Origin of the sequence: Streptomyces sp. PKU-EA00015, from assembly GCF_013387495.1 — a bacterium.
Classification (GTDB): Bacteria; Actinomycetota; Actinomycetes; order Streptomycetales; family Streptomycetaceae; genus Streptomyces.
In genome coordinates this window covers 1-56,191 of sequence record NZ_JABZEE010000023.1, presented here as the reverse complement: position 1 = coordinate 56,191, position 56,191 = coordinate 1, and the positions used below count along the sequence as shown (strand labels likewise).

At 72.7% G+C, this 56,191-nt stretch carries 50 protein-coding genes and 1 pseudogene; 37 read left to right on the top strand and 14 right to left on the bottom strand.

Features of this window, described 5'->3' with window-relative positions; genetic code table 11:
* Positions 1-437 precede the first annotated feature (437 nt).
* From aceE to HW130_RS15605, 3 genes are all read left to right on the top strand, one after another.
* Positions 438-3,104 carry a pyruvate dehydrogenase (acetyl-transferring), homodimeric type gene (gene aceE / locus HW130_RS15615; protein ID WP_177150176.1) on the top strand — a complete coding sequence of 889 codons (2,667 nt, stop codon included), beginning with the start codon at positions 438-440 and terminating at the stop codon, positions 3,102-3,104.
* Between the two features lie 138 nt (positions 3,105-3,242).
* A complete protein-coding gene (locus HW130_RS15610) occupies positions 3,243-3,392 on the top strand; it encodes a hypothetical protein (protein WP_177150175.1) in 150 nt (49 codons plus the stop codon).
* Positions 3,393-3,411: 19 nt separating this feature from the next.
* Entirely contained in the window at positions 3,412-4,377 is a 966-nt protein-coding gene (locus HW130_RS15605; RefSeq protein ID WP_177150174.1) for a YafY family protein, read from the top strand.
* A gap of 205 nt (positions 4,378-4,582) precedes the next feature.
* On the opposite strand, the gene HW130_RS15600 is transcribed toward HW130_RS15605, so the two are convergent.
* Positions 4,583-5,569 carry an SDR family oxidoreductase gene (locus HW130_RS15600; protein WP_177150173.1) on the bottom strand — a complete coding sequence of 329 codons (987 nt, stop codon included), beginning with the start codon at positions 5,567-5,569 and terminating at the stop codon, positions 4,583-4,585.
* 140 nt (positions 5,570-5,709) lie between these two features.
* Here HW130_RS15600 and HW130_RS15595 point away from each other — a divergent pair, with 140 nt between their 5' ends.
* Positions 5,710-6,228 carry a DUF4240 domain-containing protein gene (locus tag HW130_RS15595; protein ID WP_177150182.1) on the top strand — a complete coding sequence of 173 codons (519 nt, stop codon included), beginning with the start codon at positions 5,710-5,712 and terminating at the stop codon, positions 6,226-6,228.
* 25 nt (positions 6,229-6,253) lie between these two features.
* Here HW130_RS15595 and HW130_RS15590 read toward each other — a convergent pair whose 3' ends face one another.
* Positions 6,254-6,775 (bottom strand): GNAT family N-acetyltransferase, encoded by a 522-nt coding sequence (locus HW130_RS15590; protein WP_177150172.1) that lies wholly within the window; start codon positions 6,773-6,775, stop codon positions 6,254-6,256.
* Between the two features lie 44 nt (positions 6,776-6,819).
* Between HW130_RS15590 and HW130_RS15585 the strand changes: the two genes are divergently transcribed.
* Entirely contained in the window at positions 6,820-7,719 is a 900-nt protein-coding gene (locus HW130_RS15585; RefSeq protein WP_177150171.1) for a TIGR01777 family oxidoreductase, read from the top strand.
* 530 nt (positions 7,720-8,249) lie between these two features.
* A complete protein-coding gene (locus HW130_RS15580; RefSeq protein ID WP_177150170.1) occupies positions 8,250-9,572 on the top strand; it encodes an NAD(P)/FAD-dependent oxidoreductase in 1,323 nt (440 codons plus the stop codon).
* Between the two features lie 746 nt (positions 9,573-10,318).
* On the opposite strand, the gene HW130_RS15575 is transcribed toward HW130_RS15580, so the two are convergent.
* A complete protein-coding gene (locus tag HW130_RS15575; protein ID WP_177150169.1) occupies positions 10,319-11,767 on the bottom strand; it encodes a regulator in 1,449 nt (482 codons plus the stop codon).
* A 306-nt stretch (positions 11,768-12,073) separates the two neighbouring features.
* On the opposite strand from HW130_RS15575, the gene lipB reads away from it, so the two are divergent.
* From lipB to HW130_RS15555, 4 genes are all read left to right on the top strand, one after another.
* Positions 12,074-12,871 (top strand): lipoyl(octanoyl) transferase LipB, encoded by a 798-nt coding sequence (lipB, locus tag HW130_RS15570; protein WP_177150168.1) that lies wholly within the window; start codon positions 12,074-12,076, stop codon positions 12,869-12,871.
* Between the two features lie 121 nt (positions 12,872-12,992).
* Complete coding sequence (gene lipA, locus HW130_RS15565; protein WP_177150167.1) at positions 12,993-13,976, top strand: lipoyl synthase; 984 nt, start codon at positions 12,993-12,995, stop codon at positions 13,974-13,976.
* 251 nt (positions 13,977-14,227) lie between these two features.
* A complete protein-coding gene (locus tag HW130_RS15560) occupies positions 14,228-14,437 on the top strand; it encodes a hypothetical protein (protein ID WP_177150181.1) in 210 nt (69 codons plus the stop codon).
* An 18-nt stretch (positions 14,438-14,455) separates the two neighbouring features.
* Positions 14,456-15,163 carry a DUF4191 domain-containing protein gene (locus HW130_RS15555; protein WP_177150166.1) on the top strand — a complete coding sequence of 236 codons (708 nt, stop codon included), beginning with the start codon at positions 14,456-14,458 and terminating at the stop codon, positions 15,161-15,163.
* A 103-nt stretch (positions 15,164-15,266) separates the two neighbouring features.
* Here HW130_RS15555 and HW130_RS15550 read toward each other — a convergent pair whose 3' ends face one another.
* Positions 15,267-15,734 carry an RDD family protein gene (locus tag HW130_RS15550; RefSeq protein WP_177150165.1) on the bottom strand — a complete coding sequence of 156 codons (468 nt, stop codon included), beginning with the start codon at positions 15,732-15,734 and terminating at the stop codon, positions 15,267-15,269.
* A 218-nt stretch (positions 15,735-15,952) separates the two neighbouring features.
* Here HW130_RS15550 and glnA point away from each other — a divergent pair, with 218 nt between their 5' ends.
* The 3 genes from glnA (at position 15,953) to HW130_RS15535 (ending at position 18,905) form a co-directional block, all read left to right on the top strand.
* Positions 15,953-17,362: a type I glutamate--ammonia ligase gene (glnA, locus tag HW130_RS15545; RefSeq protein WP_177150164.1), complete on the top strand. Its 1,410-nt coding sequence runs from the start codon at positions 15,953-15,955 to the stop codon at positions 17,360-17,362.
* 171 nt (positions 17,363-17,533) lie between these two features.
* Complete coding sequence (locus tag HW130_RS15540; protein WP_177150163.1) at positions 17,534-18,001, top strand: hypothetical protein; 468 nt, start codon at positions 17,534-17,536, stop codon at positions 17,999-18,001.
* A gap of 40 nt (positions 18,002-18,041) precedes the next feature.
* Positions 18,042-18,905 (top strand): MOSC domain-containing protein, encoded by an 864-nt coding sequence (locus HW130_RS15535; RefSeq protein ID WP_177150162.1) that lies wholly within the window; start codon positions 18,042-18,044, stop codon positions 18,903-18,905.
* 10 nt (positions 18,906-18,915) lie between these two features.
* On the opposite strand, the gene HW130_RS15530 is transcribed toward HW130_RS15535, so the two are convergent.
* Positions 18,916-19,182 carry a hypothetical protein gene (locus tag HW130_RS15530; RefSeq protein ID WP_177150161.1) on the bottom strand — a complete coding sequence of 89 codons (267 nt, stop codon included), beginning with the start codon at positions 19,180-19,182 and terminating at the stop codon, positions 18,916-18,918.
* Positions 19,183-19,303: 121 nt separating this feature from the next.
* On the opposite strand from HW130_RS15530, the gene HW130_RS15525 reads away from it, so the two are divergent.
* The 3 genes and pseudogenes from HW130_RS15525 (at position 19,304) to HW130_RS15515 (ending at position 21,039) form a co-directional block, all read left to right on the top strand.
* Positions 19,304-19,666, top strand: a complete 363-nt coding sequence (locus tag HW130_RS15525) for an arsenate reductase family protein (protein WP_177150160.1) — start codon at positions 19,304-19,306, stop codon at positions 19,664-19,666.
* Between the two features lie 79 nt (positions 19,667-19,745).
* Positions 19,746-20,219, top strand: a pseudogene (locus tag HW130_RS15520) (aminotransferase class I/II-fold pyridoxal phosphate-dependent enzyme); the annotation flags it as partial.
* 148 nt (positions 20,220-20,367) lie between these two features.
* The gene (locus tag HW130_RS15515) at positions 20,368-21,039 is read left to right on the top strand and encodes a hypothetical protein (RefSeq protein WP_177150158.1); all 672 of its coding nucleotides are present in this window, start codon (positions 20,368-20,370) and stop codon (positions 21,037-21,039) included.
* A gap of 234 nt (positions 21,040-21,273) precedes the next feature.
* On the opposite strand, the gene HW130_RS15510 is transcribed toward HW130_RS15515, so the two are convergent.
* Positions 21,274-22,200, bottom strand: coding sequence for a Gfo/Idh/MocA family protein (locus tag HW130_RS15510; RefSeq protein WP_177150157.1), 927 nt, complete (start codon positions 22,198-22,200; stop codon positions 21,274-21,276).
* On the opposite strand from HW130_RS15510, the gene HW130_RS15505 reads away from it, so the two are divergent.
* The 3 genes from HW130_RS15505 to HW130_RS15495 all read left to right on the top strand — a co-directional run bounded on the left by HW130_RS15505 (position 22,199) and on the right by HW130_RS15495 (position 25,065).
* Entirely contained in the window at positions 22,199-22,837 is a 639-nt protein-coding gene (locus HW130_RS15505) for a hypothetical protein (protein ID WP_177150156.1), read from the top strand. The two genes, HW130_RS15510 and HW130_RS15505, sit on opposite strands and share 2 nt — an antisense overlap.
* A 154-nt stretch (positions 22,838-22,991) precedes the next feature.
* On the top strand, positions 22,992-24,026 hold the full coding sequence (gene glnII, locus HW130_RS15500; protein ID WP_177150155.1) for a glutamine synthetase: 1,035 nt from the start codon (positions 22,992-22,994) through the stop codon (positions 24,024-24,026).
* A gap of 454 nt (positions 24,027-24,480) precedes the next feature.
* Entirely contained in the window at positions 24,481-25,065 is a 585-nt protein-coding gene (locus HW130_RS15495; RefSeq protein WP_177150154.1) for a winged helix-turn-helix domain-containing protein, read from the top strand.
* Between the two features lie 19 nt (positions 25,066-25,084).
* Here the strand turns inward: HW130_RS15495 and HW130_RS15490 are convergent, their stop codons facing one another.
* Both HW130_RS15490 and HW130_RS15485 read right to left on the bottom strand, forming a co-directional pair.
* Positions 25,085-26,503 carry a PepSY domain-containing protein gene (locus tag HW130_RS15490; protein WP_177150153.1) on the bottom strand — a complete coding sequence of 473 codons (1,419 nt, stop codon included), beginning with the start codon at positions 26,501-26,503 and terminating at the stop codon, positions 25,085-25,087.
* A 44-nt stretch (positions 26,504-26,547) separates the two neighbouring features.
* A complete protein-coding gene (locus HW130_RS15485; protein WP_256356111.1) occupies positions 26,548-27,162 on the bottom strand; it encodes a hypothetical protein in 615 nt (204 codons plus the stop codon).
* A 128-nt stretch (positions 27,163-27,290) separates the two neighbouring features.
* Between HW130_RS15485 and HW130_RS15480 the strand changes: the two genes are divergently transcribed.
* Entirely contained in the window at positions 27,291-28,298 is a 1,008-nt protein-coding gene (locus HW130_RS15480; RefSeq protein ID WP_177150152.1) for an NAD-dependent epimerase/dehydratase family protein, read from the top strand.
* An 18-nt stretch (positions 28,299-28,316) separates the two neighbouring features.
* Here HW130_RS15480 and HW130_RS15475 read toward each other — a convergent pair whose 3' ends face one another.
* The gene (locus HW130_RS15475) at positions 28,317-28,850 is read right to left on the bottom strand and encodes a GNAT family N-acetyltransferase (RefSeq protein WP_177150151.1); all 534 of its coding nucleotides are present in this window, start codon (positions 28,848-28,850) and stop codon (positions 28,317-28,319) included.
* 156 nt (positions 28,851-29,006) lie between these two features.
* Between HW130_RS15475 and HW130_RS15470 the strand changes: the two genes are divergently transcribed.
* Positions 29,007-30,569, top strand: a complete 1,563-nt coding sequence (locus HW130_RS15470; protein ID WP_177150150.1) for a DUF1996 domain-containing protein — start codon at positions 29,007-29,009, stop codon at positions 30,567-30,569.
* A gap of 147 nt (positions 30,570-30,716) precedes the next feature.
* Here the strand turns inward: HW130_RS15470 and HW130_RS15465 are convergent, their stop codons facing one another.
* Complete coding sequence (locus HW130_RS15465; protein WP_177150149.1) at positions 30,717-31,241, bottom strand: hypothetical protein; 525 nt, start codon at positions 31,239-31,241, stop codon at positions 30,717-30,719.
* A gap of 102 nt (positions 31,242-31,343) precedes the next feature.
* On the opposite strand from HW130_RS15465, the gene HW130_RS15460 reads away from it, so the two are divergent.
* The 6 genes from HW130_RS15460 to HW130_RS15435 all read left to right on the top strand — a co-directional run bounded on the left by HW130_RS15460 (position 31,344) and on the right by HW130_RS15435 (position 39,825).
* Positions 31,344-34,466, top strand: coding sequence for an alpha-N-acetylglucosaminidase (locus tag HW130_RS15460; RefSeq protein WP_177150148.1), 3,123 nt, complete (start codon positions 31,344-31,346; stop codon positions 34,464-34,466).
* Between the two features lie 27 nt (positions 34,467-34,493).
* Positions 34,494-35,291, top strand: coding sequence for a tyrosine-protein phosphatase (locus HW130_RS15455; RefSeq protein ID WP_177150147.1), 798 nt, complete (start codon positions 34,494-34,496; stop codon positions 35,289-35,291).
* 181 nt (positions 35,292-35,472) lie between these two features.
* Positions 35,473-37,455: a hypothetical protein gene (locus HW130_RS15450; RefSeq protein WP_218183565.1), complete on the top strand. Its 1,983-nt coding sequence runs from the start codon at positions 35,473-35,475 to the stop codon at positions 37,453-37,455.
* A gap of 62 nt (positions 37,456-37,517) precedes the next feature.
* Positions 37,518-38,252, top strand: coding sequence for a TetR/AcrR family transcriptional regulator (locus tag HW130_RS15445; RefSeq protein ID WP_177150146.1), 735 nt, complete (start codon positions 37,518-37,520; stop codon positions 38,250-38,252).
* A 26-nt stretch (positions 38,253-38,278) separates the two neighbouring features.
* Positions 38,279-38,842, top strand: a complete 564-nt coding sequence (locus tag HW130_RS15440) for an N-acetyltransferase (protein ID WP_177150145.1) — start codon at positions 38,279-38,281, stop codon at positions 38,840-38,842.
* 92 nt (positions 38,843-38,934) lie between these two features.
* Positions 38,935-39,825 (top strand): phosphatase PAP2 family protein, encoded by an 891-nt coding sequence (locus HW130_RS15435; RefSeq protein WP_177150144.1) that lies wholly within the window; start codon positions 38,935-38,937, stop codon positions 39,823-39,825.
* Positions 39,826-39,860: 35 nt separating this feature from the next.
* Here HW130_RS15435 and HW130_RS15430 read toward each other — a convergent pair whose 3' ends face one another.
* Positions 39,861-42,848 (bottom strand): bifunctional [glutamine synthetase] adenylyltransferase/[glutamine synthetase]-adenylyl-L-tyrosine phosphorylase, encoded by a 2,988-nt coding sequence (locus HW130_RS15430; protein WP_177150143.1) that lies wholly within the window; start codon positions 42,846-42,848, stop codon positions 39,861-39,863.
* Positions 42,849-43,136: 288 nt separating this feature from the next.
* Here HW130_RS15430 and HW130_RS15425 point away from each other — a divergent pair, with 288 nt between their 5' ends.
* The 5 genes from HW130_RS15425 (at position 43,137) to HW130_RS15405 (ending at position 48,280) form a co-directional block, all read left to right on the top strand.
* Positions 43,137-45,251, top strand: coding sequence for a PIG-L family deacetylase (locus HW130_RS15425; RefSeq protein ID WP_177150142.1), 2,115 nt, complete (start codon positions 43,137-43,139; stop codon positions 45,249-45,251).
* 103 nt (positions 45,252-45,354) lie between these two features.
* Positions 45,355-45,873: a pyridoxamine 5'-phosphate oxidase family protein gene (locus tag HW130_RS15420; RefSeq protein ID WP_177150141.1), complete on the top strand. Its 519-nt coding sequence runs from the start codon at positions 45,355-45,357 to the stop codon at positions 45,871-45,873.
* Positions 45,874-45,931: 58 nt separating this feature from the next.
* Positions 45,932-46,363: a VOC family protein gene (locus tag HW130_RS15415; RefSeq protein WP_177150140.1), complete on the top strand. Its 432-nt coding sequence runs from the start codon at positions 45,932-45,934 to the stop codon at positions 46,361-46,363.
* A 414-nt stretch (positions 46,364-46,777) separates the two neighbouring features.
* Positions 46,778-47,518, top strand: coding sequence for a class I SAM-dependent methyltransferase (locus HW130_RS15410; protein WP_177150139.1), 741 nt, complete (start codon positions 46,778-46,780; stop codon positions 47,516-47,518).
* Between the two features lie 63 nt (positions 47,519-47,581).
* Entirely contained in the window at positions 47,582-48,280 is a 699-nt protein-coding gene (locus tag HW130_RS15405; protein ID WP_177150138.1) for a class I SAM-dependent methyltransferase, read from the top strand.
* Positions 48,281-48,459: 179 nt separating this feature from the next.
* On the opposite strand, the gene HW130_RS15400 is transcribed toward HW130_RS15405, so the two are convergent.
* Together HW130_RS15400 and HW130_RS15395 are read right to left on the bottom strand one after the other, a co-directional pair.
* Positions 48,460-48,687 carry an antitoxin gene (locus HW130_RS15400; protein ID WP_177150137.1) on the bottom strand — a complete coding sequence of 76 codons (228 nt, stop codon included), beginning with the start codon at positions 48,685-48,687 and terminating at the stop codon, positions 48,460-48,462.
* A gap of 148 nt (positions 48,688-48,835) precedes the next feature.
* Complete coding sequence (locus tag HW130_RS15395) at positions 48,836-50,197, bottom strand: glutamine synthetase family protein (RefSeq protein WP_177150136.1); 1,362 nt, start codon at positions 50,195-50,197, stop codon at positions 48,836-48,838.
* A 313-nt stretch (positions 50,198-50,510) separates the two neighbouring features.
* Between HW130_RS15395 and HW130_RS15390 the strand changes: the two genes are divergently transcribed.
* The 5 genes from HW130_RS15390 to HW130_RS15370 all read left to right on the top strand — a co-directional run bounded on the left by HW130_RS15390 (position 50,511) and on the right by HW130_RS15370 (position 54,901).
* Positions 50,511-50,915: a hypothetical protein gene (locus HW130_RS15390; RefSeq protein WP_177150135.1), complete on the top strand. Its 405-nt coding sequence runs from the start codon at positions 50,511-50,513 to the stop codon at positions 50,913-50,915.
* 65 nt (positions 50,916-50,980) lie between these two features.
* Entirely contained in the window at positions 50,981-51,628 is a 648-nt protein-coding gene (locus HW130_RS15385) for a DUF3105 domain-containing protein (RefSeq protein WP_177150134.1), read from the top strand.
* Positions 51,629-51,633: 5 nt separating this feature from the next.
* Entirely contained in the window at positions 51,634-52,317 is a 684-nt protein-coding gene (locus HW130_RS15380) for a DUF305 domain-containing protein (RefSeq protein WP_177150133.1), read from the top strand.
* Positions 52,318-52,470: 153 nt separating this feature from the next.
* Positions 52,471-52,902 carry a CBS domain-containing protein gene (locus tag HW130_RS15375; RefSeq protein ID WP_177150132.1) on the top strand — a complete coding sequence of 144 codons (432 nt, stop codon included), beginning with the start codon at positions 52,471-52,473 and terminating at the stop codon, positions 52,900-52,902.
* A gap of 241 nt (positions 52,903-53,143) precedes the next feature.
* Positions 53,144-54,901, top strand: a complete 1,758-nt coding sequence (locus HW130_RS15370) for an NAD+ synthase (protein ID WP_177150131.1) — start codon at positions 53,144-53,146, stop codon at positions 54,899-54,901.
* Here HW130_RS15370 and HW130_RS15365 read toward each other — a convergent pair.
* Positions 54,870-56,096 (bottom strand): MFS transporter, encoded by a 1,227-nt coding sequence (locus HW130_RS15365; RefSeq protein ID WP_177150130.1) that lies wholly within the window; start codon positions 56,094-56,096, stop codon positions 54,870-54,872. The genes HW130_RS15370 and HW130_RS15365 overlap by 32 nt on opposite strands.
* Positions 56,097-56,191 lie beyond the last annotated feature (95 nt).

Genomic DNA, 56,191 nt, shown 5'->3' with positions numbered 1-56,191 from the left:
GCAGCGTCGGGCCGCTCCGGGGCCGGGCCCTTGAGCGGGCAGCGAACCGGTGCCACCCCGGGCCGCGCCGGTTCGTGACCCCAGCGTCGGGCCGCTCCGGGGCTCGAATTCAGGACTGCTTCCACGAACCTGCGTCGCGGTGACCAACGACGCCTTACGTCCCGAACCACGACCCCTGCGCGTCCCCGCCCCCGCCGGGCGGTACGTGGCCGAGCGTCACGCAGGCCGGGGCCGAGTGCGGCGCGCCCGGAAAGGGTGCATTCGCACCGGCACCCCGTGCCCACTTTTGCGGCACCGGATGCCAATTTCTCCCCAGGCTTTGATCGATCATCGATCAGAGACTTACAGTCGTCGACGGGTTCACCCACCCTCGCCCTGTCCTGCCAGACACGGCACCCCCTTTTCTCCACCCCCCTCCTGTCCGGAAGGCGGCGATCATGACCGACCCCGTAGGCAAGCTTCCGAGCGAGCTCGACCAGCTCCCGGACCGTGACGCCGAGGAAACCGCCGAGTGGGCGGCGTCCCTCGACGCCGTCGCGGAGCATGCCGGCCCGCACCGCGCCGCGTACCTGATGCGCCGCACCCTCCAGCACGCCGAGAAGGCGGGCGTCGCCCTGCCCCGGCTGCTGGAGACGGACTACGTCAACACCATCCCCACCTCCGCCGAGCCCGCGTTCGAGGGCGACGAGGAGATGGAGGCGCGCATCACCGCCTGGAACCGCTGGAACGCGGCCGCCATGGTGACCCGCGGCTCCCGCTTCGGCGTCGGCGGCCACATCGCCACCTTCGCCTCCGCGGCCTGGCTCTACGAGACCGGCTTCAACCACTTCTTCCGCGGCAAGGAAAGCGACGGCTCCGGCGACCAGCTCTACATCCAGGGCCACGCCTCCCCGGGCATCTACGCCCGCGCGTTCCTCGACGGCCGGCTGAGCGAGCAGCAGCTCGACAACTTCCGGCAGGAGGCGGGCGGCAACGGCCTCCCCTCCTACCCGCACCCGCGCCGCCTGCCCTGGCTGTGGGAGTTCCCCACCGTCTCCATGGGTCTCGGCCCGCTCTCCGCGATCTACCAGGCGCGCTTCAACCGCTATCTGCACAACCGCGGCATCAAGGACACGGCGAACTCCCACGTCTGGGCGTTCCTCGGCGACGGCGAGATGGACGAGCCCGAGTCGACCGCGGCCCTCGCCCTGGCCTCCCGTGAGCGGCTCGACAACCTGACCTTCGTCATCAACTGCAACCTGCAGCGTCTCGACGGCCCGGTCCGCGCCAACTTCAAGATCGTGCAGGAGCTGGAGGCCCAGTTCCGCGGCGCCGGCTGGAACGTCGTCAAATCGCTGTGGGGCTCGGCCTGGGACGAGCTGTTCCAGCTCGACACCACCGGCGCCCTCGTCCGCCGCCTCCGTGAGGTGCCGGACGCGCAGTTCCAGACGTACGCGACCCGCGACGTCGCGTACATCCGCGAGCACTTCTTCGGCGCCGAGCCCGCGCTCGTCGAGCTGGCCAAGCTGCTCACCGACGCGAAGATCGCCGAGTGTTTCTACACCTCCCGCGGCGGCCACGAGGCCCGCAAGGTGTACGCGGCGTACAAGGCGGCCGTCGAGCACAAGGGCGCGCCGACCGTGATCCTCGCCCAGACGGTGAAGGGCTACACGCTCGGCAAGGGCTTCGAGTCCAAGAACGCCAACCACCAGATGAAGAAGCTGACGATCGACGAGTTCAAGGGCATGCGCGACCTGCTCGGGCTCCCGATCGCCGACAGCGCCTTCGCCGACGGCCTCGTGCCGTACGGCCACCCGGGCGCCGACTCCCCCGAGGTCCGCTACCTCCAGGAGCGCCGCGCCGCCCTCGGCGGTCCCGCCCCGGCCCGCCGGGTCCACGCGGCGGCGCTGCCGCAGCCTCAGGAGCGCGCGTTCAAGGCCCTGTACAAGGGGTCCGGCAGGCAGGAGATGGCCACGACCATGGCCTTCGTCCGGCTGATGAAGGACCTGATGCGGGACAAGGAGACCGGCAGGCGCTGGGTGCCGATCGTCCCGGACGAGGCCCGCACCTTCGGCATGGAGTCGCTGTTCCCGTCCGCGGGCATCTACTCGCCGCTGGGCCAGACGTACGAGCCGGTCGACCGTGACCAGCTGATGTACTACAAGGAGGCCAAGGACGGCCAGATCCTCAACGAGGGGATCACCGAGGCCGGCGCCATGGCCGACTTCATCGCCGCCGCGACGTCGTACGCGACGCACGGCGAGACGATGATCCCGTTCTACATCTTCTACTCGATGTTCGGCTGGCAGCGGACCGGCGACCAGATGTGGCAGCTCGCCGACCAGCTCGGCAAGGGCTTCATCGTGGGCGCGACGGCGGGCCGTACGACCCTGACCGGTGAGGGCCTCCAGCACGCGGACGGCCACTCGCACCTGATCGCCGCCACGAACCCGGCGTCGCTGAACTACGACCCGGCCTTCGCGTACGAGGTCGCGGTGATCGTCAAGGACGGTCTGCGCCGGATGTACGGCCCGGACGCGGAGGACGTCTTCTACTACCTGACGGTCTACAACGAGCCCAAGCCGCAGCCCGCCATGCCGGAGGGCGTCGAGGAGGGCATCGTCAAGGGCCTGTACCGCTTCAAGGAGGGCTCGGCCGACGCGGACGCGCCGCGCCTGCAGCTGCTCGCCTCCGGTACGGCCATCCACTGGGCGCTCGAGGCCCAGGAGCTGCTGGCCGCCGACTGGAACGTGGCCGCCGACGTGTGGTCCGCGACCTCGTGGGGCGAGCTGCGCCGCGACGCGCTGGAGGCCGACGAGGCCCTGCTGCGCGGCGAGCAGCGCACGCCGTACGTGACCGAGGCGCTGGAGGGTGCTCCGGGTCCGGTGCTGGCCGTCTCCGACTGGATGCGGCAGGTGCCCGACCAGATCAGTCAGTGGGTCGAGCAGGACTGGTCGTCGCTCGGCACGGACGGCTTCGGTCTGTCGGACACCCGTGAGGGCGCGCGCCGCCACTTCGGCGTCGACGCGCAGTCGATCACGGTCGCGGCGCTGGCACAGCTGGCCCGGCGCGGCGAGGTTCCTGCCTCGGCCGTGAAGGAGGCGCGCGAGCGCTACGGCCTGTAGGACCTGTTGCGTGTGCGAGGGCCCCGGAGGCAGCTGCCTCCGGGGCCCTCGCACACGGCCGGGCGCCGGGCGCGGACTTCGCGGTCGTCGATCTCCACGCCGTCGAGCGGGCGGCGACGATCGTGCACCGCGGTCCCGATGGACGCGATCGTGCCCACCGCGCAGAACCCGGCGCAGTGGATCGAGGTGGGCGGGCACCGCTCGGCGGGTTACGCCCGGGAGGTCTGCCCGGAGTGCCCGCAGGACCAGGAGAAGTGGGTGACGCAGCTCCAGGAGCCGCCGGCCTGAGCTGCGCGACAATGCCTCCATGCGCGCTGCCCGGCTGATCAAGATGGTGCTGCTGCTCCAGGCGAGATCCGCCATGACCGGGGCCGAGCTGGCACGGGAGCTGGAGGTGTCCGAGCGGACCGTGACGCGGGACGCGCTCGCGCTCTGCGAGGCGGGGGTGCCGGTCTACGCGGACCGTGGGCGCAGCGGGGGCTACCGGCTGATCGGCGGGTACCGCACCCGGCTGACCGGCCTCGGGCGCGACGAGGCCGAGGCCCTGTTCCTGTCCGGACTGCCGGGCGCGCTGCGGGACATGGGCCTTCAGGACGCGGCCTCCGCGGCGCGCCTGAAGGTGTCCGCGGCGCTGCTCCCGTCCCTGCGGGACGCCCCGCACTCGGCGGCGCAGCGGTTCCATCTGGACGCGCCCGGGTGGTACCAGGAGCCGCGGACGCCGGAGCTGCTGCCGCTGATCGCGGAGGCGGTGTGGGCGGACCACCGGATCCGGGCGTCGTACCGCCGCCGGGACACCGAGGTGGAGCGGGAGCTGGAGCCGTACGGTCTCGTGCTGAAGGCGGGCGTCTGGTACTTGTGCGCCCGCGCGGAGGGCTCGTTCCGGGTGTACCGGGTCGACCGGTTCTCGGCGGCGGAGGCGGACGGGGAGGTCTTCGAACGGGACGAGGACTTCGACCTGCCCGGCTTCTGGGCGGAGCGCGCGGCCGAGTTCGCGCGCTCCATCCTCCGCGCGGAGGTGGTGGTGCGGGTGACGGAGGCGGGTGCGGAGCGCCTGCCGTACGTGACGGACCGCTCGGCGGCCGAGGAGGCGCTCGCCGCCGCGCCCCCGCAAGACGCCCGGGGCCGCGTGACGCTCACGCTCCCGGTGGAGTCCCTGGATGTGGCGTACTCGCAGTTGCTGACGCTGGGCGCGGAGGCGGAGGTCCTGACACCGGCGGCGCTCCGGGAACGCTTCGCGACGACCGCGACACGGCTGCGCGACCTGTACCCCTGACGGCCCCGCGCCGCCGAGGCAGACCACCGGCGAGCCCGGCGCCCGGGCCCGGACCCGCCCGACGCCACCGCGCCGCCGAGGCAGACCACCGGGCGCGCCCGGCACCGGCCACAGGGTGGTGAGGCAGGCACGCCGCCCGCGGACCCGGGCGCATGCGCCGGGCGGCGCCCGCGGGCGCGACGCCCCCGCGCCCGCGGGCGGAGGGTCAGCGGTACGCGTCCACGCGCGGGGTCTCGCCCGCCTTCTCCGCCAGCATGAAGCCCCAGACGTCCGGGCGGCTGCCGTCCGTGTCCGTGACGCCGTACTCCTTGGCCAGCCGGCCGCTGTCCAGCGATGCGCCGTTCCAGCGGGCCCGGTCCGGGTCGGCGGCCAGAGCCGCCACGCCGCGGCCCAGGTACGCCGGGGACTCGGACAGCGCCCAGTGCCGCTGCTTGGCGATGCCGTCCCGCCAGGTCTCCTCCGTGAGGCCGAAGATGTCCAGCATCTCCTCGGAGCGGAGGAACCCCGGGGTGACCGCCACCGCCGTCGCGCCCACCTCCTTCAGTTCCTCGCCGAGGAGGTACGCCATGCGGATCGGCCCGTTCTTGGCGAGGTCGTAGTAGAAGTTCTCGCGGGGCTCCCTGTTCGTCTCCGCGGTCCCGTCCGTCACCTCGACGACCAGGCCGCCCGGCTCCCGTACCAGCAGGGGCAGCGCGATGCTGCTCGTGATGATGTGCGTCCGCACCCCCAGGTCGATCATGCGCAGGCCGCGCTCGAGGTCGACGTCCCACATCCTGGTGTCGAAGTCGAGCAGGAAGTTCCCGCCCCAGATGTCGTTCACCAGGATGTCCAGGCGTCCTTGGTCGCGGTCGATGCGGTCGACCAGCGACCGGACCCGGTCGGCCTCCAGGTGGTCGGTGGGGACGGCGATGCCCGTCCCGCCGGCGGCGGTGACGAGTTCGGCGGTCCCCTCGATCGTCTCCTGCGCGCGGCCCACCTCGCTGACGTGCTCGCGGGTGGTGCGGCCACTCACGTAGACCGTGGCGCCCGCGGCGCCGAGTTCCACGGCGATGGCGCGGCCCGCGCCCCGGGTCGCGCCCGCGACCAGCGCGATCCTGCCGTGCAGCGGCCGGCCCCGGGGGCCGGCCGGCGACTCCTGCGAGTGGTGCGGGGGCTTGTCCACGGATCCGTTCAACGGCTCGTTCGTCGTCATGGAGCGACCGTCGCACGGAATCCCGACACCTTCTGTCCGGCATTGCCGCCCGTCGCCCCGATGGACCGCTCATCTCGATACGGCCGCTTTCCCCGGCTCCGCGTGCGCCGCCCTCCCCCAGACACGATGCTTGTCCCGTGATGGACGAGACGGAGTTCTGGGAGATCGTCGACAGCACCCGTGAGGCCGCCGAGGGCGACCCCGAGGACCATGCCGAGCTGCTCGTCGAGCGGCTGCTGCAGCTCGATCCCGACTCCGTGCTGGACTTCGCCCGGCACTTCGAGGCTCGCTACAACCGCGCGTACACCTGGGACCTGTGGGGCGCGGCGGCCGTGCTGCTCGGCGGCGCGAGCGACGACGCGTTCGACTACTTCCGCTGCTGGCTCATCGGCCAGGGCCGCGAGGTCTTCGAGGGCGCGGTGCACGACCCCGACTCGCTGGCGGAGCTGCTGGACGACTTCGACGAGGACATCGACGGAGACGGCGAGGAGCTGGGCTACGCGGCGGACGAGGCGTACGAGCAGCTGACCGGTGTCGACGCGCCGGACCTCGGTATTCCGGTGCAGGCGACCGAGCCGGCGGGCGTCCCGTTCGCCTTCGACGACGACGCGGCGCTGGCGCGGCGCTTCCCGCGCCTGTGGGAACGTTTCGGCGGCTGACCGCCCGGCGGTACGTCCGCGCGGGTCACGCCTCCAGGGAACGGCCCATCAGGACGTCGTCCACGTAACGCCCCTCCAGCAGGAACTCACCCGGGAGCACGCCCTCGACCCTGAAGCCCTCCGCCTCGTACAGCGCGCGCGCCGGGGCGTTGTGGCCGAGGACGCGCAGGGTGAGGCGGATGGCGCCCTGGCGGCGCGCCTCGTCGCACGCCGCGCGCAGCAGGGCCCGGCCGACGCCGCGGCCCCGTGCCCGGTCGGCCACGGCGAGGCCCTGGATCTGGCGTACATGCCGGTTGCAGGCGAGGGGCGTCGGTCGCACGAGGCGGATGTAGCCGAGGAGCGTGCCGTCGGTGTCCTCCGCGACCAGGAAGTCCTCGGGCCGGTGGGTGGCGTCGAAGAACGGGCCGTACGGGGGCTCGGGCCGCGGCTGCACGGCGTGCAGGGGCGACCAGGTCGCCCGGTCGAGTTCGCCGAGGGCCGTGTCGTCGGCGGCGCGCGCGGGACGTATCGCCGGGGGTATCGCTGGACGTGTGTGCGACTCGGGCATGGGGGCAACTGTGCCATGCGGTACGGGCGGGGCAGGATGGGGCCATGCAGAGATCGCGTATCGCCGTCACCGGCGCCTCGGGGCTCATCGGCAAGGCGCTCGTGCGCTCGCTGCGCGCGGACGGGCACGAGGTGGTGCGGCTGGTGCGGCACCCGTCCGGGGCGGGCGACGAGGTCGAGTGGGACCCGCGGCGGCAGTACGTCGACGTCGCGGGCCTCGTGGGCTGCGACGCGGTCGTGCACCTCGCCGGCGCGGGGGTGGGCGACCACCGCTGGACGCAGGCGTACCGCAGGGAGATCCGCGACAGCCGGGTGCTCGGCACGGCGGCGATCGCGGAGGCGGTGGCCTCGCTGGACACCCCGCCGAAGGTGCTGGTCAGCGGCAGCGCGGTCGGCTTCTACGGCGACACAGGAGACCGTCCGGTGGACGAGGACGCGCCGCCGGGGGAAGGTTTCCTGCCGGGTGTGTGCGTGGAGTGGGAGGAGGCGGCGGCGCCCGCGCAGGAGGCGGGCGTGCGTACGGCGTTCGCCCGCACCGGCCTGGTGGTGGCCCGGGAGGGCGGCGCGTGGGGCCGGATGTTCCCGCTGTTCCGGGCGGGGCTCGGGGGACGGCTCGGCAGCGGGCGCCAGTACTGGAGCTTCATCGCGCTGCACGACGAGGTGGCGGCGCTGCGGCACATCCTGGACACGGAGTCGCTGTCGGGCCCGGTGAACCTGACGGCGCCGGAGCCGGTGACCAACCGCGAGGTGACGGAGGCGATGGGCCGGGTCCTGCACCGCCCGGCGCTCTTCGCGGTCCCGACACCGTTGTTGCGGCTGGTGCTGGGCGAGATGGCCTCGGACGTCCTGAGCAGCCAACGCGCGCTGCCGGTCCGCCTGTTGGAGTCGGGCTTCTCGTTCGCGTTCCCTCATATCGACGACGCCATCCGCGCGGCCCTGCGGTAGCCGCCCGGGGGCGGCACGGCCGGGTCGCGCACCCCGGCGTGGACCCGGGCGGGGCGGGCGGCGTCCCTGCCACCGGAGGTGCGACGTAACGCCCTGTGGCCCCGACGGCTCCGCCGCCACGCGCCGCCACCGCCGCCCGGCGGCGGACCGGTAAAGGCCGGCGACAGGCAACGCCGAGCCCGCAAGGCGCTGCCATCGCACCGCGGTATGCCGCCGGGGACGCGCCACGGCCGCAAGCCGTCACGGGCGAGGCCGCCTCGCGGGCGGACAGGGCATCGCGACGCGGTACGCGGCCGATCGCCGCGACGCGGCGGCGGCGCGCGGCCGGGCGACGGCCGCGGCGGTGGGCGGCGTCCCGCACGGGGACGACGGACGACCGGCGCCGTGCGCCCCCGCGCTCCGGTGCTCCGTCGTGTGCGCGACTGCAGGTCGGGGTCCCGGTTCCTAGTCTCGGTGCGAACTCGGGTATTCCCCGGGCCTGATGGGGGCATGAGGTTCCCACCAGCCGCGCCGACCTCGGGGAGGGGCACGTGCTCAGCACCGCTCAGCATGCGGATCACGCGGACGTCGTCATCGTCGGGGCCGGGATCGCCGGACTCTCGGCAGCTCATCGGCTCGCCAGTGCGGGGGTGACGGTCAGGGTCCTGGAGGCCGCCCCGGTCGTGGGCGGGCGCATGGCCACCGAGCGGATCGACGGATTCCGGCTCGACCGCGCAGGTCAGTTGCTCAGTACCGCGTTCCCGGAGCTGCGGCGCATCACCGCGCTGCGCGACGCCGAACTGCGGTTGTTCTCGCCCGGTGTGCTCGTGCACGCCGAAGGGCGGCTCCAGCGGACCGGCGAGGTCGGGACGTCGCCGCACGCCACCCGGGGCGTAGGGGTCGCATTCACCGTCGCGCGCGCCCTTGCGAGCGCCCCTCGGCCGCGGCATCTCGACCAGGCCCGGCTGGGGGCGTCGCTGGCGCGACTCGCGGGCACCTCCGTACGGCGGGTGCTGGCCCGGCCGGAACGCGCCGCCGCCGACGCCCTCCACAGCCGTGGACTGCCCGCCCGTACGGTGCACGGCTTCCTGCGCCCCCTGCTGGCCGCGCTGCTGTGCGACCCGGAGCTGACCACCTCCAGCCGGTGCGCCGACCTGGTGCTGCGCGGTTACGCGCGCGGCAGGCTGTGCGTCCCGGCGGGCGGTGCGTCCGCCCTGCCCGAACTGCTGGCCGCCGCGCTGCCGGAGGGGACGGTCCGCACGGGCACACGGGTCACGGCCATCGCGACCAACAGGGTCACGACCGAGGAGCACGGCGAGTTCCGCTGCCGTTCCGTCGTGGTCGCCACGGACGCGCGGACGGCGGCGGAGCTGCTGCCGGGGCTGCGGGTGCCTTCGTTCCGGCCGGTGACGGTGGTGCACCACACCGCGCCGGAGCCTCCGCTGACCGATCCGTCGCTGGTCCTGGACGCGGACCGCGTCGGGCCCGTCTCGCACACGGCGGTGATGAGCGAGGTCGACCCGTCCCGCGCGCCCGAGGGCCGGGCGCTGATCTCCTCCACGGTGGTGGGGGGCCTGCCCGACGACGTGGACCGGCAGGTGCGACGCCACCTGGAGACGCTGTACGGGACGCCGACGACCGACTGGGAGCTCCTGAGCGTCCATCACGAAGCGGCGGCCGTACCGGATATGAGGCCGCCGCACGACCTGCGCCGCCCGGTGCGCGTGCTGGCGGGGCTCTACGTCTGCGGCGACCACCGGGACACGGCGACGGTCCAGGGCGCGCTGTTCTCGGGCCGCCGGGCCGCGCACGCGCTCCTGTCGGACGTCGGCATCCGGCCGGGCTGCGTGACGCCCGCGCTGGCGGCGGCCTGAGTCACCGAGGGCGGCCGCCACCGCCCTCGGACGACTCGCTCCAGAAGTCCAAGCGATACATCCGACCTCTCCCTTGGCAGAGGTTCGACCCCGCACTACGTTCCCGGTGCCCCTTGATGCCGGGAGACAGTAGTGCGACGCTTCACGCCCATTTTCACTCTCACCCTGAGTCTGGTCATCGGAGCTATCGCTCATCGGGTGCTACAGCTGCCGACCAGCCGCAATCAGCCGGACCACCCCCGAACGTCGTCCCCCGCCCGACCGAGTGGTCCGATCTCGGCGGCACCACGGCCCTCACCCCGAACACCCGCATCCCCGTCGACCCGCACTCCCGCACACTGACCGCGCTTCCCGGAGGGCGGGCCGAATTCCCCGGCCCGCACGCCAGTCGGTCCGGGAGCTCGCCGAGCAGCTGCGCGGCGAGACCACGCGCACCAGCGGCTTCACACCACGGATCGGCTCGGCGACCGAACGACACCCCGGTCACGGCGGACACCCGGATCACCCTGCTCGGCTCGGACGCCGGGCCGCTGCCGTGGTCGCTCCGCGCGGTGTTTCGGGGGCTCCGCCCCCGGACCCCCGCGCCTCAATCTCCCCCTACGGCCTGGCGGCCGTGGGAGGTGCCCCCAGCGGGGCTGCATTGCAGCCCGTCCTGCGATTGAGGACACCGCACGGAGCACGGTACGGGTCCGGGGCTCGCCCCGGTTTCGGGAAGGGGCGGGTAGGGGAAAGCGCACCCGCAGGGGCTACCCCAGCGCCGCCACCCTGTCGCGGTACGTGCGGACCGGGCTCGCGTCCCGGTACGGCTCCAGGCGGCGCTCGAATTCCCGCACGTACTCCGACGCCCGCGCCGACCGCATCTCCGACGCCTGCAGCGCCGCCTCCGCCCCCAGCGCGCACGCCTGCTCCAGCTCCCCCAGGCCCAGGCGCGCCGTCGCGAGGACCACCCGGCAGAACAGCCGGCTGCGGGCGAAGGCCGGGGCCCGCAGCCTGAGCGAGCGCTCCGCGTGCTGGACCGCCGAGCGGTACTGCTGGAGATCACGGTGGCAGTGCCCGATCTCGTCGGCGAGCTGCGCCTCGTCGAAGAAGCTCGCCCAGTGCGGCACGTCGTCGCCCGGCCTGGCCGACTCCAGCGCGCGCTCCGCGCGGGCGAGGGCCGCGTTGCAGGCCCGCGCATCGCCGAGCACCCCGTGGGCCCGCGCCTCGGCGGCGTTCAGCAGTGCCTGTACCAGCGGCGGCGCCGAGGAGCCCACGCCCTGCTGCGCGACCCGGGTCAGCTGCACCGCCTCGCGGCCGTGCCCGAGGTAGACGGCCTGGCGGCTCATGGTGACGAGCACGTACGAGCCGTACGCCCGGTCCCCCGCCGCCTGCGCGAGCCGCAGGGCCTGGACGAAGTACCGCTGGGCGAGGCCGTGTGCCGCTATGTCGTACGAGGTCCACCCGGCGAGCCGGGTCAGATCGGCGGCCGCGGCGAAGAGCCGGCGGCCCAGCGCCTCCCCGTACGTGCCGCGCAGCATCGGCTCGGCCTCGTGCTCCAGGTAGCGGACGAGGGCCTGCCGGGCGTGGCCGCCGCCGTAGGCGTGGTCGAGGGCGCGGAACAGTTCGCCGACGGAGCGCAGGGCGGAGATGTCGCCGCCGGAGACCTTCTGGCCGGGTCCGCGATCGGTGCCGCGCTGCCGGGGCACGGTGAGGCGGCCGCCCTGGGGCGGGACCCGGCCCGGGCCGCTGTGCGCCGTCTCGCCGCGGCCCACCCGCTCGTCGGCGCGGCCGATCAGCCAGTCCCGGCTCGGCACGACCAGACCGGCGGGGGTGAACGCGATCTTCCGCAGTTCGGCGTGGCTGCCGGAGTCCTTGCGCCACAGCCCGCTGACGATGTCCACGGCTTCCTCGGGCGTGGCCGCGAACTCCAGGCCCGCGTAGACCGGCGCACAGGCGTCCAGGCCGAGGTCCTGGGCGGACAGCCGCCGCCCGAGCCGCCGGGTGAACACCTCGGCGATCAGCGCCGGGGTCGTACCGCGCGGCTGCTGACCGCGCAGCCAGCGCGTGACGGAGGTCTTGTCGTAGCGCAGGTCGAGGCCGTGTTCGAGGCCCAGCTGGTCGACTCTGCGGGCGAGCCCGGCATGGGAGAAGCCCGCCTCCGCGATGAGCGCGGCGAGCTGCCGGTTGGGGGTGCGCTGTGGGGCTCGTTCCGTCATCTGCTGTCGGGTCTCCTGCCTTCCGGGCCGGGAGCAGCCCATGGGGGTACCTCCTGGGGTCCCCCCATGCGTAGCTCTGGGGGAGAAGCCCTGGGGGAGGAACGGCGCGAATTTAGCGGCCCTCCCGGCCCGTTCCGCCGTCTTCGCCCCACATTCATCCGATCGTGTGAGGATTGGCGGCGGCAGTGACAGCTGCGCTGACGGACGCGGGGCGGAAGCCACCTGCCCGGTCACCGGCTTCCGGGCCGCCGTACAGTGGCATGGGCCCGGATGACAGCTGGGCGAAGGTTCGAGGGAGGCTCTGCCGTGAGTGAGCTGCGGTTCGTCCGACTGGGGTTCGGCGAGAACGCCGTCGAGTACCAGGAGGCCTGGCAGAAGCAGCGCGAGGTCCACGCCGCCCGCTTCGCCGACGAGATCCCCGACACCTGCCTGCTCCTGGAGCACCCGCCGGTCTACACGGCCGGACGGCGCACGGCGGACAGTGAGCGCCCCCTGGACGGCACGCCCGTCATCGACGTGGACCGCGGCGGAAAGATCACCTGGCACGGCCCGGGTCAGCTGGTGGGCTATCCGATCCTGAAGCTGCCGCGCCCGGTGGACGTGGTCGCGCACGTACGCCGCCTGGAGGACGCCCTCATCCGCACCTGCGCGGAGTTCGGCGTCGAGACGAGCCGGGTGGAGGGCCGCAGCGGTGTGTGGGTGCTGGGCGACCTGGTCAGGGAGCGTCCGGCACTCGGCGGCCTGTCGCTGGACTTCGACCCGCGGCTGCAGGACGAGGAGTTCGACCCCCGCCTGAACGGGCCGGAGTACGCCCCCTCCAACGCCGGCCAGCGCCGCGAGGACCGCAAGCTCGCCGCGATCGGCATCCGGATCGCGAAGGGCGTGTCGATGCACGGCTTCGCCCTGAACGTGAACCCGGACAACACCTGGTTCGACCGGATCGTGCCGTGCGGCATCCGCGACGCGGGCGTGGCCTCGCTCGCGAACGAGCTGGGCCGTGACATCACGATCGAGGAGGTGCTCCCGGTCCTGGAGAGGCATATGCGCGACGTCCTGGAGAACGCGGAGCCGCAGCCCCGCGTGATCGAGAAGGCGTCCGCCTGACGGCCGTCGGCGGCCCTGGGGAATGCGTCCCTCTGGCCACGGGTTGGCCACACGTAAGGCCGCACTTTTAACGGGCGTACTCTGGTGTTCGCCGAAGAATCGAAGCTGTAGGGAGCCGGTCGTGTCCGCAGTCGCACCCGACGGACGCAAGATGCTGCGCCTGGAGGTCCGGAACAGCCAGACCCCCATCGAGCGCAAGCCCGAGTGGATCAAGACCCGGGCGAAGATGGGTCCCGAGTACAACCAGCTGCAGAAACTGGTCAAGAGCGAGGGTCTGCACACGGTCTGCCAGGAGGCTGGCTGTCCCAACATCTTCGAGTGCTGGGAGGACCGCGAGGCCACGTTCCTCATCGGCGGCGACCAGTGCACCCGCCGCTGCGACTTCTGCCAGATCGACACCGGCAAGCCGCAGGCCCTCGACCGTGACGAGCCGCGCCGCGTCGGCGAGTCCGTCGTCACGATGGACCTGAACTACGCCACCATCACCGGCGTCGCCCGCGACGACCTGGAGGACGGCGGCGCCTGGCTGTACGCCGAGACCGTGCGCCAGATCCACGCGCAGACCGCCGGCCGCGAGGCCGGCCGCACCAAGGTCGAGCTGCTGATCCCCGACTTCAACGCCGTGCCCGAGCAGCTGGCCGAGGTCTTCTCCTCCCGCCCCGAGGTGCTCGCGCACAACGTCGAGACGGTGCCGCGCATCTTCAAGCGCATCCGCCCCGGCTTCCGCTACGAGCGCTCGCTCGAGGTCATCACGCGCGCCCGCGAGGACGGCCTGGTCACCAAGTCGAACCTGATCCTCGGCATGGGCGAGACCCGTGAGGAGGTCAGCGAGGCCCTGCAGCACCTGCACGACGCGGGCTGCGAGCTGATCACGATCACCCAGTACCTGCGCCCCTCCGTGCGCCACCACCCGGTCGAGCGCTGGGTGAAGCCGCAGGAGTTCGTCGAGCTGAAGGAGGAGGCCGAGGAGATCGGCTTCTCCGGCGTCATGTCCGGTCCGCTGGTCCGTTCGTCCTACCGCGCCGGCCGCCTCTTCCAGCAGGCGATGGAGGCCCGGGGCACCGCGACGGCCACCGACTCCGCGCAGGCCGCCCAGGCCGTGTGAATTCAGGCACAAGCAACTACCGGCCAGTAATGGCCAGTTGGGCACGGCCCGCACCCTCCCCGCAGGTCGGGGACGTGGTGCGGGCCGCGTCCGCGTTCGCGACGGCTTCGCAGCGCGCCCATCGGTGTTTCATCGGCGTTTGACCACCCGGTCATGCCCTGGTAACACCGAACAGTGACGCTGAATGCACGCACAGCTCCCACTCATCGACTCCCGCCCCGAGGGGGACCTTCACGATGCCGACCTCCAGCATGCAGGCCGCGCCGGTACGTCCCGTGATCGCCACAGCCATCCCGTCCGTCACCGACGCCCTGCGCGCCATGGAGTCCCTGCTGCTCGGCGGCGGCCAGCGCACCGCCCGCCGCAACGCCTGGGCCGCGGTGCTGGAGGACCGGCGCCGGGCCAAGGACCGCGTCGAGGCCGAGCACGTTCTGGAGGCCGTGGCTGACCGCACTTCTTAGGCCACGTAAACTTCAGGTATGGCGAGGAAGGCAAACTCAGACAGCGCTGACGCTGCTGCGAACCCCGGGCGACTGAAGCAGATCGCCCTGACGTACAAGATGACCCGTAAGGCCGACCCCAAGGTCGGTCTTGTCGTCGCGGCTGTGGGAATCGTCACCTTCGGTGTCTTCCTCGCGATCGGTTTCTTGATCGACCACCCCATCTACCTGGGCATCCTGGGCTTCCTGCTGGCCTTCCTGGCGATGGCGATCGTCTTCGGACGCCGCGCCGAGCGGGCGGCCTTCGGGCAGATGGAGGGCCAGCCGGGCGCCGCCGCGGCGGTCCTGCAGAACGTGGGGCGCGGCTGGACCACGACACCCGCGGTGGCGATGAACCGCAACCAGGACGTGGTGCACCGCGCGGTCGGCAAGGCCGGCATCGTGCTGGTCGCCGAGGGCAACCCGAACCGGGTCAAGACACTGATCGCGGCCGAGAAGAAGAAGATGAACCGGATCGTCGTGGACGTCCCCGTGCACGACATCCTGGTCGGCAACGGCGAGGGCCAGGTGCCGCTGAAGAAGGTGCGCACCACGATGCTCAAGCTGCCCCGCGTCCTCAGCGGCCCGCAGGTCACCTCGACCAACGACCGGCTGCGCGCGATGGGCGACCTGATGAGCAACATGCCGCTGCCCAAGGGTCCGATGCCCAAGGGCATGCGGATGCCGCGCGGCGGAAAGATGCGCTGACGCATCCAGGACACGCGAGAGGCGGCCGGGACATCGTCCCGGCCGCCTCTCGCGTTCTCCGCTGTCTCCCGCGGCTCTCTCGTTCTCCGCTGTCCTGCGCGGCTCAGATCCTGACCTGGACCGCGCGGGCGAGACGGTCGTGCAGGCCGCGGCCGTCGCGGTCCCAGACGAGCGCCGGCACGGCGAGGCACAGCAGGACGCTGCGGACGACGACCCGGCCGAAGCCGAGACGGCCGCCGTTCTCGGAGACGACGCGCAGTCCGAGGAGCCGCTTGCCGGGGGTGCACCCGACGGTGCCGACGGTGAGCACGCTCATCACGAGGAAGACGATCAGGGCGCGGTTGGACGTCGCCTGCTGGTTACTGCCTGCGAACAGTCCGTATGCGATCAGGAAACACAGTCCCCAGTCGAGGAACAGCGCTCCGAAGCGACGCCCGAGCGGTGCCACGGAGCCCGGCCCCGTCTCCGGCAGACCGAGCCGCTGGCCGCGGTACCCGAAGTCGACACCCATGTCCTCGGCCGCCGCGCGGGGCCCGGAAAGCCACGATCCGATTGCTTGCCTGTTGTCCACCCGACCACGGTACTGCGCCCGCTTTGGATCACTTCGGGCCGGGCCCCCGAGCCGGCCACGGGCGCCCTCGGCACCCGTGCCGGTTAACTTCGTCGAAACAAATGGGTCATGCTTGAGAAATCCGGTCTGCCTATGGTCGTGTCCAGCGTGTGCCACCGCACTGGCCGCACGGACGAGCTGCAACCCCGCCCCTCCCGGGTGGGAGTAGGAGGAGTTGGATGTTCCAGAACGCCGACGAGGCCAAGAAGTACATCGCTGACAACGACGTAAAGATGGTTGACGTCCGGTTCTGCGACCTTCCTGGCGTCATGCAGCACTTCACGATCCCGGCGACGGCCTTCGACCCCTCGGACGAGCTGGCGTTCGACGGCTCGTCGATCCGCGGCTTCCAGGCGATCCACGAGTCCGACATGGCGCTGCGCGCCGACCTGTCGACCGCCCGTCTGGACCCGTTCCGCCGTGACAAGACGCTGAACATCAACTTCTTCATCCACGACCCGATCACGGGCGAGCAGTACAGCCGCGACCCGCGGAACATCGCCAAGAAGGCCGAGGCCTACCTCGCCTCCACCGGCATCGCGGACACGGCGTACTTCGGCCCCGAGGCCGAGTTCTACGTCTTCGACTCGGTGCGCTTCAACACCGCCGCGAACGAGGGCTTCTACCACATCGACTCCGAGGCGGGCGCCTGGAACACGGGCGCGGTCGAGGACAACCGCGGCTACAAGGTCCGCTACAAGGGCGGCTACTTCCCGGCCCCGCCCGTCGACCACTTCGCCGACCTTCGTGCGGAGATCTCCCTGGAGCTGGAGAACGTCGGCCTGCAGGTCGAGCGCCAGCACCACGAGGTCGGCACCGCCGGCCAGGCGGAGATCAACTACAAGTTCAACACGCTGCTCGCCGCGGCCGACGACCTGATGCTCTTCAAGTACATCGTGAAGAACGTCGCCTGGCGCAACGGCAAGACCGCGACCTTCATGCCGAAGCCGATCTTCGGCGACAACGGCTCGGGCATGCACGTCCACCAGTCGCTGTGGCAGGGCGGCTCCCCGCTCTTCTACGACGAGGCCGGTTACGCGGGCCTGTCGGACACCGCCCGCTACTACATCGGCGGCATCCTCAAGCACGCCCCGTCGCTGCTGGCCTTCACCAACCCGACGGTGAACTCCTACCACCGCCTCGTCCCCGGCTTCGAGGCCCCGGTCAACCTGGTGTACTCGCAGCGCAACCGCTCGGCGGCGATGCGTATCCCGATCACCGGCTCGAACCCGAAGGCCAAGCGCGTCGAGTTCCGCGCCCCGGACCCGTCGTCGAACCCGTACCTCGCCTTCTCCGCGCTCCTCCTCGCGGGCCTGGACGGCGTGAAGAACAAGATCGAGCCGGCCGAGCCGATCGACAAGGACCTCTACGAGCTCGCCCCCGACGAGCACGCGAACGTCCCCCAGGTCCCGACCTCCCTCCCGGCGGTCCTCGACGCCCTGGAGCAGGACAACGAGTACCTGCAGGCGGGCGGCGTGTTCACGTCGGACCTGATCGAGACGTGGATCGACTACAAGCGCACGAACGAGATCGCCCCGATCCAGCTGCGGCCGCACCCGCACGAGTTCGAGCTCTACTTCGACATCTAAGATCGCCGCAGGTCGGAGCGGTTTCCGCTCGCCTGGGCCGTCTGTGGGCCGTCGGCCGTGCCCTTCCCTCACCGGAAGGCACGGCCGACGGCCTTTCCCGTACCCGGCCCGGCTCCGCCGCGGCGGCGCTCCCCGGTCGCGGGCCGCCCGGCGCGGGGCGAATCTGGGGACATGAGCGAGCCGAGCAACCACCCGCGGTGGCACGCGGCCGTGCCGCCGCAGCCCCCGGTCAGCAAGCGCCGGAAGTGGCCCTGGGTCGTACTCGTCGTCCTGGTGCTGGTCGTCGGAGGGTGTCTGGCCGCTGTCGGTCTCGTCGTGAGCGAGGTGTCCGACGAGGACGCGGTGGACAGGACTGCCACGGTGACCTATGAGGTCACGGGCGACGCCCGTGATGTCACGGTCTCCTTCTCCGTCCAGGGCACGGGGGACCTGCGCACCGAGCAGGAGCTGGAGCAGGTGACGGACCTGCCCTGGCGCAGGGAGATCAAGACGTCCGGGCAGGAGATGAGCAGCACGCTCGTCGTCACGGTCGGCGCGGACGGCGGCAAGGCCACCTGCCGGGTGCGGGTCGACGACAGGCCGGTGCGGACCGCCACCGCCTCCGGGCCCGGCGACACCGCCACCTGCAAGGCACCCTGAGACACCCGCGTGCGCCGTGGCCCCTCTACGATCCATGTCCATGGGGATCACTGTGCAGAAGCTGACGTACTACCCGGTCAAGGGCTGCGCCGGGACCGATGTGATGTCCGTCGTGGCCGGGGACACGGGGCTCGAGCACGACCGGACGTTCATGGTGGTCGACGCCGTCGACGGGTCGTTCCGCAGTCAGCGGGCACACCCGGCCCTGGCCGCCGTACGGCCACGGGTCGGCGAGGGCGGGCGCACGGTGACGCTGCGGGCGGGCGGGGTCGAGGATCTCGTGGTCGACGTGGACCCCGAGGGTGCGCCGCGGCCGGTGAGCCTGTTCGACAAGCCGGTCGGGCACGCGATCGACCAGGGCGACGCCGTCGCCGAGTGGCTCTCCGAGGTGCTCGGCGTCAAGTCCCGGCTGGTACGGGTGCGCGACGCGTTCGACCGGGACGGGTGGGGGGAGACGCCCGGCAAGGTCGCCTTCGCCGACGCGCATGCCGTGGCCGTCGTCTCGCAGGCCTCGCTCGACGGGCTCAACGCACGGATCGAGGCCGCGGGCGGGACCCCGGTGCCCATGAACCGCTTCCGGGCCAACATCGTCCTCGACGGCTGCGCCGCGCCGCACGACGAGGACCTGATGCGGCGGCTGGAGATCGGAACCGCCCGGCTCGCCCATTCCGTACGGGCGATGCGCTGTTCCGTGCCGCTGGTCGACCAGGTCACCGGGCGGCGGAAGGGGCCCGAGCCGGTGCGCACCCTCGCGACGTACCGGCGGGAGCCCGCGTACGACAACAAGGTCAGCTTCGGTGCGAAGGTGGCGGTGCTGCGCGGCGGCACGCTGTCCGTCGGGGACACCGTGCGCGCCGAGTGGTACGAGAACGGGGCGCCCGATCCCAGGCGCCCCGTCTCCTGAACCCGTCGGATCAGCGGCCGTAGCGGATCAGGGCCCGGACCATCCGGCACGTCGTGTCGGAGGGGACGTGCACGCCGATGCGCTCGGCCGTGGCCCGTATGCGGCGGTTGTCGGCGGTCGCCGGGTGGTAGACGCCGGAGTCGAGCAGGGCGATCGTGAGGCGCATCGCCTTCAGGCGGCGGTTGTGCGACACGTACCACTCGCGCGGCTGTCCGGCCGGGAGCGGCTTCTTCTGATGGGGGATCAGGGGCTTCGTCGTGAGTGTGGCAACGGCCATCGGCAACCTCCTGGCGCGGTGGCGGGACCATCCCGAACTGCTGTTCATTCTACCGGCGGCCACTGACAATCGCCGCTGGCCAGAAGGCGTTTGAGGCAGCGCGAGCGGTACGGTGTGCGGCATGGAGATCTGGATCAACCCCGCCTGTTCCAAGTGCCGCAGCGCCCTCACGCTGCTCGACGCCGAGGGCGCCGACTACACCGTGCGGCGCTATCTGGAGGACGTGCCGACCGAGGACGAGATCCGGGAGGTGCTGGGCCGGCTCGGCCTCGAACCGTGGGACATCACGCGTACGCAGGAGGCCGCGGCGAAGGAGCTGGGGCTCAAGGAGTGGGCGCGGGACGAGAGTTCACGGGACCGCTGGATCGCGGCCCTCGCGCAGCACCCGAAGCTCATCCAGCGGCCGATCATCACGGCGGAGGACGGCACGGCGGTGGTGGGGCGTACGGAGGAGGCGGTGCGGGACGCGATCGGTCGGGGCTGACGCCCCGGTGCGCCGCGGCGCGCGGCCGGGTCCGCGCGCCTGCCGGTGGCGGTGGCGGTGGCGGTGGCGGTGGCGGTGGAGCCTGTCGCCGGCGCTGCGGATCGGCTGGATGGCGCTGCCGGAGGCGCTGGTCGACGACGTCGTGGCCGCCAAGGGCGAGCGCGAGCCGTACGCGAGCGCCGCCGAGCAGCTCACGCTCGCGGACCTCGTCGCCTCGGGGGCGTACGACCGGCATGTGCGCCGGATGCGGCAGCGGCACCGGAGCCGGCGCGACCGGCTGGTGGCGGTGCTGGCCGAGCGCGCGCCGCACGTGCGGGTGTCGGGCATCTCGGCCGGCCTGCACGCCGTGCTGGACCTGCCCCGGGGGAGCGAGCGGACCGTGGTCGAGGCAGCCGCGTGGCAGGGGCTCGCGGTCGAGGGGCTGGCCGACTACCGGCATCCGCACGACACGGGGGCCGGGCGCGACGGCCTGGTGGTGGGGTACGCGACGCCGCCGGAGCACGTGTACGAGGAAGCACTGGACGCGCTGTGCCGCGCGCTGCCGCCGGGGTGAGCGGCGGCGAAGCGCCAACTGCGGCTTCCTTAAAGAAAGTTAAGGAAGAGGCGGCCGTGACCGGTGAGCAGAGGCCGACGGCTACTCGTACGTAAGGGCACAAGGAAACCAACCGGCCGCCCCCGCGGCCGGGGACAGGAGCCCTTTCGTGTCACGCAAGAAGACCCTCAGCGGCAAGAAGAAGATCGCCCTCCTGGCCGGCGCCGCGGCGCTGGTCGGCGGCACCGCGATTGTCATGACCGGCACAAGCCAGGCGTCCGTCGCCTGCGACGGCCTCGCCCAGGCGATCAACAACAACGAGACCTTCATCGCCGGTCAACGAGCCAATCCGGACGCACAGTCGGCGGCGCGCATCGCCAACCGGGAGGCGGTGATCGCGCAGATCAGGGTCCAGCAGGAGGCGGCGGGCTGCGACGCCGGGGCGGGCGGCGGCGACCAGGCGGCGCCCCCGGCCGAGGCGGCACCCCCGGCCGAGGCGCCGCCCGCCGAAGAGGCGCCACCCGCCGAGGAAGCGCCGCCCGCGAACGACGGCGGCCAGGAAGCCGGCGGCGGGAACGCTGGCGGCGCCGCGGGCGAGGTCGTCTGCGCCGGCTCGACCGTGACGCTCTCCGGCGAGGGCGGCGCACCGGCCGCCTCCAGCAACCAGTTCCCCGTCGGCACCCAGCTGAAGGTGACCAACCTGGACAACAACAAGTCCACGACCGTCGAGGTGACGTCGGTGTCCGGCAGCTGCGCGCTGCTGAACAACGCGGCCTTCGAGCAGGTGCGTGAGGCCGGCAAGTTCCTGATCCGCAACGCGCGGATCGAGCGCGTCGGCTGACGCCGCACGGCCGGGCCCGCAATCCCCCACTCCGGCGGGCCCGGCCGCTGCCGGCCCCCGGGACGGTGCCGTCCGCGCTCCCCCTCCCCGCTGTCCCCCGGCGGAGCGCCCGCCTCCGAGCCGCACACTCGGAGCGCACCGGACGGCACCGTCCCGTCTTTCCCACCCGGCCCGGCACCACCCGTCCCCGCGAGGCGCGGCCCCGCACCGCCGGGCCGCGCCCACGCACGCGCGTCAGCGCGTCGCCGTGTCAGCGCCCCGCCCCGGACGCCTTCCGCTCGCCTCCGCGAGGATCTCCGTGATCCGCAGCCCGAACCGCACGTCGCACGGGTGGGGCCGCCCCGTCCGTACCACGCCCATCAGTTCGTTGACCGCCGTGCGGAACGAGTCCACCGGACTGCCCCAGCCGTCCGGCAGTTCGGCCTTGCCCTGCTCCCCCAGCAGCACCAGGCTCACGCCCGCCGCGTTGAGCGGCGCGCCGAGCCCGAGCGTCACCGTGCTGGAGGCGCCCGAGGCGTGCCGGAGCACCATGTGGGTCGTGTCCGAAGGGCCGCGGGCCGCCGTCAGCTCCACCACGTCCCCCAGCACCGGGAGCAGCGCGGAGAGCGCGTGGGGGCCGGCGTCCCACAGGCCGCCCTTCTCGCGCCGCCACGGGGACGCCGCGAACGGGCTCTCCGCTCCCGGCGAGAACAGCGCGCCGAGCCACTGCGCATGGGCCGTGAACCAGCCGCCGACCGCCGCCTGATCCGCGATCCACCGCGCGGTGTCGGTGGCGAAGCGCAGCGTGAAGAACACGACGGACGCGACCTTCGCCTCCTCCACGGCGTTCACGACGTCCCGGGCGGCGGCGACCGTCGTCGCCACCGGCTTGTCCAGCAGCAGATGACAGCCGGCGGCTGCCGCCTGGGCCGCGAGCGGCGCCTGCACGTCCGGCGGCACGGCGAAGGCGATCGCGTCGTTGGAGGCGAACAGCGCGTCGATGCCGTCCTCACCGGTGAACGCCGTGGTGCCGTGGGCGTCCGCGAGCGCGGCGGCCGCCTCGGACCGCCGCCCCCACACCCCGCCGAGGACGACGTCCGGGTGGCCGGAGAGCGCGGGGGCCTGGGTCATCGCGGCCCAGGGGCCGGCGCCGAGAAGTCCGATACGCAGGTGCTTGGTCATGGAGACCAGTGTGCCCGCGCGACGGCTGCGCGACCCGGCCCCCGTGCGGCGCGTCCGCCCCATGAGAGGCGGGGCGTCCGGCCGGGAAAGAGCCCTGTATACGACGCGGGCGGCCGGCGACGACCGCGCCCCGCACCCGGCGCCGGTCGAGGACCTGTACGGGGAGCCGGTGCATCAGGACGCGCACGGCGACGCCGCCGTGCCCGAGCTTCACGGCCGCGCCCACGCGACAGCCCGCGGCCTGCGGACTCGCGGAGCCGCCGGCCACCGCGCGGGCGCGGGAGCGGCTGTGGCCGAGCAGCACGACACGCTGTTCGCGGGACGGCTGCCGGATCCCTCGTACGCCTTCGAGCGCGTCTGCCGCATGGACGGATCCACGCCGTGGCGGTTCCTGCCCCCCGTTCCGGCGCGGGGTGGCGGAGCAGCAGACATCGGCGAGGTGATCATGGACCACGAGGGGTGTGCCGCATATCTCAGGACGTTCCGTCTGCCGGAGGCGCGGATCGGCCGCGGGCGCCCGCTCCCGGCGCTTCACGACCACGACCGGCGCCTGGAAGGTGCCGCGAAAACCCTGGGTACGGCCCGTGAGGCGCTGGTCGGGCGCATCCGGGACCGCGGGGCTCCGGGTCGCTGCTGAACAGGCATGAGGGGGCCCGTCCCGCACGCGCGACACGCCGGGCATAACGGTGAAATGTTCCGCGTAACACGGGGTTCACAAACGGGCAACGGCCGGGAAATCGCGCGTTGACAAGCTGCGCGGCATACCGCTGCACCCGCAAAGGATGAGGTCCGTGAGCATCAAGGCTGAGTACATCTGGATCGACGGCACCGAGCCGACCGCCAAGCTTCGCTCGAAGACGAAGATCCTGGCCGCCGGTTCCTCCACGGCCCTCGCCGACCTGCCCATCTGGGGCTTCGACGGGTCCAGCACCAACCAGGCCGAGGGCCACGCGTCGGACCGCGTGCTGAAGCCGGTCTTCGTCTGCCCGGACCCGATCCGCGGCGGCGACAACATCCTCGTGCTGAACGAGGTCCTCAACATCGACATGACGCCGCACGAGTCCAACACCCGTGCCGCGCTCGTCGAGGTGGCGGAGAAGTTCACCGCGCAGGAGCCGATCTTCGGCATCGAGCAGGAGTACACCTTCTTCAAGGGCTCCCGTCCGCTCGGCTTCCCCGAGGGCGGCTTCCCCGCCGCGCAGGGCGGCTACTACTGCGGCGTGGGCTCGGACGAGATCTTCGGCCGTGACGTGGTCGAGGCGCACCTGGAGAACTGCCTCGCGGCGGGCCTCGGCATCTCCGGCATCAACGCCGAGGTCATGCCCGGCCAGTGGGAGTTCCAGGTCGGCCCGCTGGCGCCGCTGGAGGTCTCCGACCAGCTGTGGGTGGCCCGCTGGCTGCTCTACCGCACCGCCGAGGACTTCAACGTCGCCGCCACCCTCGACCCCAAGCCGGTCAAGGGCGACTGGAACGGCGCGGGCGCGCACACCAACTTCTCCACCAAGGCGATGCGCGAGGGCTACGACGCGATCATCACCGCGTGCGAGTCCCTCGGCGAGGGCTCCAAGCCGATGGACCACGTCAAGAACTACGGCGCCGGCATCGACGACCGCCTGACCGGTCTGCACGAGACCGCCCCGTGGAACGAGTACAGCTACGGCGTCTCCGACCGCGGTGCCTCGGTCCGCATCCCGTGGCAGGTCGAGAAGGACGGCAAGGGCTACATCGAGGACCGCCGTCCCAACGCCAACGTCGACCCGTACGTGGTGACCCGCCTGCTGGTGGACACCTGCTGCTCGGCCCTGGAGAAGGCCGGCCAGGTCTGAGCACCCGCGTGACCCGAGGGGCGTCCGCCGACCAGGCGGGCGCCCCTCTCGCGTGCGGTCGCGCGCATGGCGCGCATGCCTCCAGGAGCGCCGACTCCGCGCGCCGCCGTGCGGTCCGGGTGGGTACGGGGTCGCCGGTTGCGGTCCGTGGGGCCGAAACACCGCGCACGTAGGAAAGATCACGTACCGACGGGTGGACGAGGCCTGCTGCGGTCGTCGCGGGTCTGCTTCAATAGGCACATGGCCGACTACCGGAACGACGCGACGGGTCGCAGCGACCTCAAGCCGTTCTGGCCTTCCCGGCAGCACCACGACTTCGACCGGGTGTGTTGCCCGCGGTGAACGCGCGGGCCCTCTAAAGCCGTTCTTCCCGGCCTTCGGCCAGCGCGCACGACGTACGTCCGTCCTTGACGACGCATCGACGACTTCCTCCGCGCGAAAGAGCTGACCTCCCATGGCGAACAGCCGTTCCTTCTCGACCGTTTCCGTCGCTTCCGCCGTTTCCTCCCCCGTCCCCCAGGGCCGCGTCACGACCGACCGGGCAGCTCCTTCGGGCCGCCACCGGCTGCGTGCCGTCGACCGGGACGAGGTCGTGGACGTCGCCGACCTCCTGCCGCCGGGCGCCACGTGGCTGCCCGCCCCTCCGCACACCCTGCCCACGCTGCCCGGCCGGCCCCCGATGGTCGGCTACCTCGTCCTCGTACCGGCCGACGAGCAGCCACCCCTGGCGGCCGCCGCGCCGGAGCGGCCGGCCGTCGGGGGCCCGGTGGCGATCGACGCGGTCCGGCGCACCGCCAGCGTGGACGGTCGGGAACTCGACCTCACGTACCTGGAGTTCGAGCTGCTGGCCCATCTGGTGGCACATCCGCACCGGGTGCACACGCGCGACCAGCTGGTGACCACCGTGTGGGGCTACGGGCACGTCGGCGACGGCCGCACGGTGGACGTCCATGTCGCCCGGCTGCGACGCAAGCTCGGAGCCGACCACCGCCGCACGATCCAGACCGTGCGGCGGGTCGGCTACAAGTACGCGCCGTGAGGCGAGGGTCCGGTCCCGGTCAGGCCCGGGACCGGACCTTCGCCACCGCGCCGAGCGCGACGTCCACCGCGAGGAACACCAGCAGGCTGATGCCGAGCATCGGCACGAACCAGCCGACCAGCGCCGTCGCGGCGGCCATCGGCAGCAGCGCCGTGAGCGGCGCCTTGCGCCAGGCGCCGCGCGGCATCGGGCGGCCCACCGACAGGGGGCGTTCCTTCGTGGGCCTGCGCTGCCACCACATGCGGTAGCCCCACACGATCAGCAGGATCAGGGCGACCATCAGCGCGGCGAGCGCGAGCTGGTTGACCGGGCCGAACAGGACGCCCATGTGGCCGTCGATGCCGAACCGGGTCAGCTTGGCGAGCAACGGGTAGTCGGCGAAGCGGAGTTCGTCGATGATCCGGCCGTCCGCCGGGTCGACGGCGACCGAGTCGAGGTGGACCGGGTACTGGGTGTCGGTCTCCTTGACGACGTATCCGTCGCCGTCGGCCGGCAGGGTCACGGAGATCCTGCCGTCGATGCCGTAGCCGCGGGCCGCCGCCACGGCGTTGTCGATGCCGATGTCGGCGCCTTCGTGGCCGTCACCGCTTCCGCCGCTGTGGCCCTCGTGGCCTTCGTGGCCTCCGCCGCTGCCGCCGCCCGGTGCGAGTGCGGCCGTGACGACGGGGGTGGACCCGCCGAGCCGGGCCTGCACCGCGTCGATGTTCTCGCCCGCGTAGCGGGACCAGGTCAGCCCCGTGGCCGACAGCATGACGAGCCCGGTGACGGCCCACAGGCCGAGGGAGCCGTGCCGGGACAGGGTCCTGCGGCGGCCCTTCGCGCCGCGTTCGGGCAGGACCAGATCGCGCTTGGTACGGCGTCGGCGTCCGAACCACAGCACCAGCCCGCCCAGCGCGACGACCCACAGCCAGCTGGCGGCCAGCTCGCTGTAGTGCCGGCCGAGTTCGCCCAGGTGCAGATCGGCGTGGAACTCGGAGAGCCAGGCCCGCAGCGGGAGCGCGCCGGAACTGCCGTACGAGGGGAGTTCACCGCGTACGTCCGCGGTGTAGGGGTCGACGAAGACGGCGAGGGACTTGCCCTCCGCCACGTCGGGGGAGGACATCAGGACACGGGTGGTCGCGCCGTCCTCGTACGAGGGCCACACCGCGGTCACCGTGCCCTCGGGGTGGGCGGCGCGGGCGGCGTCGACCTGGGCCGAGAGCGGGACGGAACGCTCGCCGACGGGGACGCGCAGTTCGTGGCGGTAGACGACCTTCTCCGCCTGGAAGGACAGCGAGTACAGCAGGCCGCTCACCGCGGCGACGAGGAGGAGCGGGGCTGTCAGCAGCCCGGCGTAGAAGTGGAGACGGAGCAGGAGGGGGCGCAGCGCGCCGCGCGCTTCGGGAGCGGTGCTCGCGCCGGATGATGTGGTGCCCTTGCTGGGGGCGTCGATGGACATGAGGGTCCCAAGGGGTCGGTGTGACATGGGGAATCGGCCCCAGGTCAGACAGCGGCTCCAGGGGCCGTGGCACGGGGAACGGGGTACGCGGGCGGGCCGCGGCGGACCACGGTGTGCGCGAGGACGACGCCGTGGCGGCTCTCGTCGGCCGCGTCGTCGGCGGGCTTGGGCGCGGCGTCCGGCTCGGGCAGCCGTACGGCGCCCAGCAGCAGTCGCAGCGGTGTGAACGCGAAGGACAGTGCGGCGTGCGCGAGCCGGAAGAACGCCGCCTCACCGTGGGCCAGCCACAGGGCGCAGCAGGCGGCGGCGAGGAGGTGGACGGCGAGCATGCCGGTGCCGAGGCTCTCGGCGGCGGTCTGCGCGGTGTCGTAGTGCTCGTGCTGCCCGTGGTGGTGGGGTGCCGTGGGTGCCTCGCCGGAGAACAGCAGGTGCAGTCCGCCCTGCACGGCGAGCAGTCCGGCCCCGATCGAGCGCGCGCTCCGGCGGCGGCCGGCCGCGAACCAGCCGGCGGCGGCGGTCACGCCGAGCGCGGCGAGCAGTCCTGAAGCGGGGATGTCGTGCGCAGACAGGGACGAATGCCCTATCGCTGCCAACGTGACGGCCACCGCCGCGAAAAGCGCGGCCCGCAAGGCGCGCATCGGCGACCGGGCATCCGTCATCGTCGGCACATGCTGCCATCCCCGCGCCCGGACCGGGAGAGTGACCGCCGGTACAGACCCTTCCCGCCGGGTTCTCCTGGCAGCGGAATCGCTGAGGACGGCGACCGGCGCCGGGCACAGTCGTGACCATGAGACTTCTGGTGCTGGGCGGGACGGAATTCGTGGGGCGCGCGGTCGTGGAAGGGGCGCTCGCACGCGGATGGCAGGTCACGGTGTTCCACCGCGGGAGGCACCCGGCGCCGGACGGGGTGTCCGACCTGATCGGCGACCGGCTGGCCCCCGGCGGCCTCGCCGCGCTGCACGACGGCGAGTGGGACGCGGTGGTCGACACCTGGTCGGCCGCGCCGTCGGCCGTGTGGGACACGGCCCGGCTGCTGGCGGGCCGGGTGGGTCGCTTTGTCTACGTGTCGAGCTGCTCGGTGTACGCGTGGCCGCCGGCGGCCGGGTACGACGAGAGCGCGCCGCTGGTCGACGGTTCGCCGGACGCGGGCGACGTGCCGTACGCACAGGCCAAGCGGGGCGGTGAACTGGCCGTCCTCGACGCCTTCGGCGCCTCCCGCTCGCTGCTGGTGCGCTCGGGCCTGATCCTCGGTCCGTGGGAGAACGTGGGCCGTCTGCCGTGGTGGCTGGAGCGGATCGCGCGCGGCGGTGACGTCGTCGCGCCGGGACCGCGGGACACACCGCTGCAGTACATCGATGTCCGCGACCTGGCCGAGTGGACGCTGGACGCGGCGGAGGCGGGCCTGGAGGGCCCGTACAACCTGGTGAGCGAGCCGGGCCACACGACGATGGGCGAGCTGCTGGAGGAGTGTGCGGCGGCGACCGGGTCGTCGGCACGGCTGCGGTGGACGCCCGCGGACGTGGTGCTGTCGGCGGGCGCCGAGCCGTGGTCCCAGCTCCCCGTCTGGGTCCCGGCGGCCGAACGCCCGGACATGCACGGGGCGTTGCACGGGGCCGGGGTGTCCCGGGCGCTGGCGGCCGGACTGCGGTGCCGGCCGGTGCGGGAGACGGTGCGCGACACGTGGTCGTGGCTGCTGTCGCTCGGCGGGCCGGCGCCGCTGCGGCCGGACCGGCCGCGGGTGGGCCTGCCGCCCGAGCTGGAGGCGGCGCTGCTGGCGGGGCGGCCGGGGGCGTAGCCGGGTCCCGCCGGCCGGTCAGCCCTGGTACTCGGTCAGGTCGATGGCGTAGACCCGCAGCGGATACCCGTACACCGGGTGGACCGTCTCGCGCTCCGGCGACATGCCCAGCTTGCGCATCACGTTCTCGGAGGCGGTGTTGCCGACGCGGCAGATGCTGACGACCCGGTCGAGGCCCCGGTCCTGGAGGGCGAACTCCAGGACGGCCTGAGCGGCCTCGGAGGCGTAGCCCTGACCCCAGAAGGGACGGCCGAGGCGCCAGCCGATCTCGACGGCCGGAAGCACCTCGGGCAGGAAGTCCGGTACGGACAGGCCGGCGAATCCGGCCAGTTCGCCCGAGGCCAGGAGCTCGACGGCGAACAGCCCGAACCCCTCCTCGTCCCACTCCTCCTCACAGCGCTCGATGCCCTCCGCCGTCTGCTCGAGGTCGCGGACCGAGCCGTCGTCGATCCACCGCATCACCGCGGGGTCGGCGTTGATCTCGGCCATGGGCACGAGGTCGTCATCCGTCCAGCGGCGCAGGCGGAGGCGGGGCGTGAGGATCTCGGTCATCCGCCCATTGTGCCCGGTTTGACGCTGGAGGTTGCTACGAATCAATGGTGGCGGTGAACACCCCGTTCGCCACTCCCGTATGAGACGACGCGCTTCTCCCTCTGCCGGGACCCCCCTTAACCCACACACCCCCCGGCAACAAGCAGAGGAGTTCCATTGGGACGCACATCAAGAAAACGCTCGACGCTGGCCAATCGGGCGATCGCCGCCTCGGCCGCATTGATCCTGGGCGGGGGCGGGCTGGTAGCGGCCAATACGTATGCCTCCGCAGGCGAAGGCTGGTGGCCGGGCGGGCGGAACGACGGACAGCAGAGCAGTACCAAGGCCACGGCCGGTCAGCAGGTGTCCACCATCGACTGTCCCGACGTCGGCAACTCGCTCCAGGAGGTGCCCGACCAGCAGCGCTTGGCGGTCGACCGTGAACTGGCCACGCTGGACACCCAGATCACCACGGCGTACCAGCGGTTCGCCGACAACCGGGAACGGGTGCAGGCGGACCAGTCCTTCGCCGAGAACCAGATCCTGACGCCGTTGCGCAACGAACGCCTGGCGATCATCCAGCGGATCGTGGCGCTGATCGACCGCTCGGCCGAGCGCCCGCAGGGGCTGGAGCAGATGGCTCCGTGCACCCTGCGCGACGACGGCAACGACGACGGCGACGGTCAGAACAACGACGGGGACCAGAACGGAGACGACCAGAACGGAGGCGACCAGAACGACGGTCAGGACCAGAACGACGGCCAGAACGACGGCGACGGACAGAACGACGGGGACGGCGACGACGGCAACCAGGGCGGCGCCGGCCAGGCCGGCAACGGGCCCGAGGCGGGCGACTTCGTCGAGATCCAGAACGTCCAGCCGAACGTCCAGCAGCCACCCAACCAGAACGGTGCCTCCCAAGGCACGTTCACCACGGACTGCGGCGTGAACGCCAACGGCAAGTTCAACCCGGACAACGTCATCGTCGCCCCGGGCGTGAGCAATGGCGCCCACCATATGCACGACTACATCGGCAACCAGGCCAACGACGCCTTCGCCAGCGACGACGACCTGGCTGCCGGTGACACCACGTGCCAGAACCAGGGCGACAAGTCGACGTACTTCTGGCCGGTGCTGCGCCTGCAGAACGGGCAGCAGGAGAACGACGCCAATGCGGACGGCGGCGGCAACGACCAGAACGTCGGTGAGATCCAGACACCGTCACAGGTCACGAATACCTTTGTCGGCAGCCCGGTCAGCGAGGTGACGGCGATGCCGAGGTTCCTGCGCATCATCACCGGTGATGCGAAGGCCTTCGTCAACGGCGACGCCAATGCCAACGCCTCATGGAGCTGCACCGGCTTCGAGGACCGTCAGCTGAAGGACAAGTACCCGATCTGCCCCGAGGGCAGCCAGGTGGTGCGTACCTTCAAGTTCCAGAGCTGCTGGGACGGCCAGAACATCGACAGTGCCAACCACCGCACCCATGTGGCCTTCGCGGACGAGGACGGCAACTGCCCCAACGGCTTCCAGGCGATTCCGCAGCTGGTGCAGCGCATCGTCTACGACGTGCCGCCCCCGGTGTTCGACGGGGAGAACGCCTCGGTGTTCGCCGTCGACTCCTTCCCGGAGCAGCTGCACAAGCCGGTCACCGACCACGGTGACTTCATCAACGTCTTCGACGAGGACCTGATGGACGAGGTGGTGGACTGCATCAACGACGGGCGCCAGTGCCAGTGACCCGTTGAACGGACGAGGCCGGTTCCGCCTGGAGCACTCCAGGCGGAACCGGCCTCACCGTGTCTGCGGACGCTGACGTGCGCGGCCTTCCCGGGCCGGCCGGGATCTCCCGGCCGGCCCGCGGTACGGACCGATGGTCGTGGGGCCTCAGCCCCCGTGGCTCCCCTCGTGCTCCTTGTCGTCGCGGCCTTCGTGGTCTTCGTGGCCGCCCTCGTCGCCGCCTGTGCCGCCGGTGTGCGAGCCGTGGTCGGTGCCCGTCTCCACCGTGCCGCCGAGCCGGCCGCGCAGCGCCGTCACCACCTTCTCGTCGCCGACCGCGACCCACTTGCGCCCGACCAGATACGTGCCGCCGTAGTCGTTGGCCTCGTTGATCCATTCGCGCTGGCCGCGGTCGGTGGCGAAGGTCGCGAGGACGTACCGGCCGTCGGCCGTCGTGCAGTTGGCCTGTCGCAGCTCGGCCGCGTCCGTCTGGATGTTCGGTTCGCATTCGGCCTGGCGTGCGATCTCCTCCAGGCTGCCGGTCGCCGTCCGGGGCTCCTTCGCGTCCCCGCCGGCCCCGACACGCCCGTCGTCGTCGCCTCCCGATGAGCAGGCGGCGGCCAGAGCGAGGACCACAACCGCCAGTCCTGTCCGGGCCGCCCGCCGCGTACTGGTGTTCTTACTCGTCCGCATCCGGCCATGGTGCCTTCCCGCCCTCTCTTCGCGCGGCAAAACCGCGGGTAACGTGCGCTGCGCACGCACCTGTTGTCGCTGGAGCAACACGGAGGAGCGCTGATGAACGAGCTGTCGAGACGTACGCTGCTGGGCACGGCAGGGGCGGTCGGGGCAGGCGCGGTACTCGCCGCGCACGCCCCGGCCGTCGCGTCCGAGGGCCCCGCGGCGGTTCCCGCCACCCGTGCGGCGCAGCCCGAGGCGGCCGCCGACGCCGCGCTCGCGGCGCTGCGGCGGCTGCTGCCCGAGCACGCGGAGCAGTTCCGCCTGCGGGTGCTGGGCGGCACGGAGCGGTTCCGTGTCACCGGCTCGACGGGGCGCGTCGAGGTGGCCGGAACCAGTGCGGCCGTGCTGCTGACCGGCGTCCACTGGTACCTCAAGTACGTCTGCCGGGCGCACATCTCGTGGTCCGGCTCCCAGCTCGACCTGCCCCGCCGGCTGCCCGCCCCGCACGCGCCGCTGGAACGCGCCGCGACCGTCGCGCACCGGTTCGCGTACAACGACACCCACGACGGCTACACCGCCCCCTACGCCGACTGGCCGCGCTGGGAGCGGCTGTTGGACGTGCTGGCCCTGCACGGCTGCAACGAGGTGCTGGTGACGCCCGGCCAGGAGGCCGTCTACCACCGGCTGCTGCTGGACTTCGGCTACTCGGACACCGAGGCGCGCACCTGGCTGCCCGCGCCCTCGCACCAGCCGTGGTGGCTGCTGCAGAACATGAGCGAGTACGGCGGCCCGATGTCCACCGCCCTCATCGAGCGCCGCACCGACCTGGGCCGCAGGATCGCCGACCGGATGCGGGAGCTGGGCATGCGCCCGGTGCTGCCCGGATATTTCGGCACCGTCCCGGACGACTTCCCGGCCCGCAATCCGGACAGCGACGCGCGCGTGATCCCGCAGGGCACCTGGAACGGCCTGCGCCGCCCCGACTGGCTCGACCCGCGCACGCGGGCCTTCGCCGACGTCGCCGCGGCCTTCTACCGGCACCAGGCGGAACTGTTCGGCGAGGTCTCCTGCTTCAAGATGGACCTGCTGCACGAGGGCGGCACGGCGGGCGACGTACCGGTCCCGGACGCCGCCCGCGCCGTGGAGACGGCGCTGCACACGGCCCGGCCCGACGCGACGTGGGTGATCCTCGGCTGGCAGGCCAATCCGCGCCCGGCGCTGCTGGACGCCATCGACACCGACAGGGTGCTCATCGTCGACGGCCTGTCCGACCTGGACACGGTCACCGACCGGGAGGCCGAGTGGGGCGGCGCGCCGTACGCCTTCGGCACCATCCCCAACTTCGGCGGCAGGACGACGATCGGCGCGAACACGGACCGGTGGACGCAGAAGTTCACCGCCTGGCGCGACAAGCCGGGCAGCGCGCTGGTCGGCACCGCGTACATGCCGGAGGCCGCGGAGCGGGACCCGGCGGCGCTGGAGCTGTTCAGCGAACTGGCCTGGCGCGAGGAGAAGATCGACCGGGACGCGTGGTTCGCCGAGTACGCGCACATCCGCTACGGCGGTGACGACCGCTCGGCGAGGTCCGCGTTCGCCGCACTGGCAGCGACCGCGTACAAGCTCACGAGCACCGACGGCCGGCCGTACGACTCGCTGTTCAGCCGCCGCCCGAGTCTCACCTCCTCGATCGGGACGGCCTTCGACCCGGCGGGCTTCGACCGGGCCTTCGCCGCGCTGCTGGACGTGCGGCCGCCGCTGCGGGAATCGGACGCGTACCGCCACGACCTGACCGACCTGGCGCGGCAGGCGCTGGCCAACCGCTCGCGCACGCTCCAGCTGCCGCTGCGCGCCGCGTACCTGGACAAGGACGTCGACACCTTCCGCGCGATCGCCGCGCTGTGGGTGAAGCTGATGCGACTGAGCGACACGATGGCGGGCTGCCATCGCGCGTTCCTGCTGGGGCCGTGGCTGGAGGACGCCAAGCGGCTGGCCACAAGCCCCGAGGAGGCGGTGGAGCTGGAGCGCACGGCCCGTGCGCTGATCACCACCTGGGCGGACCGGGCGGCCGCCGGCCAGCTCAGCAACTACGCCAACCGGGACTGGCAGGGGCTGATGGCCGACGTCCATGTGCCCCAGTGGGAGGCGTACCTGACCGAGCAGGCCGACGCGATGGCGGAGGGCAGGGCGCCGCGGTCGTTCGACTGGTACCCGGCCGAGGAGGCGTGGACGAAGGACCGGCGGGCGTACCCGGTGCGGCCGACGGGCGACGCGTACCGCACGGCCCGGCGGGTGTACGACACCCTGGCCGCCGCGCCGTACCAGGGGTTCGTCTCGGTGCGCGTGGAGCCGTCGGCGTTCAGCCCGGGCAGCACGGGCACGGTGACGGCCTCGTTCCGCAACCTCAACGGGCTGCGGGCGACGGGCCGGGTGGACCTGGAGCTCACCGGGCTCGACGCCGAGCCGCAGGGTGCCGCGTATCTGGAGAGCGTGGCGGCGGGCGGCAGCGGCGAGGTGGCCTGGCGCGTGACGGCGCCGGACGAACCGCTGACCGAGCCGCTGGTGCCGATGCCGTACGCGCTGACGACGCGGTACGGGCCCGCCGGCGAGGAGCGGGTGGCGGTCACCCAGCGCAGCAGTGTGCACCTGGCGGCGCCGCTGGACCCCGAGTGGCGCACGTTCACGTCCAACGCGGCCGTGTTCGGGCAGCTCGGTGACCGGCTGGCGATCAACGGTGCGGGCAACGACCTGTGGCGGGGCACGACGCAGTTCGGCACCGCGTACCGCGAGGGCGCGCTGGGCGAGGGGGGCAGTGTGCTGCTGCGGGTGGACGCGCAGGAGGTGACGGGCAGTTGGGCGCGGGCGGGCATCGTCGTGCGCAACGCGCTCGGGCAGCCGGGCGACGCGGGCTTCGTGAACCTGGCCGTGACGCCCGGGCAGGGTGTCGTGCTCTCGTACGACACGAACGGCGACGGCACGCTCGACACCTACCGGCGCATCACCGGCGTCAGGGCGCCGGTGCTGCTGCGGCTGACGAGGAACGCGGGGGCGTCGTTCACCGGTGCGTGTTCCACGGACGGCGGGACGATGTGGCGGACCGTCGCGACGGTGGCGGTGCCGGGCACGGCGGCGCGGCAGGACGCCGGGTTCTTCATGAGCGCGGTGAACGGCGGCAGCGGGGCGCGGGGGACGGTGCGGTTCAGCGCGTGGTCGCTGCGGGAAGGTGTCGCGCCCGCCGGCTGACGCCCGGGGCGCATACATTTCCGCTCCATGAACGCGATCCCGTCCACCACCGTCGCCAATCTCCGCGACCTCGGCGGCGTCCCGCTGGCGGACGGCGGCACGGTGCGCAGCGGTGTGCTGCTGCGTTCCGGTCAGCTGCACCGGCTCGACCTGGCGGCGGATCCGGCGGTCGCCGCGCTCGGTGTGCGTACGGTGGTCGACTTCCGTACGGCGGCCGAGCGCGACGCCCGCCCGGACCGGATGCCGCCGGGCGGGCGGCTCCTGCTCGCCGACGTGCTGGCGGACGAGGTCGCCGCGGGCCGGATGCCGGCGGCGGCCCGGCTGCGTCAGCTGCTCGCCGACCCGGCCGCCGCCGAACAGGAGCTCGGCGGCGGCCGGGGCCGGGAGATGTTCGAGTCGATCTACCGGGCGTTCGTGACCACGGAATCGGCGCGGGCGTCCTACGGGGCGTTCCTGAACGAGCTGGCGGAGCCGGGCGCGACGCCGCTGCTGTTCCACTGCACGGCGGGCAAGGACCGCACGGGCTGGGCGGCGACGATCGTGCTCAGCGTGCTGGGGGCGTCGCCGGATGCGGTGCGGGCGGAGTACCTGTCGGTCAACGCGGCGGTACGGGAGGCGTTCGCACCGCTGGTTGAGGGCTTCACCCTCCAGGGCGGCAGCCCGGAGACGGCGCTTGGCATCATCGGCGTGGCTCCGGAGTACCTGGCGGCGGCCCTGGACGAGGTCGACGCGCGGTACGGCTCGATGGAGGCGTATGTGACGGACGGCCTGGGCGTGACCCCGTCGACACTGACCCGCCTCCGCGAACACCTCACCTCACGGTGAGGGGGACGCGCCGCGGTGCGCTCGGCTCGCGGCGGGCACGCACCGCACTGCGAGTGCGGCCCGCACCGGCCGGGCGCCGCCCCGGGGTGCGGCCGGCCTCGCGCGCCGGGTCGCAGCGGGTGCGGCGGCCGCTTCCCGGTCCGCGACCGCGCCTTGGTGACCATAGGACGATTCGCTCGTTCTGCTGAACGTGCGACCACAGGATGCCGTCACCGAAGCAGACACCTCCGCCGTCTCCCCGCCACCGCCCGTCCCCCTAGGGGGCGAGGTCGGTGTGGAGGAGGCGGAGGCCGCGCTCGTCGAGCACTATCCGCGGCTCGTGCGGATCGCCTACCTCGTACTGCCGCCGACTCTCGGCCGCAACCGCCGCGTGTTGACAGCGCACGCGATCGCGCAGCGGTCGCTGCCGCGCGGCCGTGGGGCGGTCTCCGGCGGGGCCGCCGTGCCGCGGGCCCGGCGCCCGGCGGGCAGTGCGGACCCCGGCTACGCCTTCGTACGCGACCGGGTGCTGCGCCAGGCGCTGGACGCCGGGCTCCCGCTGCGGCGCCTGGCGCGGCCGCGGCGCGCCCAGTTGCCGCCTCTGCTGCCGCACATCTGGGGCCTGCGGGTCTTCCCCCGCTCCGGCGGCGCGGACGAACTCGCCCTGGACCAGCGGCTGTCCGCGCTCGACGGACCCGCGCGTGCGGCCTACGTGCTGCGCGGCCTCGAAAAGCTCCCGGACCCGCAGGTGCGTGACGTCCTCGCCGCCGCGGGGGCGGCGGACCCGGACGCGGCGCTCGCGGAGGCGGACGCGGTGCCGGGCGGGAAGAAGGCGGCGGCGCTGCTCGGCTCGCCCGAGTTCGACCCGTGTTCCCTTCAGGTGCGGCCCACGGACCTCATGCGCCGCCGCCAGCATGCCAAAGCGGGCCTGGTGGCCGTCACGGCGCTCGCGGTGTGCGGGGCGCTGCTGGGGCTGCCGGGCGGCGGGTGGGGGGCGGACGCGGCGGCCCCGCTCTACGCCCGCAATCCGGCGGCCGAGGCCGCGCTCGACCCGGACAGGCTGACGCGGGCCGAGCCCGGAGCCTGGCAGCACTCCACGCGGCGGGACTTCTCGGTGTGGCCGGCGCGCGGCCCGCTCGTGGGCGACCGGGGCCTGCTGCGGCGGGCGCTCGCGGTGTGGGCGCGACCGGGTGCGACGGTCCAGGTCTCGGCGACGCCGGGCACACCGTCCGGCCCGCCCATGGGACCGCCGCACCTGCTGTTCGCGGGCGAGGTGGACGCGGCGAAGGTGGTGCTGCTGCACGACGGCCTGCGGGTGGCGCGTTACGCCGAACCGCGCGACGGCTCGCCCGGCGCGGCGCTGGACTTCGCGCGGACGGACGGCGCGGACGCGGCCTCCGCGGCGGCGCTCGTCGTGGCCCGCGCGGGCGCGGACGTCCGTTATCTGACGGCGCCGTGGGTGCGTCAGGTGTCCGTGCGGGACCTGCTCGCGCCGGCGGCCCGGCCGCGCCCGCTGCCGCGCGACGCCGACGGGGTCACCGCCCCGCTCCCGAGCCCCGCGCAGGCGCGTGTCTGCCGTGCGTGGCACACGCTGGAGGCCGTCGAGGCGGGCGGCGGCGCCCGGGTCCTGACCGACCTCGGCGAACTGACGCCCGCGCGGCTCACCTTCGGCCCGCCCGCCGCTCCCGAGGACGCCACCGGCCCGGCGGCCCGCGTGTCCTGGGCGCGTACGGCCTGTTCACTGGCAGGGGTGCGCGCGCACGGCGTGCGCAGCGTCAACGCCTGGGAGTACGCCCGCCAGAGGCTGCCGGAGGCCAACGGCACGGCCGCCTGGCTGTGCACGCGGGCCGAGACCTGGCGGGGCGGAGGCGGCCGCGTGATGGCCCAGTTCCATCCCCCGGCCGACCGCCCCGGGGCACCGGGCACCGTGGTGGCGCGGGCGGAGGACGCGCCGTCGTGCGGGGTGCGCGAGCCCAGGGCGCTCGCGGGCGTGCTGTGGAAGTCGCAGGCGGGCCAGTGGTACGTACTGGCCGCGGGAAGCGGACAGTTCGCCTCACTGACCGTCTCGGGCGGGGCCACGGGCGAGAGCGCCGGCCGCGTGCTGGCGGTACGGGCGCGGGAGGGAACGCGCGCGGAGCTGAACGGCCGTCTCGCGGACGGCACCCGGGTCGGCCCGCTGCACTGAGCGGTGGTCCGCGCACAGGGACCAGGAGGGGCGCGCTCCGCCCCGGTCTGTAGGGTGTCGGCATGACGACCGGGGTGCGGCGCAGGATGGGCGTCGAGGAGCGCAGGCAGCAGCTGATCGGTGTGGCGCTGGAGCTGTTCAGCCACCGCTCCCCCGACGACGTCTCCATCGACGAGATCGCTGCGGCCGCGGGCATCTCGCGGCCGCTCGTCTATCACTACTTCCCCGGCAAGCAGAGCCTGTACGAGGCGGCGTTGCGCCGGGCGGCCGACGAGCTGGCCGGGCGGTTCGAAGAGCCGCACGACGGCCCGCTGGGGGCGCGGCTGCTGCGGGTGATGGGCCGCTTCTTCGACTTCGTCGACGAACACGGCCCGGGCTTCTCGGCGTTGATGCGCGGCGGCCCCGCCGTCGGCTCGTCCACGACCAACGCGATGATCGACGAGGTGCGGCAGGCCGCGTTCGACCAGATCCTCGCGCACCTGGGGATCGGGACGCCGTCGCCGCGGCTGGAACTGGTCGTCCGCTCCTGGGTCTCGCTCGCCGAGTCGACCGCGCTGCTGTGGCTGGACGGCCGCAGCATCCCGCGCGCCGAACTGGAGCTCCAGCTCGTGCACGACTTCGCGGCGCTGACCGCGGTGAGCGCGGCGTACGACGAGGAGATGGCGCGGATCCTGGTGGCCATGCTCGCGGACGAGCCGGTCGAGGGCCCCTTCGGAGACCTCGTCGGCCGCCTGCTGGCACTCGCGCCCGCGCTGGCGCAGGTGCCCGCCCAGCGCGCCCACCCGGGCCGTGGCTGACCGGGGCCGCCCGACATCATGACGCCATGATCACCGAGTCTCTCTCCTCCCCCGCGGCCTTCTCCCCCGCGACCCCGTCGGACGTCGACATCCTGGTCGGGCTCCACGACGGAGCCGCGCGGTGGATGCTGCGCCACGGCATCGACCAGTGGAAGCCGGGCGGCAAGGATGCCGCCCATTTCCGCCGCCGGATCGCCGACGGCGAGGTGTGGCTGATGCGGGCCGCGGACGCCCCGGTCGGGGCGTACGAACTGTGGTGGGACGACGAGGGGGCCTGGGGCGCGCAGCCCCCGACGGCCGGTTATGTGCACCGCCTGATGACCGACCGGTCGGCTCCCCCCGGCACGGGCCGGGCGCTGCTCGCCCACGCCGAGGGGCGCGTCGCGGCCGCGGGGCGCACGACGGCCCGGCTGGACTGCCTGAGCAGCAATCCCCGGCTGCGGACGTACTACGAGGACGCGGGCTACACCGTGGTCGGCGAGGAGCCCGCGAAGCGGGCGGCGGACGGAAGCCTGTACGGGGTGCTGCTGCTGGAGAAGCACCTGCCGGCCGCCCGCATCGCATTCGGGGCGCCCCGGCTCTCCCCCTGACGGACGGCTCGTCCGTAAGGTGTACCGCGTACGGCGCGAACCCGTCCAAGGGATGATCAGTGTGGGCCGTGTATCTGGCAGACTCTCGTCCCATGGGTGAAGCGACCGTGAAGACTCTGGACAGCCGGACGGCGACCCCGTCACCCATGGTGGACGACGAGGCCACCGCCGAATCAGTCCACACCGGACAAGTCCGGCGCGCTCCCCGGTCGCCGCGCCGCCCCCGTATCTGGTTCGAAATCCTGCTGATCGCGGTGAGTTACTGGACGTACTCGCTGATCCGCAACGCGGTACCGGAGCAGCGGACCCAGGCCCTGCGCAACGCGGACTGGATCTGGGAGGCCGAGAAGACCCTCGGCATAGCGGTGGAGCAGTCGGTCAACCACGCCGTGAATTCGGTGACATGGCTGATCGTGTCCATGAATTACTACTACGCGACACTGCACTTCGTGGTGACCGTCGGTGTGCTGGTGTGGCTGTACCGCGGACACCCCGGCCGTTACGCCGCCGCCCGCCTCGTCCTCTTCTCCACCACCGGTGTGGCGCTGGTCGGTTACTACCTGTATCCGCTCGCGCCGCCCCGGTTGATGAACGGGCAGCACTTCATCGACACCGTGCTCGTCCACGAGACCTGGGGCTCGATGGCCTCGGGCAACTTCAAGAACATGTCGAACCAGTACGCGGCCATGCCCTCGATGCACATCGGCTGGTCGCTCTGGTGCGGCCTCGTCATCTGCGCGGTGGCGACGGCGCCGTGGGCGAGGATCCTCGGCGTGCTGTACCCGACGCTGACGCTGGTCGTCATCGTGGCGACGGCGAACCACTTCTGGCTGGACGCGGTGGGCGGCATGATCTGCCTGGCGTTCGGCTTCGGGGTGTCGTACGCGTGGTACCGGGCGCTGCCGCACCGGTTGCCCCGGCTGGTGCTGGAGGACCCGAACCGGCCCCAGCGTTTCCGGCGCCTGCTGCCGACGCGCGCCTAGGCCCTCTCTTTCGGATCCTGCGGGCCCGGCGCGCGCTACGCGCCGTAGAACAGCTCCTCCACCACGCCCCGCGCCCGCCGCGTCACCCTGCGGTAGTCGTCCAGCATGTCGCCCACATGGCCCGGCCCGTACCCCAGATAACGGCCCACCGCCGCCAGCTCCCGGCCGTCCGACGGGAACGTGTCGCCCGCCCGGCCCCGCACCACCATCACGCCGTTGCGCACCCGCGTGGCGAGCACCCACGCCTCGTCGAGCGTCGCGGCGTCCTCGGCGGAGATCAGACCGGCCTCCCGCGCCGCCGCCAGGGCCTCGCGCGTACGGGTGGTGCGCAGGCCCGGCACCTTGCTGCCGTGGCGCATCTGGAGCAGCTGGACCGTCCACTCGACGTCGCTCAGACCGCCGCGGCCCAGCTTGGCGTGGAGCGTCGGGTCGGCGCCGCGCGGCAGGCGTTCGGACTCCATGCGCGCCTTGAGCCGGCGGATCTCCCGTGCGGCGTCCTCGCCGAGTCCGTTCTCCGGGTACCGCAGCGGGTCGGTCAGTTCGACGAACCGGGCGCCCAGTTCGGCGTCGCCGGCCAGGGGACGCGCGCGCAGCAGGGCCTGGCTCTCCCACACGAGGCCCCAGCGGCGGTAGTACGCCTCGTAGGAGGCGAGCGTGCGCACCATGGGTCCGCTCTTGCCCTCCGGCCGCAGGTCGGCGTCGATCAGCAGGGGCGGGTCGGCGGTGGGCAGCTGGAGCAGCCGCCGCATCTCGGCGACGACCGTGTTCGCGGCGCGGGCGGCCTCCTGTTCGTCCACGCCGTCGCGCGGCTCGTGCACGAGCAGGACGTCGGCGTCGGAGCCGTAGCCCAGCTCGCCGCCGCCGAAGCGGCCCATGCCGATGACCGCGAACCGGGTGGGCAGCGTGTCGCCCCACTGGTCGCGCACGGCGGCCCTGAGCGCGCCCGCGATCGTCGCCGCGGTGAGGTCGGTGACCGCCGTGCCGGCCCGGTCGACGAGGGCTCCGTGGTCCGCCTCGGCGGGGCTGTCCTCGGTGCCGTACGAGGCGATGAGGTCGGCGGCGACCGTACGGAACAGCTCGCGGCGGCGCACGCCGCGGGCCGCGGCGACGGCGGCCTCGGCGCTGTCCGCGCGCCCGACGGCGGCGAGCACCTCCTGTTCGAGGTGGTCGCGTCCGCGGGGCCGCAGGCCCTCGGGGTCGCCGAGGATCGCGACGGCCTCGGGGGCGCGCAGCAGCAGGTCGGGCGCGAGCCGGCCGGCGGACAGCACCCTGGCCAGGTTCTCGGCGGCGGCGCCCTCGTCGCGCAGCAGCCGCAGGTACCAGGGCGTCTTGCCGAGTGCGTCGGAGACCTTGCGGAAGCCGAGGAGGCCCGCGTCGGGGTCGGCGGAGTCGGCGAACCAGCCGAGCAGCACCGGCAGCAGCGTGCGCTGGATGGCGGCCTTGCGGGACACCCCCGAGGACAGCGCCTCCAGGTGGCGCAGGGCGGCGACGGGGTCGGCGTAGCCGAGGGCTTCGAGGCGCTGTCCGGCGGCCTTGGGGCTGAGCCGGATCTCGCCGGGCGCGAGCTGGGCGACGGCGTCGAGCAGCGGCCGGTAGAACAGCTTCTCGTGGAGCCGGCGTACGACCGAGGCGTGCCGCTTCCACTCCCGGTTGAGGTCGGCGACCGGGTCGGTGCGCAGCCCCAGGGAGCGACCGAGGCGGCGCAGGTCGGCCTCCTGCTCGGGCACGAGGTGGGTACGCCGCAGCCGGTAGAGCTGGATGCGGTGCTCCATGGCGCGCAGGAAGCGGTACGCGTCGTCGAGCTGGGCGGCGTCGGCCCGGCCGACGTACCCGCCGGCGGCGAGCGCCTGGAGCGCCTCGAGGGTCTTGCCGCTGTGCAGGGAGGCGTCACTGCGGCCGTGGACGAGCTGCAGCAGCTGGACGGCGAACTCGACGTCGCGCAGCCCGCCGGGTCCGAGCTTGAGCTCGCGCTCGATCTCGGCGGCGGGGATGTTGTCGACGACGCGGCGGCGCATCTTCTGCACGTCGGCGACGAAGTTCTCGCGTTCGGCGGCCTGCCAGACGAGCGGGGAGACGGCGTCGATGTACTCCTCGCCCAGTGCCAGGTCGCCGGCGACCGGCCGCGCCTTGAGCAGCGCCTGGAACTCCCAGGTCTTGGCCCAGCGCTGGTAGTAGGCGAGGTGGCTGGACAGGGTGCGCACCAGCGGGCCGTTGCGTCCCTCGGGGCGCAGGTTGGCGTCGACGGGCCAGATGGTGCCCTCGACGGTGGTCTCGGAGCAGATGCGCATCAGGTGCGAGGCGAGGCGGGTGGCGGCCTGGAGGGCCTTGCTCTCGTCGGTGCCGTTCGCCGGTTCGCCGACGAAGATCACGTCGACGTCGGAGACGTAGTTCAGCTCGTGGCCGCCGCACTTGCCCATGGCGATGACGGCGAGGCGGCAGGCGGCGGCGTCGTCGGGTGCGGCGGCGCGGGCGATGGTGAGCGCGGCGCGCAGGGTCGCGGTGGCGAGGTCGGCGAGTTCGGCGGCGGCCTGGGCGACGTCGGTGGTGCCGCACACGTCGCGGGCCGCTATGGCGAGCAGACAGCGGCGGTAGGCGACGCGCAGCGACACGGGGTCGTTCGCCCCGGCGAGCCCCGCCTCGAACTCGGCCACGCCCGGGTGCAGGTCGGCGGACTCGTACGTGAACAGCGCCTGCCAGTCGCGCGGGTGGCGGGCCAGGTGGTCGCCGAGCGCCTCGGAGGCGCCGAGGACGCCGAGCAGCCGGTCGCGGAGGGGCTTGGCGGTGGCGAGGGTGTCGAGGAAGCGGCGGCGTTCGGCGTCCTCGTGGGCCTCCACCACGCGCACCAGGCCGCGCAGGGCGAGGTCGGGGTCGGCGGTGGCGGCGAACGCGTCGAGCAGTACGGGGTCGGCGCGGACCGGGGCCATGTCGGGGAGGTCGAGCAGCCGCTCGGCGGCGGAGGGGTCGGTGAATCCGTGCCGAAGGAGTCGCGTGAAGGTACTGCTTCTGCGCCCCGGCGCCGTCATCCCGGTCTCCCGTCCTCGCACTGATCAGCGTGCCGCATCGAGCCTAGTCCCCACCACCCGGCCCGGGCCCCGCGGACCGCGCGCGGTACCTGCCGGACGTGACGCACGAGGCGCGTGAGATTCGCCATGTTCCGCGCACAACGCCCGCGATGAACCGCATGCTCGGTATCTCCGTCTTCACGGCAGGCCGGTGCCGATCTTCGTGCCCGTATGCGACGGGCCGCACACGACGCGCGCCGGCCGGAACCTCGTCCACTGGAAATCCTGAACACCGAAGGCACCACCGCAATGCGCTCGTCCGGGCCCCGCCGCCGCTTCACCCTGCTCTCCCGCCGAGGCCCGACGGCGGCCCTCCTGATCGCCCCGGTCGCCGTGGCCGGCTGGTTCTACGGCGCCGATGCCGCCGGCTCCGGCGCGGCGCACATCCCGCCGAAGGTGCAGACGGCCCGGCCGGCGACCGTCCAGGAGAGCCAGACCCCCGCGGGGCCCGCCCCCACCTCCGTGGTGCAGATCGTCGCGCACCCGGACGACGACCTGTTCTTCATGAACCCCGACACCCGTCAGTCGGTCGACTCCCGCTCCCGGCTGACCTCCGTCTACCTCACGGCGGGCGAGTCCGACGGCGTCAACGCGGCCCGCACCGGCCCGCTCGCCCCCTCCGTCAGGCCCGCCGCCGACAAGGCCCGGTACGCGGAGGCCCGGCAGAACGGCATACGCGCCGCGTACGCGGAGATGGCGACCGGCGACCGGACGAGCCCGTGGCGGCGTACCGCGATACCGACGGCCGGCGGCGGCACCGCCGAGCTGGACGTGCTCGTGGCCCGTCCGGAGTTGTCCCTGGTGTGGGTCCAGCTGCGCGAGGCGGGCTCCATCACGGGCGACCGGCCCGTCAGCCTGCACGGTCTGTGGGACGGCCGGGTGTCCGAGCTGCCCTCGCAGCTGGCGTCGGGCTCCCCGGTGAAGCGGGACTTCGCGTACAGCAAGGCGCAGGTCGTCGACACGGTCGCGGGGCTGCTGAAGCGGTTCGCGCCCACGCACGTACGGATGCAGGACCCGACGCCGGGCCTGGTCGCCGGCACGGACCGGCCCACCGACCACCAGGACCACCTCTTCGGGGCGCGGTTCGCGCAGGCGGCGCTCGCGCGGTACGCGGCGACGCCCGGCCACCCGGCGTTCAGCGTCCAGAACTACCTCGGCTACTTCACCAGCGGCCTGCCGCACACGCTCGACCCGGAGACGGCGGCGGCCAAGCTGCGCACGATGCACACCTACGCGTGGACGGACGACCGCAACTACTGCGGCGCCGAGGCGGGCTGCGGCGACCGCAAGGTGGCGGCCCGGCCCGGCGGCCACGGCTGGACGCAGTCCGTCCGCTACACCCGGGGCGAGTCGACGTCCTGGGTGCAGCTCGGACGCGGCGGCGAGCTGTGGGCCTTCTCGGTCCTCGACACGCGCCTCGCGGTCTGGCACCGCGGCGCGCGGGGCGCGTGGACCGGTCCCGAGCTGCTGCCCGGCACCGGGCTCGACAGCGGCGTGACGTCGGTGCGGCTCGCAGACGGCCGGATCGCGGTCTTCGCGACCCGTACGGCCCTGGGCGCGGGGCCCGCCGACTACCGCCGCGAGGTGGTGACGGCGGTGCAGCGCACGCCGGGCGGCGCGTTCGGGCGGTGGCACTCCCTCGGTACGCCCGAGAAGGACGACGCGTCCGGTCTCTCCGACATCTCGGCCCCCGCGGCGACGGTCGACAAGGCGGGCCGGATCACGGTCTACCTGCGCAACGGCCACTACTCGCTCAGCTCGGTCTCCCAGCGCCTCGACGGCTCGTGGACGGCGTGGCGCGAGCGCGGCGGCGAGAACCTGCACGGCGACCCGGCCGTGGCGTCCGACGCGAGCGGCCGCCAGCACGTCTTCGTCAGCACCCCGCTGTCGGTCTGGTCCTGGACGCAGGCGAGGCCGGGCGCCCCGCTGAGCGGTCCCACCCTGACGGGCCTGCCGCCGACGACGCTCACGCTGAGCGCGGCGCCGGAGGGCGACGGCGTACGGCTCTGGTTCCGCAGGCCCGCCTCCGGCGCGGTCCGCACGGCCCACTTCTCGGGCCCCCTGGCCTCGCCCGTCACCGAGCTCGGCGGCGTCGCGGGCTTCGGCCCGGTCAGCGCGTCCGGCCCCGGTCACGCGCTGCTGGCGGTCCGCTCCCGGACGGGCGTACCGGGCACGTACCTGCCGGCGCCGGGCGGCACGGGCACGGCGGGCCGGTCGGCCGGTACGCCGCGGTGGCGGTCGGGCGGGCCGCTGTTCGTGGGGGCTCCCTCGGGCACGGAGACGGGCGTGGGCGCGATCGGCCACGACGGGCGGCTGTACTGGTCCGGTCCCGGGGCGCCGGCGGCGTGGCAGCCGGTGGGCTGAAGGAACCCGGAGCTCGTGCCGGGGCGAGCGATGAGTACGAGCGCCGCGCGGGGTCTGTCTCTGTGCAGCCCTTCGAAGGCACACGACGTGAGAGGACAGAGCGATGTCCGTGGCCGACCCCGTTGCACAGCTCGATCCCCGTTTCAGCGACCCGAAGGCGGCCGCCGCGTCCTGGCCCGAGGCGGCGGCCCGGGTCGCGGCCGCCGAGGTGTTCTGGCTGACGACCGTACGTGCCGACGGCCGCCCGCATGTCACGCCACTGATCGCCGTCTGGCACGACGACGCCCTGCACTTCTGCACGGGCCCCGGGGAGCAGAAGGCGCTGAACCTGCGCACCAACCCGCACGTGGTCCTCACGACCGGGTCGACGAACTCGCTGAGCGAGGGCGACGACGTGGTGGTCGAGGGGGAGGCGGTCCGGGTCACGGACGAGTCGGCGCTGCGCACGCTGGCTCGGCTGTGGACCGAGAAGTACGGCGAGGACTGGACTTTCGAGGTCCGCGACGGCGTGTTCGCGCACACGGCCGGCGAGGCTTTGGTATTCCGGGTGGCGCCGCGGAAGGCGTTCGGTTTCCACAGGGGAGAGCCGTACGGCCAGACCCGCTGGAGTTTCACCGGCTGACCCGCGTTCCCGGCTCCGCTCCTCGCTCCTCGCTCCTCCGACAACGTAAGGACCCGCCATGGAAATGACCCTCGAAGTCGTCACCGTCCCGGTCACGGACCTGGACCGCGCGAAGACGTTCTACGGGGAGGCCCTGGGGTTCAAGGTCGACCTGGACGACGAGGTCGCCCCGGGCATGCGCATCATCCAGCTCACGCCGCCCGGCTCGCGCTGTTCCATCGCGCTGATGACCGGAATGCCGCGCCACCCGGACCAGCCCGAGATGGCCCCCGGCTCCCTGCACGCGCTCCAGCTGTGCGTGACGGACATCGCTAAGGCGCACTCGGAGCTCATGTCGCGCGGGGTGCCGGTGACGCCGATCCAGCACGTGGGCGCGACGGGCTGGGAGGACGGCCCGGGCGACGTGTGGAACGCGTTCATGTTCTTCAAGGACCCGGACGGCAACACGTGGTGCGTGCAGGAGGCGCCGTCACCGCTGTCGGAACGCTGACAGAGCCGGCGCCCTGTGCGTCACGCGTCGCCCACCTGCTTCGCCGCCGGCGGCTGGGGTCGGAGCTGCCGGACGCCGACTTCTGCCGCCGGGCCCATCTGGGTGGTACCGGCGACTCCCGGCTGCCCACGGGCCCGGGCATCCAGTGGCTGTGGAACGTCTTCCAGGGCGTGCCGCGGCCGACCGCCAACGGCATCGTGGGCGACCCGCACTTCGTGAGCCCCGGCACCGGCGGCGACACGATGCCTGCCGCACGGGGCCACGCGAAGCCACACCCACTCGCACTGCTTCCGAAATGGGGTTTTCCACGGAGCAGCTCGGCGAATCAGGGAAATTGAGAAACAGTCAGGACTGCCCGAGGACCGCTGCCGCACACACGGACGCGCTGTCCGACCCGGCCGTTAAGGTCGTCCCATGACCATCGAATCCGAGAGGGTCCGGCCTCAGGCGCACGGACTTCAGGGGAACGGATCTCAGACGGACGAGGCCGGGGCCACAGGGCCCCGGGAGGGCGAGCCCGCCTTCCTCACCGACACCCGCGCCTCGTACGACGCCATCGCCGCCGACTACGCCGACATCTTCCGCGCCGACTTGGAGGCCAAGCCACTGGACCGCGCCACGCTCACCGCGTTCGCCGAGCTGGTCGAGGGCCGTGTCGTCGAGGTCGGGTCCGGGCCGGGGCGGACGACCGCGTATCTCGATGGGCGGGGAGTGGACATCTCGGGGATCGACCTGTCTCCCGCGATGGTCGCCCTCGCCCGGCGCACGTTTCCGGGGCTGCGGTTCGACGAGGGGTCCATGACCGCGCTCGACCTCGACGACGGCTCACTCGGCGGGCTCGTCGCCTGGTACTCCATCATCCACGTCCCGCCCGCCCAACGGCCCGCCGTGTACGCCGAGTTCCACCGCGTCCTCGCTCCCGGCGGGTATCTGCTCCTGGGGTTCCAGGTCGGTCACGAGCCCGTGCGCCACACCGAGGCGTTCGGGCACGAGGTCTTGCTCGACTTCCACCGGCTGATGCCCGAACAGGTCGCGGAGCAGCTGGAGTCGGCCGGCTTCGAGGTGCGGGCGCGGACGGTGCGGGAGGCGGAACCGGGTGAGAAGACGCCGCAGGCCCATCTCCTGGCCCGCCGCCCGCCTGTCGTGACGGCATGACGACCATCGACGCCTCCCCGCACCGGATCATGTGGGCTGCGGGCCCTCACCGGGGTCGCCCGCATGCCTGATCTCTCCTACCTCGCCGCCGTCCGGGAGTCGTACGACACGGTCGCCTCCGACTACTTCGAGCAGGTCAAGCCTCCGGCGGAGCTGGATCCGCTGTCACGAGGGATGCTGAACGTGTTCGCGGAGGTGGTGCGCACGGCCGGTCTCGGGCCTGTCGCCGACCTGGGATGCGGACCCGGCAAAGTCACGGCCTACCTTGCCGAGCGGCAAGTGCCTGCGTTCGGCATGGACCTCTCGCCCGCCATGGTCGAGATTGCCCGTCATGCCTACCCGGATCTGCGCTTCGGCGTCGGCTCGATGACCTCGCTCCCGATCGAGGACGACGACCTCGGCGGCATCCTCGCGTACTACTCCACCCACCACACGCCACCGACGTTGTTGCCGGTGGTGTTCGGCGAGTTCCACCGCACTCTCGCGCCTGGCGGCTGTGTGATGCTGGCCGGTCACGTAGGGGCCGACCAGCATCTGCGTCCCACACAGGCATACGGCGGTCATCCGGTGTCCTACGAGTCCTACCTGTTGCCGCCTGATCGGATTGCCGAACTCCTGAAGCAGGCCGGGCTCGTCCTCACCGCACGTCTGGTGGAGGAACCCGGCGAAGGGGCTGAGAGGACTTTCGCCACCTTTCTCGCCCACAAACCCGAACGACCTTCACGTTCGAATCCGTCTGGGGTCGTGAAGCGGAGTCGGTGAAGAGGGGCGAACCGAGGTCGGCCGGCTGAGGCCGGCCGCGCGCCGACCTGCGCTGCGTGGTCGCACTCCCGAGCCACAGGACGGAATCCCGGACCTTCGCCGAAGCTCCCTGACGGCTCCCGGCACACCGCGGCCCGGGCCGGGGACGTGCGCCCCCGGTCCGGGCCGGCCGGTCGCAGTCAGGCCCGCGGCGGCTCGTCCGGGCCGCGGTCCGGGCCGGGGGCGGGGCCGGGCCGGCCGCCCTCACCGCCGAGCTGCTCCCTCATCCGGTCCTGGGCCGTGTCCACGTGGCGCCTGTGCTTGCCCTGGGTCCTGTCGTCCACGTAGTCGCCGGCCTTCTCGATGCCCTGGTTCGTCTGCTGAGGGTGGCCTTTGAGCATGCTCTTGATCTTGTCCATCATGGACATGGGGTTTTCCTCCTCGCCGCAGGGTCCCCCGTCCCTCCCAGGGTCACGGCACCCTGCGGACTTCGCATCCGCAGGAGGAAAGGGCCCGCCTCGCAGGCTCTGCGGCGCCGGAAGCCGCCGGGAGCGCGCCCCGGCCCCCGGAAGGCCCCTACAGCACCGGCAGGCTCTTGCGCAGCTCGAAGGCCGTGACCTCGGAGCGGTACTCCTCCCACTCCTGCTTCTTGTTGCGCAGGAAGAAGTCGAAGACGTGCTCGCCCAGCGTCTCGGCCACGAGCTCGCTGCGCTCCATCAGGTCGATCGCCTCGCCCAGGTTCTGCGGGAGCGGGGCGATGCCCATCGCGCGGCGCTCCGCGTCCGACAGCGCCCACACGTCGTCGTCCGCGCCCGCGGGGAGCTCGTAGCCCTCCTCGATGCCCTTGAGGCCCGCCGCGAGCAGGACCGCGTACGACAGGTACGGGTTGCAGCCGGAGTCCAGCGAGCGCACCTCGATACGGGCCGAGCCGGTCTTGCCCGGCTTGTACATCGGGACGCGGATCAGAGCGGAGCGGTTGTTGTGGCCCCAGCAGATGTACGAGGGGGCCTCGCCGCCGGCGCCGGCGCTGCGGGCCGAGCCGCCCCAGATGCGCTTGTAGGAGTTGACCCACTGGTTGGTGACGGCCGAGATCTCGGCGGCGTGCCGCAGCAGGCCCGCGATGAACGAGCGGCCGACCTTGGAGAGCTGGTACTCGGCGCCCGACTCGTAGAAGGCGTTGCGGTCGCCCTCGAAGAGCGACAGGTGGGTGTGCATGCCGGAGCCGGGATACTCCGAGAACGGCTTCGGCATGAACGTGGCCTGGACGCCCTGCTCCAGCGCGACCTGCTTCATGACCAGGCGGAACGTCATGATGTTGTCGGCCGTCGACAGCGCGTCCGCGTAGCGCAGGTCGATCTCCTGCTGGCCCGGCGCGCCCTCGTGGTGGCTGAACTCCACCGAGATGCCCATGGACTCCAGCATCGTGATGGCCTGGCGGCGGAAGTCCATGCCCACGTGCTGCGGGGTGTGGTCGAAGTAGCCGGAGCTGTCCGCGGGGGTGGGGCGGGTGCCGTCGACCGGCTTGTCCTTCAGCAGGAAGAACTCGATCTCCGGGTGGGTGTAGAAGGTGAAGCCCAGGTCGGAGGTCTTGGCGAGGATGCGCTTCAGCACGAAGCGCGGGTCCGCGAAGGACGGCGACCCGTCGGGCATCAGGATGTCGCAGAACATCCGGGCGGTGCCGGGGGCCTCCGCGCGCCACGGCAGGATCTGGAAGGTGCCGGGGTCCGGCTTGGCGATCATGTCCGACTCGTAGACGCGTGCGAAGCCCTCGATCGCGGAGCCGTCGAAGCCGATGCCCTCGTCGAAGGCCTGCTCCAGCTCGGCGGGGGCCACGGCGACGGACTTGAGGAAGCCGAGCACGTCGGTGAACCACAGGCGCACGAAGCGGATGTCGCGCTCCTCGAGCGTGCGGAGCACGAATTCCTGCTGCTTATCCATTTCCACCATTCCTTGCCGGTCCCGCCGCCTGTCTGCCGCCTGCCCACCGCTCCGAGGATGCCACTCACGGGTTTCGGGCACGTTGCGCAGGGCGGTTGTGCCCATTGTGGGCCAGGGCACATCCGGAGACGACCCTGAGGGGTGCCTCACCTCCTCCGGGGCCCTGTGAAGGTCCTCACGGGCGCCCGGGGGTCCCGTCGCTTCGGGCGCCGGGGCCTTCGAGCGGTTCTCGCCGGTTGTCCGCCCCGCGACCCGTGAGGTTTCTCTCCCCGTCCGGCCTGCACCGCCCGTGCGCCTACTACGATCTCGGGCCATGAGGGGTTCGCGGAGCGACCGCGTCTCGCGCAGTGCGCGTCCCACGGCTCTGCTGAGCTCCGTGGCGACGCTGCTCGGTGCGCTCTTCATCTGCCTGGGCCCGTCGGCGCCCGCCCCCCACCGGGGGGCTGCACACGAGGCCGCGGCCGTGCGGGCACCCGGTGCCACCGGTGGCGGCCCCGAGCCCTCGGCCGTGTTCAGCTGCCCGTACGACCGGGGCGACTGCGGTCTGCTGCCGGTGCTGGGTCCGGCCGTGCTCACCGCACCCCCGCTCGACGCTCCGCTGGCCGCGGCCGCCGAGCTCCCGTACACGGCGGCGCCGGCCGACGGCGGCGGACCGCCGCGGACCGGCGCCCTGCCCCGGGCTCCCGACCTGCACGTCCTTCAAGTGCTGCGGGCGTAGTCCGCCCGCTCACTTCCCGCGCACCGACAGACACCCCCGCAGACCTCACGAAGGACGACCCCACGATGGCTTCCCGCAACACGACCAACGACCGCCGGGCCCGAATAGAGCAGATGCGCCGCGCCGAGCAGGCGCGCGAGCGCCGCAACCGCATCATCACGATCAGTGTCAGCACCCTCGTCGTCGCCGCGCTCGTCGGCTTCGGCGGCTTCGTCCTCAACAAGAAGTCCGAGGAGAAGGAACAGGAGGTCGCCGCGGCCAAGGCGCCGGTGACCGACGAGCAGAGCTGGGACGCGAAGAAGCTGGGCCGCAACCACGTCGACACCCAGGTGAAGTACGAAATGGCTCCGCCGGTCGGCGGCGACCACAGCCAGGTGTGGATGAACTGCAACGGCGACGTCTACACCGAGCCCGTCCCGGACGTGAACGCCGTCCACTCGCTGGAGCACGGCGCGGTCTGGGTGACGTACACCGACAAGGCCGCCGAGGCCGATGTGAAGAAGCTCGGCGAGAAGGTCGCGAAGACCCCGTACTCGCTGATGAGCCCGTACAAGGACCAGAAGGGCGCGATCATGCTGAGCGCCTGGGGCAAGCAGGTCACGGTCGACTCGGCCGACGACCCGCGCGTGAACCAGTTCTTCACCAAGTACGTGCAGGGTCCGCAGACGCCCGAGCCCGGTGCGGCCTGCACGGGCGGGCTGAGCGGGAAGTGAGCGGCATGACGCGCACGCACTGGGCCGCGATCACCGCGGTCGTGCTCGCGCTGCTGTTCGCCGGTGCCGCCACGGTGGCCTCCGCGGGCGGGGAGACGTCCGCCGCGCGTACGCCCACGGGGGATTCGGCGGACGCCGGCTTCGCCCGGGACATGTCGGTCCACCATCAGCAGGCGGTGGAGATGTCGTTCATCGTCCGGGACCGGACGAAGGACGAGGAGGTGCGCAGGCTCGCGTACGACATCGCCAACACGCAGGCCAACCAGCGCGGCATGATGCTGGGCTGGCTCGACCTGTGGGAGCTGCCCAAGGTCGTCGCCGGCCGCGAGCCGATGGAATGGATGCACCAGGGCACGGACGCCTCGTCCGCGGACGGCTCCGCCCACGGCGGACACGGCTCGGGCCACGCCGGCGGCGCGGCGGACGACGGCCGGCTGATGCCGGGCATGGCGACGAAGGACGAGCTGGAGCGGCTGGGCGGGCTCAGCGGCCGGCAGGCGGAGGTCTTCTACCTCCAGCTGATGATCAACCATCACAACGGCGGTGTGGCCATGGCCCAGGGCTGCGTGGACCTGTGCACCGTCGCCACGGAGCGCGATCTGGCGCAGGGCATGGTGGACGCGCAGCGCTCGGAGGTCGAGCTGATGGTCGGCCTGCTGAAGAAGCGCGGCGCCGAGCCGCTCGCCTGACCGTACGGAAGACCGCGGGCCCGGCCCGTCACCGCGTGGTGACGTGCCGGGCCCACGTGCTTCGGGGCCGGTGACCGCAGCGGTCGCGTACGCCGAAAGGCGCAACCACAATGGGATGGCTCGGGGTCTTCCGGCATCCAGGAGGCACGTTCGATGACCACGGCCAAAGACATCATGCACGCGGGGGCCCAGTGGATTCCCGCGAACGAGACCCTCGACCGCGCCGCACAGATGATGCGCGAGATGAACGTGGGCGCTCTGCCCATCGCGGACGCCGACGAACGCCTCTGCGGCATCCTCACCGACCGTGACATCGTCGTGGGCTGTGTCGCCATGGGGCACGACCCGTCGAAGGTGACGGCGGGCGAGATGGCCAAGGGCACGCCGCGCTGGATCGACGCGGGCGCCGACGTCGAGGAGGTGCTGCGCGAGATGCAGGGCCACCAGATCCGCCGCCTGCCGGTGATCGAGAACAAGCGCCTGGTGGGCATGATCAGCGAGGCCGATCTGGCACAGCACCTCAACGAGGACCAGATCGCGGGCTGGGCGGAACGCGTGTACGCGGCGACCGGACCTCGTTCGTAGCAGCCTGTCGGTGCGGCGCGCTCGTGCCGCACCGACGCCCCGGGCCCGTGCGTGCGCTGCGCGCCGCGGGTCCCGGCGGCCGGACGACTGCGCGGGGTGCGGTCCGGCGGCCGGACAGCCACCCGCACCCGCGGCCCCTCGCCGCGGGGTGCGGGTGGCTGTCGGTACGGGGCCTGCCGGCACGAGCCGCTCGCCCCCCGTCCCGAGACATCGCGTCAGAAAGACGATTACACTGAGCCGCGTGCCTCAACTACGCATCGCTCTGAATCAGATCGACTCGACCGTCGGTGACATCGCCGGCAACGCCGAGGCCATCGTCCACTGGACCCGGCACGCCGCCGAGCAGGGGGCGCACCTCGTCGCGTTCCCCGAGATGGTGCTCACCGGGTACCCCGTCGAGGACCTGGCCCTGCGCTCGTCCTTCGTCGAGGCGTCCCGCGCCGCGCTGCCGGCGCTCGCCTCGCGGCTCGCCGCCGAGGGGTTCGGGGACCTGCCGGTCGTCGTCGGCTACCTGGACCGCTCCGAGACGGCCCAGCCCAGGTACGGCCAGCCCGCCGGCGCTCCGCAGAACGCCGCCGCCGTGCTGCACGGCGGCGAGGTGGTACTGACCTTCGCCAAGCACCACCTGCCCAACTACGGCGTCTTCGACGAGTTCCGGTACTTCGTGCCGGGCGACACCATGCCGGTCGTCCGCGTCCACGGCGTCGACGTCGCGCTCGCGATCTGCGAGGACCTGTGGCAGGACGGCGGCCGCGTGCCGGCGGCCCGCAGTGCGAAGGCCGGCCTGCTGGTCTCGATCAACGCCTCGCCGTACGAGCGCGAGAAGGACGACACCCGCCTGGAGCTGGTGCGCAAGCGCGCCCAGGAGGCCGGCTGCACCACCGCGTACCTGGCGATGATCGGCGGGCAGGACGAGCTCGTCTTCGACGGCGACTCCATCGTCGTGGGCGCCGACGGCGAAGTGATCGCCCGCGCACCCCAGTTCGCCGAGGGCTGCGTCGTACTGGACCTGGACCTGCCCGCGGCCGCCGCCGACGCGCCCACCGGCGTCGTGGACGACGGCCTGACCGTCGACCGCGTCGTGCTGTCCGAGGAGCCGCTGCCCGCGTACGAGGCCGAGCTCACCGGCGGCTACGCCGACCGGCTCGACGACGACGAGGAGGTGTACTCCGCGCTGGTCGTCGGCCTGCGCGCGTACGCCGCCAAGAACGGCTTCCGGTCCGTCCTCGTCGGCCTCTCCGGCGGCATCGACTCCGCCCTCGTCGCGGCCATCGCGTGCGACGCCCTCGGAGCGCAGAACGTCTACGGCGTCTCGATGCCGTCCAAGTACAGCTCCGACCACTCCAAGGGCGACGCCGCCGAGCTGGCGCGCCGGACCGGGCTGAACTTCCGGACCGTACCGATCGAGCCGATGTTCGACGCGTACATGGGCTCGCTGGGGCTCACCGGGCTGGCCGAGGAGAACCTCCAGTCGCGGCTGCGCGGGACGATGCTGATGGCCCTGTCCAACCAGGAGGGCCACATCGTGCTCGCGCCGGGCAACAAGTCCGAGCTGGCCGTGGGCTATTCGACGCTGTACGGCGACTCGGTCGGGGCGTACGGGCCGATCAAGGACGTCTACAAGACGTCCGTCTTCCGGCTCGCGCAGTGGCGCAACCGCGCCGCCGAGGAGCGCGGCCAGACCCCGCCGATCCCGGAGGCGTCGATCACGAAGCCGCCGAGCGCCGAGCTGCGCCCGGGCCAGGTGGACACCGACTCGCTGCCCGACTACGACCTGCTGGACCGCCTCCTGGAGCTGTACGTCGACCGTGATCAGGGCAAGGACGCGATCGTCGCGGCTGGCTTCGACGAGGAGCTGGTGACGAAGACGCTGCGGCTGGTGGACACGGCGGAGTACAAGCGGCGCCAGTACCCGCCGGGCACCAAGATCTCGGCCAAGGGCTTCGGCAAGGACCGGCGGCTGCCGATCACGAACCGGTGGCGCGAGACGACGAGCTGACCGGCTCCGGTGTACGGGGGCTTCCTGCGGCGATCACGCGGGAGGCCCCCTTTCCGTCGCGGTCGAGCAGTCCGGCCGCGGCGGCGATCGCGAGACCCACGACGGTCAGGACGGCGCCGACGAAGGCCGGCGACGTCCAGCCCCAGCCGGCCGCGATGGCCGCGCCGCCGAGCCAGGCGCCGCCCGCGTTGGCGAGGTTGAACGCCGAGTGGTTGGAGGCCGAGGCGAGCGTCGGCGCGTCCTGCGCCTTGCGCATCACGAGCATCTGCAGCGGGGTGGTGGTCAGGAAGCCGACCGCGCCGAGGACGACGACGGCCGTGAGCGCGAGCCACGTGGTGTGCACGGTGAAGGGGAACGCGACCAGGACGAGGGCGAGCGCGGCGAGGGAGCCGTACAGGGTCGGGCGCAGCGCCCGGTCGGTGAGCGGCCCCGCGACGAGCGCGCCCAGTGTCATGCCGATGCCGAACAGGGCGAGCACGAGTGTGACGGACGCCTCCGCGAGGCCCATGGCCTCGGTGGTCATCGAGGCCAGGTACGCGTACACGGCGAAGACGCCGGCGAACCCGAAGACGGCGGTCAGCAGGCCGAGGACGACCTGCCTGTCGCCGAGTGCGCGCAGCTCCCGGCCGACGCTCTGGTGGGCGTCGAGCGGCATGTGCGGGACGAGCCGGGCGAGGGCGGCCATCGCGAGGAGGCCGATGGCGGTGACGACGAGGAACGTGGCGCGCCAGCCGAGGTGCTGGCCGAGTGCGGTGGCGGCGGGGACGCCGACGATGTTGGCGACGGTCAGCCCGAGGAACATCGTGGCGACGGCGCGGGCCTGCCGGTTCTCGCGGACCAGCCGGGCGGCGACGACGGCGCCGACGCCGAAGAACGCGCCGTGCGGCAGCCCGGCGAGGACGCGGCCCGCGAGGAGGGTGCCGAAGCCGGGGGCGAGCGCGGAGGCGAGGTTCCCGAGGGTGAAGAGCGCCATGAGCAGCAGGAGCATCCGCTTGCGGGGCACGCGGGAGCCGAGGGCGGTCAGGAGCGGGGCTCCGATGACGACGCCGAGGGCGTAGGCGGAGACGAGGTGTCCGGCCGTGGGGACGGAGGTACCGAGGTCGTCGGCGACGTTGGGCAGGAGGCCCATCATGACGAATTCGGTGGTTCCGATGCCGAAGGCGGATACGGCGAGGGCGAGTAGCGCCAAGGGCATGAGGGGAGGGCCTTTCCGAGTAAGTTCGTTCTCGGAACAAATGGTCTCAGATGTTTTGTTCCCGGCGGTGAACGGTGGGTTGCGCAAGGTTTTCC

Coding starts and splice junctions, on each gene's coding strand:
- aceE (WP_177150176.1), top strand. CDS start 438: ATGACCGACCCCGTAGGCAAGCTTCCGAGCGAGCTCGACCAGCTCCCG.
- HW130_RS15610 (WP_177150175.1), top strand. CDS start 3,243: ATGGACGCGATCGTGCCCACCGCGCAGAACCCGGCGCAGTGGATCGAG.
- HW130_RS15605 (WP_177150174.1), top strand. CDS start 3,412: ATGCGCGCTGCCCGGCTGATCAAGATGGTGCTGCTGCTCCAGGCGAGA.
- HW130_RS15600 (WP_177150173.1), bottom strand. CDS start 5,569: ATGACGACGAACGAGCCGTTGAACGGATCCGTGGACAAGCCCCCGCAC.
- HW130_RS15595 (WP_177150182.1), top strand. CDS start 5,710: ATGGACGAGACGGAGTTCTGGGAGATCGTCGACAGCACCCGTGAGGCC.
- HW130_RS15590 (WP_177150172.1), bottom strand. CDS start 6,775: ATGCCCGAGTCGCACACACGTCCAGCGATACCCCCGGCGATACGTCCC.
- HW130_RS15585 (WP_177150171.1), top strand. CDS start 6,820: ATGCAGAGATCGCGTATCGCCGTCACCGGCGCCTCGGGGCTCATCGGC.
- HW130_RS15575 (WP_177150169.1), bottom strand. CDS start 11,767: ATGACGGAACGAGCCCCACAGCGCACCCCCAACCGGCAGCTCGCCGCG.
- HW130_RS15560 (WP_177150181.1), top strand. CDS start 14,228: ATGCAGGCCGCGCCGGTACGTCCCGTGATCGCCACAGCCATCCCGTCC.
- HW130_RS15555 (WP_177150166.1), top strand. CDS start 14,456: ATGGCGAGGAAGGCAAACTCAGACAGCGCTGACGCTGCTGCGAACCCC.
- glnA (WP_177150164.1), top strand. CDS start 15,953: ATGTTCCAGAACGCCGACGAGGCCAAGAAGTACATCGCTGACAACGAC.
- HW130_RS15540 (WP_177150163.1), top strand. CDS start 17,534: ATGAGCGAGCCGAGCAACCACCCGCGGTGGCACGCGGCCGTGCCGCCG.
- HW130_RS15535 (WP_177150162.1), top strand. CDS start 18,042: ATGGGGATCACTGTGCAGAAGCTGACGTACTACCCGGTCAAGGGCTGC.
- HW130_RS15530 (WP_177150161.1), bottom strand. CDS start 19,182: ATGGCCGTTGCCACACTCACGACGAAGCCCCTGATCCCCCATCAGAAG.
- HW130_RS15525 (WP_177150160.1), top strand. CDS start 19,304: ATGGAGATCTGGATCAACCCCGCCTGTTCCAAGTGCCGCAGCGCCCTC.
- HW130_RS15505 (WP_177150156.1), top strand. CDS start 22,199: ATGGAGACCAGTGTGCCCGCGCGACGGCTGCGCGACCCGGCCCCCGTG.
- HW130_RS15510 (WP_177150157.1), bottom strand. CDS start 22,200: ATGACCAAGCACCTGCGTATCGGACTTCTCGGCGCCGGCCCCTGGGCC.
- HW130_RS15495 (WP_177150154.1), top strand. CDS start 24,481: ATGGCGAACAGCCGTTCCTTCTCGACCGTTTCCGTCGCTTCCGCCGTT.
- HW130_RS15490 (WP_177150153.1), bottom strand. CDS start 26,503: ATGTCCATCGACGCCCCCAGCAAGGGCACCACATCATCCGGCGCGAGC.
- HW130_RS15485 (WP_256356111.1), bottom strand. CDS start 27,162: ATGACGGATGCCCGGTCGCCGATGCGCGCCTTGCGGGCCGCGCTTTTC.
- HW130_RS15480 (WP_177150152.1), top strand. CDS start 27,291: ATGAGACTTCTGGTGCTGGGCGGGACGGAATTCGTGGGGCGCGCGGTC.
- HW130_RS15475 (WP_177150151.1), bottom strand. CDS start 28,850: ATGACCGAGATCCTCACGCCCCGCCTCCGCCTGCGCCGCTGGACGGAT.
- HW130_RS15465 (WP_177150149.1), bottom strand. CDS start 31,241: ATGCGGACGAGTAAGAACACCAGTACGCGGCGGGCGGCCCGGACAGGA.
- HW130_RS15460 (WP_177150148.1), top strand. CDS start 31,344: ATGAACGAGCTGTCGAGACGTACGCTGCTGGGCACGGCAGGGGCGGTC.
- HW130_RS15455 (WP_177150147.1), top strand. CDS start 34,494: ATGAACGCGATCCCGTCCACCACCGTCGCCAATCTCCGCGACCTCGGC.
- HW130_RS15445 (WP_177150146.1), top strand. CDS start 37,518: ATGACGACCGGGGTGCGGCGCAGGATGGGCGTCGAGGAGCGCAGGCAG.
- HW130_RS15440 (WP_177150145.1), top strand. CDS start 38,279: ATGATCACCGAGTCTCTCTCCTCCCCCGCGGCCTTCTCCCCCGCGACC.
- HW130_RS15435 (WP_177150144.1), top strand. CDS start 38,935: ATGGGTGAAGCGACCGTGAAGACTCTGGACAGCCGGACGGCGACCCCG.
- HW130_RS15430 (WP_177150143.1), bottom strand. CDS start 42,848: ATGACGGCGCCGGGGCGCAGAAGCAGTACCTTCACGCGACTCCTTCGG.
- HW130_RS15425 (WP_177150142.1), top strand. CDS start 43,137: ATGCGCTCGTCCGGGCCCCGCCGCCGCTTCACCCTGCTCTCCCGCCGA.
- HW130_RS15420 (WP_177150141.1), top strand. CDS start 45,355: ATGTCCGTGGCCGACCCCGTTGCACAGCTCGATCCCCGTTTCAGCGAC.
- HW130_RS15415 (WP_177150140.1), top strand. CDS start 45,932: ATGGAAATGACCCTCGAAGTCGTCACCGTCCCGGTCACGGACCTGGAC.
- HW130_RS15410 (WP_177150139.1), top strand. CDS start 46,778: ATGACCATCGAATCCGAGAGGGTCCGGCCTCAGGCGCACGGACTTCAG.
- HW130_RS15405 (WP_177150138.1), top strand. CDS start 47,582: ATGCCTGATCTCTCCTACCTCGCCGCCGTCCGGGAGTCGTACGACACG.
- HW130_RS15400 (WP_177150137.1), bottom strand. CDS start 48,687: ATGTCCATGATGGACAAGATCAAGAGCATGCTCAAAGGCCACCCTCAG.
- HW130_RS15395 (WP_177150136.1), bottom strand. CDS start 50,197: ATGGATAAGCAGCAGGAATTCGTGCTCCGCACGCTCGAGGAGCGCGAC.
- HW130_RS15390 (WP_177150135.1), top strand. CDS start 50,511: ATGAGGGGTTCGCGGAGCGACCGCGTCTCGCGCAGTGCGCGTCCCACG.
- HW130_RS15385 (WP_177150134.1), top strand. CDS start 50,981: ATGGCTTCCCGCAACACGACCAACGACCGCCGGGCCCGAATAGAGCAG.
- HW130_RS15380 (WP_177150133.1), top strand. CDS start 51,634: ATGACGCGCACGCACTGGGCCGCGATCACCGCGGTCGTGCTCGCGCTG.
- HW130_RS15375 (WP_177150132.1), top strand. CDS start 52,471: ATGACCACGGCCAAAGACATCATGCACGCGGGGGCCCAGTGGATTCCC.
- HW130_RS15365 (WP_177150130.1), bottom strand. CDS start 56,096: ATGCCCTTGGCGCTACTCGCCCTCGCCGTATCCGCCTTCGGCATCGGA.